Here is a 57,671-nt window from a genome sequence, read left to right as displayed (position 1 = left end):
ATTTTTGAAATTAAAGAAAGTTTAGGTATTCTAAAGAAGCTTATAATAGAGCTTTATGATATAGAATATGGAAAAGTTAAGGTTAAAAGTACACCAAAACTTGCTGACTATATTGCTTATGAAAAACTTTTATTAAGAGATTTTCATATGGGTTCTGCAAGATTTAGATTTGCATTCAGAACAGCTTTCTTAATTTCAATTACTTATTTTATAGTAGAATACTTCCACATAGATATGGGAGACTGGATATTCTTTACTATCGCATCTGTAAACCAACCATATTCAGATACAATAAATGCAAGAGGTATGGACAGAATTAAGGGAACAATAATGGGAGGACTTGTATTCTATGTACTTTCATTTATATTCCCAACATTTAATGGTAGATTATTTATAATATTAGTTGGTATATATTTAATACCATATACAGTAGATGTGTATAAGTATAGAGTAGCTTTAATTACAATGACAATTATATCACTTGTAACAATGTCTAATAATCATGTTGCTTTTATTACAGAAAGGAGAATATTCTTTGTTATAATAGGTGTAATAATAGTATTTATAGCAAATAAGTTAATATTCCCTTATAGCTTAAAGAGAGATACAGAAGCTTTACTTGATATGTATTATGATATTTGTAATTTAGCATTTACTAAAACAGCACAACTTCATGATGAAAAAATAGATCAAGAAATAAAGAATCTTATTTTAAGAGCTAAAGTAATTGAAAATAGAATTCTTTTAAATAATATTTCTATGGAACATACTAATCTTGTTGAATTTATTGATGAAGGAAAAAATCTATTAAGTTCAATTTATAGTATTATAGATAGAGTAGACTATTCAGACATTACTCTTAATGAAAATAAAGATGAAAGAGCTAAAAAAATAGAAGAAATGAAGCAAGAAATATTAGAACAAACTGGATATTCATCAGAAGAAGAAATCTATAATAATATAGTTAAAAAGTACTTCAAGTGTACTCAAAAAAGAAGTGAAAGATTAATATATAGAGATATCTATAAGATAGTTTTAGAACAAAAGAAATTTAAAACTTTAAAAGAAAATTTAGTATATTAAATAAAAATAAGCTAACAAATATGTTAGCTTATTTTTTTATTTAAATTGAGTTTATCTTAATATGAGTTTGGATTAATTTGTAAAAAATATTTTCTGTATAAATAAATTATTAATTAGATTTAAAATTTTATTTAAAAATTTGTTTTGCAGAATTTTTATAAGTGATTTTATAGTATAATGAGAAAACAATAAGTGATATAAATTATAAATTAGTGGATTATTTTATATTATTAATCATTTATTATAAAAAAAGGATTAAAAGAATAAATTTTACTAAATATTTAATAAAAGATATATAAAGAAAAGTTTTTTTGAACAAATAGTAAAAAAATAATAAGAAAAGACTTTTATTCAAGTATCTTGGTTATAATGAAAATATAGATTAAAAAAACATATATTAATAAAAATTTTTAAGTTATACAGTAAGAAAATCTTAAAAAATTAAAAACTATGGATAAAATATTAGGAGGGATGAGTATGTTTCCACAAATAGGGGTGTCAGCTATTTTTATACTTATTATTTTTGCTATGGCTGGAATTGTACTTTTTTATAAAGATGGGAAGCTTGCAGCAGATTATAGGGTATATTCAGTAGTAATTATATTTGCATTATTTTTAGTAGTTATAGCGTTTATGTCAAAAAAACAGCCTGATATAGATAAATATATAGCAATAATAGGAGGAGCTACATTCTTAGGTGCTCTAGTAATAAAAAAGAGAACAGCTTTTTTATCAAATATAATGTTAATAATATCAATGAGTATTAATATAGTAGTAGCTTTATTATAGATATAATAATAAATTGAAATTTTGGTCATGATAATAATTGTAAAATTAGTATCATGACTTTTTATTTTGATGGAAATTTTAACTTATATGCCTATAATCTTTAAGATTATAGGTATATAATATAGTTTGCGCATATTGAAAATTTAATAAAATTAAGGAGGAAGTCATTATGATAGAGGTTAAAGATGTTGTTAGAGAATATAAGATGGGTAAAGAAACAATAACAGCTCTTAATAAAGTTTCTTTAAAGATAGATGATGGCGAATTTGTTGCTATTGTAGGACCTTCAGGTTCAGGAAAATCAACTTTAATGCATATAGTTGGAGGTCTTGATACACCAACAAGTGGTCAGGTTTTATTTGATGGAAAAGATATTTCAGGGTATAAAGATAAAGCTATGTCAAAGTTTAGAAATCAAGAAATAGGATTTGTTTTTCAAGCTTTCAATTTAGAAAATACTCAAACTGCATTAGAAAATGTTATGATGCCATTAATTTTCTCAGGGATGTCAAAGAGTCAAAGAAAAGTTAAGGCTATGAAAGCATTAGAACAAGTAGAGCTTGCACATTTAGCAAAGCATAAACCAAATGAAATGTCAGGTGGACAAAGACAAAGAGTTTCTATAGCTAGAGCCTTAGTTAATGATCCAAAGATAATATTTGCGGATGAGCCAACAGGAAATCTAGATTCAAAAACTGGAGAAAATATAATGAGTCTTTTTCATAATTTAAATAGAAAAGGTTATACATTTATTATGGTTACACATAATCCAGAAGAGGCGGCAAAAGCAAAGAGAGTAGTTCAAATAAAAGATGGTAATATAATCAGTGACTCTAAGAATAGTGAGGATGTGATTTAAAATGAGATTTTCAGATAATATCTCTATGGCTTTTAGTGATTTGGGGAGAAGAAAGAAAAGAACATTTCTTACATCACTAGGAGTTACTATTGGTTCTATTTTAATTCTTTTAATGGTTTCACTTGGATTAATGATAAAAGGATTTTTAGTAGATACAGTAAACAGTGGTTCAAATACTAAAACTGTTTCATTAGAAGCAATAAGAGCTGGAGCAGTTATGCCAGATAATCCACAACAAGCTGTAAAAGAAATGCCAGATTGGTTTAAAAAGAACTTTAAAATTATTAATGATGAAAGTTTAGAGAAGATATCTAAATTAAATGATATTGAAGGAATAGAAGCTTACATAGGTGGGAATCTTGCTAAGATAAAAATTGGAGATAAAGTTTATTATGGTAATTTTCCTATCAAAGGATATGATTTAAAATATGATATATATTTTGAAAGTGATGTTAATAATGCAAAGAGTTCATCTAAAGATTTAAACTTTAAACCTATAATAGCAGGAACAAAATTAAATAGTTCTGATAAAGATGGAATTTTAGTTGGAGAGTCTCTTTTAGAAAAGATAGGAGTTACAGACCCAAGTAGCATTATAGGTAAAAAATTAACATTTGAAATAGATAATATAAATGGAAAGCCAGTAGCTCCTCTTAATAAGACATTTACTGTTGTAGGAGTAGAAAGTAAATATATGCCTGATGGAGATAACTTTGTTATGAGTGCAAAAAATGCAGCAGATATAGTTGGCTTCTTACAATATACTCCTAATTTTATGAAAACTTATGGATATAATGGAGCAAATATAGAAGCTAAGAACTTAGGTGATGTTTCAAAGTTACAAAAATCAATAGAGGATTTAGGGTATATGACAACTTCTAATCAATCAAAAGCAGAAGCTATTAATAAGAATTTTGAAGATATAACTCTTACTTTATCAATTCTTGGAATAATAGTACTTTTAGTTTCAGCAATAGGAATAGTAAATACTATGATTATGGTAGTTTCTGAAAGAACAAAAAGTATTGGTGTTATGAAATCAGTTGGAGCAAGTAATTCTCAAATAAGATTAATGTTTATAGTTCAATCAGGAGTTATAGGATTTGTTGGTGGAGTTATTGGTTCTATAATAAGTATTGGATTATTTAGAATAATAAGTGCAGTAGTTAAAGAATCTATAGAAAAACAAGGGCAATCTGTAAATCTTATAAGTAATATACCTTGGTGGCTTGTTCTTGCAACAATAGTATTCTCTATTATTATTTCTATGATTGCAGGAGTTTATCCAGCTAGCAAGGCTGCAAAGCTTGATCCAATCGAAGCATTAAGACAGTAGGAAGGAGGAATAACTATGAAACTTATAGATGGAATAGCTATTTCTGCAAGAGATATCAGTAGAAGAAAACTTAGAAGTATTTTAACTATTGTTGCTATTGCTGTTGGATGTATGCTTTTAGTTTCTATGCAAGGACTTGGAGATACTATAACTCATACAGCAACAAAATTTGTAGAGAGTTTTGGTAATTTAAATCAGGTTATGGTACTTCCAAGTAAATATGATAAGAATAAGATTACCACTAGTGTAGGAAGTGATCAGCCAAGTATGCTACCTTATACAGCTAATAAGCAGTTAAATCCTAAGGAAGAGGATAATTCAAAACCTATATATAATTCAACACTTGCTGAATTTGCAAAAATTAAGAATGTTGAAAGTTTAAGTGCATATAATGCAGCTAGAGTTTCTGAAATTAAAATACAAGGTGTAGAAAAGACAGGTTCTAATGCAGTTATTTTAGGTTATGTAGAAAATTATAAATATGATGGGCAGGCTGGAACAATAGTTGCAGGTACTGATCTTAAGAATGATAAAGATGGTATGCTTATAGATGAATCATATTTAAATGATTTAGGAATTAAAGAATATAAAGGTATTATAGGCAAAACAATTACTTTAACAGTTGAAATGCCGAGTATGCCAGGAATGCCAGCTAGAAAGCCTTTAGTTATAGAAGGAAAAATAGAAGGGGTTTATAAAAAATTAAATTCATATTATCCAGGAAATATAATAACATTTGATAATGTAACAAGAAAGATACAAGCTTATTATGAAGGTAAAAATCCAGATGATATTAAACTAAGTTATTCTATGGTTACATTAGATACTAATAATCAAAAAGTAATTCCAGGTATCATGACAGAAGTAAATAATAATTTAGGATATTCAACATTTAGTTTAGGTGAAGTTGTTGGAATAGCAAGTATATTTACAGGATTCATAAGAGGAATTTTAGATTTAGCAGCGATAATAGTAATAGCTGTTGCAAGTATAGGTCTTATTAATACAATGACAATGACCGTTCAAGAAAAGAAAAAGTGGATTGGTATTATGAGATCACTTGGTGGAACAAAAGGTAATATAAGAGTAATATTCTTAGTACAATCACTTATATTAGGAGTATTTGGTGGAATACTTGGTGGTATTCTAGCAATTATAAGTATATTTGGAGTAAATCAATATTTAGCTTATATAGGAAAGTCTTTTGTAATACAGCTTACAGCTGGTAATGTTATTTTTGGATTTGTAGTATCAGCATTAGTAGCTTTAATTGCAGGAATAGTTCCTTCAGGCAGAGCTGCAAAACTTGATGTAGTTGAAACTATAAATGAAGAATAATATAAATAAAGAATAAAATGTAAGAAAATTGTTAATAATATGCTAGGGAAAAGAACTATAATTTATTCTAAATAGGTTATAGTTCTTTTTATAAAATATATATAATAAACATTAAAATTATTTATTAATTTTAATACAAAAGCTATCTTAATTTAAAAATACATTAGATAAAAGGAGTTAAAAACTATGGATAATAAGAGAAAAGAAGATGAGAATTTATATGGAGAAAGAGTAGGGGATAATAGTAGAAGACCATTTTATAAAACAATATGGTTTTGGGTATTATTTGTGCTTGCTATAGCTGGTATTGTTGGTGGAAGCATGTATGCAAATAAGATAAATAGTGATATTGTTAACAATAAACCTGCAACTAAACAAGGGCAACAAGTAACAGATCAAGAACAACAACAAACAGCACAGCAATCAGTACAACAAGGAGCTCAGCAAACACCTCAACAAATAGTTAGAAGTTCAACTGTTGTTATAAATGGGAATGAAAGTGATGTGTCAGGAGTAAATAATTCTGATGCAAAGCCTGTAACATTAAATTCAGGAACTTATTATGTTGGAAAACAAATAAATCAAGGAATATATATTACAGAAGCCGATTCATCAGGTAAAGTAGAGCTTTATAATTCAAAGGGAAATAAAGTTTTTGAAGAAACAATAAAAGAAGATGGAAATTCAGTACCTAATAAATCAGTAATAATTTTAAAAGATGGAGATAAGTTAGTTATTTCAGGAATGAATAAGCTTAGCTTTACACCTTATAAAAGACAATATAGAGATGTATTAAATCAAGGAATTTGGCAAGTTGGTGAAAATGTTAAACCAGGTAACTATATGATTGAAATACCAAGTGGAGTTGGAGTTATCTCAGTAAGTGATGCTATGGGAATGCCTATATTCAATGAACTTGTTAATAATTCAGTTAGTCAAAGTGTAAAAATATCACTTGTTAAAGGTGATAATATAAACATTATGGGATTAAGTGGAGTAAAATTAGTTCCTTTAGATAATACTACAGTTCAAAATAATAATTCAAAATAAAAAAGTAGAGTATCCTTAGAGAAAGTTTTTTCTTTGAGGATACTCTTTTTAATTTAAAGTAGTATAGGCTTACTTTGTTTATTTTTTCTTGATAAAAATAAACGAAATTTTAATTATTATAACTTATAGATATAAAATATTTTAATAAATTTAAAAAATAGTAAAATTAGGGATGAGTATTAATGAGTTTGATTTAAAAGCAGAGGATATAGTTAAATAAAACTTAATTTAATAAATAACTAATAGTTAAAAAATAAAAAAAGTTATTCAAAGTTGATTTTCTACAATACAAAATTAAATTTTATTTAGGGGGATTTTATGTTTAAAATGAAATTAAATATTGATGAATTAAAAGAGGATGAAAGGAATTTTAGAAACAATTTATTTAAGGATATAAATCCTAAGATTGCAATAAAGGAATTATTAAAGTTAAGAGTAGAATTAGATTATGAAAAGCTAATAAATGATGAAGAACTTTTTATATTAAAAGATATGATAGATAAATGTAAATTACAAGATAGAGAAAGAGATTATGAAAAACATGAATTAGCACTTTTACTAGAATTACTTTTACAAGTATATAGAATTTATTATAAAGATACAAAGCAAAGTTTAATATATTTAAAAGAAGCTTTAGATGAGGTTAGATATACAGAGAAAGAGAAAGTTAAGTTTAGTAAACCAACTGACGGAGACTTTGAATTAGGAAGAATAGGGACACTTTTACGTCTTAAGTTTTTAATGAAAGATTTAGAAGATGATTATTTTCCAGTAACAAATGATATGACGTTACTTGATAAGAAGCAAGAACCAAAAGTGATTTTAAGAAAGACAAGTATTAAAAAGTTTATTTATACATTTATAACTTCTGTCGAAGCTGATATAAATATGGGACTTAATTATAGAAAAATAGATAGAAATTATATCTACATGTATTATGCATTGTATAGATATATTAATGAAGCTGAAAATAGGGATGAACTAAAAAAACATATATTAAATAATGCTTATGAATTAGTATCTAAATCATATACAAGTTATGGATGGAATATGAACTTTATGGATTTAGCTTATGTTTATCCTGAAGTTTTTGAAGGTTTTATAGAAAATGAGTATAAATTACAAAAAACTACCTTGCCATTAATTAATTTTTCAAGAGTTGAAGCTATAGATGGATTTAATGAGGATGAGGAAAGTATTTTAAAACAGTTCCAGAAAGAAAAGAATACTATTTTAGTTCCTAAACCTAAAAAGCTTAAGATGTTAAATGATTTTAGAGAAGATTTAATGGCTATTTCACATAATTCTAAAGTGTTAATAAAAGGTTTTGAGGAAGAGCTTAAAACTTATCCAGATGATTTAAGTTATAGGGAAGAAGAAAGTAAGTTAAACTTATTAGAAGAATTATGTGATAATTATAATAAGAGTTTTTGGAGCTCTATTAAAATTTATGGAGATGAATGTGGCTTAGAATATTTAGAAAGGTATACTGATCTTATAGAGATATATGAAGAGTTAATTGAAATATTAGAGGACAAGCCGATTATAGGTTTAGGAAAAGCTTGTTATAATCTAGCACTTTGTTATGAATATGCTAAGAATAATAATTTAGCTAAAGAATATTTTAAAAAAGCGGCTTTATATTTACCAGGAGCTTTACCTGAAATGTATGAGGAGCAACCAGTAAATGATATAGATAATAGTTCTATAAATTATATTAGAAATGCTTATGCTAATTTTAAAATAGGAAATTTAGATGGGTTTTATAATGCAGAAATTGATGATACTTTTATAGAAGATAATGAAGAAATCATAGAAGAGTTAGACTTAAATGAGTTTGATTATACAACTGTATATAATGTTACTATAAAGGAGTTTATAAATTTAACTAAATTAATTATAAAAGTTGAAGAAGCTAAAGGATTAGGAGTAAAAGAAAATAAAATACTTCTTAATATAATAAAAGAACTTTGGGAATATAAGCAAATAAAAGATGAACTGAAAAGAGATAAAATAAAGAAAAATATAGACAAACTATATAATTTAATATCAAATCATTTTACTTATATAGAATATTATCCATTATGCTTAAGTTTATATAATTCTATTGAAAGTATATAGGATGTAGAAGAGTATTAAAGATAGTTTAAATAAAAAGAAGTATATCCTAATTAAGATATACTTCTTTTTTCTAATACTATTATATAGAATTACCTGAAGTTGCTGCTGGGGTAGGTACTGCTACATAAGTATTGTTATTTGATGTAGCTTGAGCTGGTGTTGTAGTAGTATTTGTACTTGTATTTGTAGTAGATACTGCATTTTGTGCTGGAGTAGATGTATTTGTATTAGTAGCTTGAACTGGTGTTACAACTGTACCTCCATTTGGCTTAAATAAATTTATATTATTATTCATGTATTTATTTACAGTATGATAAGCTGATTGTAATGTTTTTAATAATTTGCTTAATTTATCACTATTACAATTTGATGATAGAGCTTCTGTGTTATATGTAATTACTGCTTGTACATAGTTATTATTTAAAATTGAAAGATTATTTAAAAAATCTTCTTCTGATGCTTGAGAACTTGCATCTAATTTACTACTGAAACTGTCAAAATTTTGTCTTAAAGCTAATACAGCATTTTGTGAATCAGGATAAATATTAACTACGCTATTATTAGACATTGATAAGTATAAATTTTCATTAAATCTAAATAAGTTGTTTATTAAAGCAAGTTGTTTGTTTTTATAATTATCTATTTCTGCTTGAGGTGTAACAGTAGCTTGTTTTACAGGCTGTGCAGGAGTATTTGCTGGAACTTTTGGTTTAGCTGGGCTAAATATTAAGCTTAAGCAAAAGTATATGAGATATAAGATAATAGATATAATTATTATCGCTCTAATAAATTTAAATAAGTTAAACTTCTTTTTTTTATTAGTAGTCTTTTTGACTGTTTTTTTTCTTTGGTTAGTAGTGTTTCCCATATATAAAGTTTTCTCCTATAAAATTTTATCGTTTAATCAATTATATACTTTTATAATGATTTGTTCTATAAAAACATATATATTTAAAATATAAATCAAGCTTTTAGATTTATATTAATAAATAGATAGGTAAATAGTCTATAAATTACTAAATTTAAAATTCAAGATAAAGTAAATAATTGATTATTTTGTTTAGTATATAAAAAGACTATATCAAGTATATTTGATATAGCCTTTTTTATATTAAGCTTTCTTTTTAGTATCTTTTAAGATAAATATTGCAAGTAATAAAGCGATAACTGTTGCAGCAGTTGACACTACAAATGTAGTATTAACTCCGTGAATTAAAGCAAGTTGAGGTGTTCTAGCTCCAGAATTCTTAGCAGCTTCAGTCATTACTGTAATAAGTATTGATGTTCCAAGTGAACCAGCAATTTGTCTTAATGTACTATTAATAGCAGCACCATGAGAAATTTGTGGTCCTTTAAGTGCATTAAGAGTGATTGTGATTGATGGCATCATAAAGATTGAGATACCAAGTAATCTAAATGCAAATATACCTGATACTAGATATATTGAAGTTGTTGCTGTTAAGAACATAAATGCTCCAGTACCTATAGTTAAAAGTGCAAGTCCTGTTATTGCAAGAACTCTTCCTCCAACTATATCAAATAACTTACCTGTAATTGGGCTCATTATAGCCATTAATAATGCACCTGGCATTAAGATAAGACCTGAATCAAATGCTGAGTAACCTCTAGCTTCTTGGATATACATTGGAACTATAAGTTCTGATGATATAAATCCTGCAAAAGCAATCATTATTATTATTGTTGCAAAAGTATAAGTATTATTTTTGAATACTCTTAAATCAAGTAATGGAGTTTCTAATCTTAATTGTCTTATTGTAAAGAAGATAAGAGCAATAACTCCAACTATAAGTGGAAGTAATACGTCAGTAAAGTTAGTCCAACCATCATTACCACCGTTACTAAATCCAAGTAATAATCCACCAAATGCAAGTGCAGATAAGATTACTGATATTACATCAAGTGAAACTTTCTTATGTTCTTTTACATTTTGTAATGCAAAGAATGCGATTAATAAATCAAGTATTGCTACTGGTAGTACTATATAGAAAATATCTCTCCAAGGATGAGATTGAATTATCCATCCTGAAAGTGTAGGTCCTATAGCAGGGGCAAATGAAATAACAACTCCAAGTATACCCATTACAAAACCTCTTTTTTCTTGAGGGAAGATACTCATAAATACTGTTTGAATTAGTGGAAGTATAATACCTGCTCCGATAGCTTGGATAACTCTAGCTGATAATAATACTCCAAAGTTTGGAGCGATAGCTCCTAAAAATGTTCCCACTGTAAAGAATCCCATTGAAATAAAGAATATTGCTCTAGTTGAAAATCTTTCTATAAGGAAAGCTGTCATTGGGATCATGATTCCTGTTGTTAGCATAAACGCTGTTGTTAACCATTGTGCTGTTGGAGCACTAATATGTAATTCTTTCATAATAGATGGAAGCGCTGTTGTAAGTGATGTTTCATTTAAAAATGAAATAAATGCTCCAAATAAAAGAATTCCAGCAACAAGAGGCGCGTTTAATGGCTTAGCTTGTTTTGAACTAGCTGAATTTGTCATTTGTTAATCATCCTTTCTAAATTTTTTTAATTTAATGTAAAGTGTTTTTAGATAACATAGGTTATCTTTAAGAATTTCTATATCAGATAAGTAAAGTATAAGAGCATCTATTAAGAAATCACGTCTATCTTGTGATTTCATCTCTGAATCAATAATATCTATAGAGCTTAATAAACTTTCTTTATCAGATATTGAGTGATCTTTTTCGATTTTAGTTTTTATTTTTAACATTTCTTGTTCCCATTCAAATTTAAAGAAATCTTCTTTAGATTTAAAGGTTTTATCGAAATTAAAATTAAAGTTCATGTTTTCTATTGTATTTAACGGAATTATTACATCTTCTTTAGAATGAAATTCTATTATTGAAGTTATTGATTTAACAATAAATTTTGAAACTTTTCTTAAATCAGATATTAAGATTTCGTTCTTTAATAAAGTAATTAAAAATGAGGTTATCATTCCTCTAAAGGTTGCTGTAAGATCCCAAATCATTGGTAATACTTTATCACCGTAAGTTTCAAGAATAAGTGATTTGAAACAATTAAGAATAAAAATTCTATTTCGAGCTAATGCAGCTTCAACTTCTTTATCATTTATAATTGGAACGTTTTGAGTAATTACAACCATAAAGTCCTTATTTTTAAAGAAATACTTAAATAATATATAAACTTTTTTTTCAAACTTTTTAAGTGAGTCTAAGTTATCTTCGAACTCAAGTGTATTGATAGTCTTGAAAATCTTATAATTAAAATATTTTACAAGTTCAACTAAAAGATCTTCTTTTGATTTAAAAAATTTATATATAGTTGCTTTAGAAATTCCGCAGTCATTAGCTATATCTTGAACAGAGGTTGAATAAAAGCCTTTTTGTGAAAATTGATGCACAGCAGTTTGTAATATTTCTTCCTTTTTTACAGATATAGTTTCCATAGATAAACTCCTTTTTATGTATTAAAACCATGTGGTTTTTATAAAAACTAATTAGTATGATATAGGGATTATAATATGAATAAAATATTAAGTCAATTAACTAAAAATTAATAAAATGAAGTTTTATTAACAAATGGATTCATAAATTAAAATAAATATATATAAGTAGAGAGTTTATTTTTAGATTTATATTAAAAATAGAAAAAATTATAAAAATAATTAAAAATATAAATATATATTTTTAAATTTAATAAAAATGCTATCTTTTAAAACTTTATGTAAAACAAACTGATTTTATTTAAAAAACTTGAAGCAATTTGGCATAGTTTATTAGTTTAAGTGAATACATTTATATAAAAGGAGGGATTATATATGGATTTTAAGGAATTTATTAAAAATGATAGAGATAGCCGTAACAAGCAAAAATTTGAAGGAACATTTTTAGATTATTTAGAACTTGTTAAAAATAATCCTGATATAACAAAGTTATCACATAAAAGAATTTATGATCTAATAATGGAGCAAGGAGTTAATGTTTTAAAACCAGAAGAAAACACTAAAATAAAGAAAATTTACGGCAATGAGAAAATAAAAAAATACAATTTCTTTAAAGAGGATTTTTATGGAATAGATAAAGTAATAATGAAAATTATGAATTACTTCTATTCAGCATCTATGAAAGGGGAAGAGGCTAGACAAGTTTTATATCTAGTAGGACCAGTAGGTGCAGGTAAATCATCTTTAGTTGAAGCAATTAAAAATTTATTAGAATCAGCACCACCTATTTATTGTATAAAAGGATGCCCTATGCATGAAGAACCTATGCACTTAATTCCTAAGCACTTAAGAAAACAATTTGAAGAAAGTTTAGGAGTTCAAATTGAAGGTGATTTATGCCCAGTATGTAAGCACAGGCTTTTAAATGAATATAATGGGGAATATGAAAATGTACCAGTAGAAACTAAACATTTTTCAATTCGTTCAAGAAAAGGAATAGGAGTAGTTCCACCAGTTGACCCTAATAACCAAGATACTTCTATATTAATTTATTAGGAATAGTACATATAAAAGAAAGGTTGTAAGTTACTTTCTTTAGAATTTATATCTTTATACATATGTGAAGTTAAATAGTTATAATATTAGATTATTTGAAAAATAGAATGCTATTTATGTAGATTTTAGAGTTTTACTTAGTTTGTTGAAATATGAGAATAACATTAAGTTTGGTATAATATAAGAAAATAAAGATATAGAATTTTATTATCTATATTGTATGATGAAACTTTTATATCTTTATTTTTTATAAGGTATAAATAATATTTTGATTTTAATTGAGTGTTAGATAGTATTATTAATTTACAAAATACAGGTGTAATGATAAAAGAGAATAGTATTTTTTATTTAAAATAGAAAATAAAGAATAGAGGTGAAGTGTTGCTAGATAGTTACAAGGAGTTTTTATACCTTATAATATTTTAGTAACTAAGTAATGGTTAAAGAAAAGTTTTGTTGTAAAAAATGTGAAAGTAGGCTTTATGCTAAGGAAGTTCCTATTTTTAAATTATTATCAAATGAACAGTTAGAAGAAGTTATAAAGATTAGAAAGCATATTCATCTAAAAAAATCAGAAAATTTATTTTTAGAAGGGGAAGAGTTATCTAAGCTTTTTATTATAAGTGAAGGGGCAATTAAAATTTTTAAAAATACATCGGATGGTAAAGAGAAAATTATAAATGTATTGTCTGTTGGTGACTTTTTTGGAGAAACTAATATATTAGGAACAAAAAAAGCTAGTAATATTTCTGCTACAGCAATTAAGGATACAGAAATTTGCACTATATCTAAGAGTGACTTAGAGGAATTAATAAAAAGGAATCCATCTATAGCCTTAAGTTTATTAGAAGGCTTAAGTGAAAGACTTGAAAAGTTTCAGAATTTAAGTATAAATTTATCTGATAGTAAGCCAGAAAAAAGGATTGCATGTATGCTTATAGAGTTTATAGATAAATATTCCTTTTATGAAAATCAAGAATTAGTTGTTGAATTGCCATTGAAGAGAGAAGAAATGGCTAATTATTGTGGAATAGCTAGAGAAACATTAAGTAGAAAGTTATCTAGTTTTGAAAAAAGGGGAATATTAAAGTTAGGAACTAAAAAAATTATAATATTAGAAAAGAATTTATTAGAAGATTTGATTTTATAAAGTTGTAGAAATACAACTTTTTTTATTTAGTGAGTTAAATCACATTTTTTTAAATTTATGGGTGATATCATAAAAGTATAAATAAGAAATAAGTTGTGCTTATAATTATTTAAAAATAAAAAGTGTATGTTAGGAGCGAGGATTATGAAAATAAATTTAAATCAAATAGAAGAAAAAAAGATAGCGTTAACTAAGAATGATAGTTTTAGAGTTATGTATTTTGAATTTGAAGCAGGAAAGGGACTTCCAAATCATAGTCATAATGGAAATGCAATGATACAAGTACTTGAAGGAATAATTGACTTCAATTTTGTAGGAGATGAACAAGTTGTGTTAGAACAAGGTGAAATATTACCTTTTGATGCTAGAAGAGTGCATAATATAATAGCTAGAGAAAAGAGTAGAGTAATGGTTACTATAGGAGCACTATAATATAAGTAATATCTTTTTAAGAAATAAGTAGTTCAAGCAAATATTAAATCTTATAAATATAAAAAGTAATTTTTTATATTAAGATAACATAGTTATATATAGATAGAAATATCAAGGAGAAATTTCATTGATATCGTTGATGGACAAACAGGTATTAGAATATATAACTGAAGACGAATATATAAATGAACGAAAGCTTTTAAAAGATGGAGAAAATAAAGTATTATATTGTGATGATAAAGTAAGAATTAGAATAATTAATTTTAAAGAAAATATATATACCGTAATTACTGAATATGGAGATAAACCTATAGATGAAGTAGTTAAGAATATGATAACAGTACAAGCATAAAATTTTATTATGCTTGTATTTTTTATATCTAAATATTGAATAATATCTATCGAGGTGAAAAGGAATATGAAGAGGGTAGCAACTTTTAGTAGGGTTAGTACTTTTGATCAACATACTAGCATAGAAAATCAGGAAAAAGTATTTGAGCAATGGTTTAAAAATAATAAAGACTGCATTCATTATAAAGCCTATGTTGATGAGGGCATTAGTGGGGCTAAAGCTTATAAGAGAATAGAGTGGAATAGAATGATAAAAGATGGTTTACAAAATAAATTTGATATATTAGTATGTAAGTCATTTAGTAGATTTGGGAGAAATCAAAGAGAAACTTTAGATGCTATAAATAAGCTTAGAATAAAGCATATTAGAATAATATTTTTAGAGGATGGACTGGATTCGGAGAAGGATTTTGCAAATTTTGGTTTAATGGCATGGCTTGCAGAAAAAGAGGCAAATGCAACTTCTGAAAGAATAAAAATGATTTGGGATAGTTTTAATGTTCAAGGTAAAATCCATACACCAAAACCTCCTTATGGATATTATTACGATAAGAAGGCAAAAAATTATTTTGTAGATAAAGAGGAAGCAAATATAGTTAAAGATATATTTAATTTATATTTAGAAGGATATGGTTATAACAGTATTTGTAATATTCTTATTGATAGAGGAGTTAAAACAAAAAGAGGGGGAAGATGGCAAGGAAACACAATTGCTAAGATACTTATAAATGAATTTTACTTAGGCACATTGGTACAAGGTAAAACTAGAACGATTGATGCAACAGTAAAAGAAAATAGAAAGATTGATCCTAGTGAGTGGTACAGACATGAAAATAATCATGAAGCAATAATAGATAGAGAAATTTTTGAAAAAGTAAGTAAATTGATAAAAGAGAGAAGTAAAAGAGCTAAAAATAGTTATATGAAAGTAGGAAGTAGAAATTCAAATAAAGCATTATTTAGTAACTTATTAATATGCGGTGAATGTGGGGCTAAAATGTATAGAAAAAGGAGAAAAAAAGAGAAATATATAAGTAGTTATAATTGTTTACTTTATGAAAGACAGGGAACTAAATCAGGACATAGTAGTAATAGATATATTGAAGATAATATTAAAGCTTTATTGAAGATAGAATTAGATGATTTAAGCCAAGAAAATTTTAAAAAATTACAAGGTATTAAATATAAAAGGAAAAGTGATGTAGAGCAATTAAAGTTAGAACTAAATAGCATAGAACGAAGTATAGAGAAGCAAGTACATTTAGCTAATAGCTTATTAATAAATTACTCTAGTGGGCTTATAGAGCAAGAACTATATAGTTTGCAAAATGAAAATATAAATAAGTCTCTTAAAAATCTTCTAGATAAAAAAGAAAAAATAAAAAATAAAATAGCTCTTGAAGATAATAAAGTTGAAGAAAAAACTATTTTTAGTGGTATAGAAGCTATATTAAATACTTCTATAGAAGAGTGGACAAATGCTATGTTAAAAGAAGTAATAGAAGATATAATATTAAAAATTGATGGAACAATTAGAATAAAGCTTAAGTATTCTAATTAGAACCTTTTAAGTAAGTTAAGCAACTTCTATACTTAATGGTTCTATTGATATTTCTAAAATGGATATTTACTCAGAAGATGACCCAAGAATTTTCTCTTTAAATGGTGCTTTTAATGTTGGTAATAGAGGACTTGTTGAGTTTATAGAAGTATTTAAGAATGATGTTGAATATCTTCACACTGTAATTACAGCTACACAAGAAAAATCTATACCATCTCCAGGTAAAGGTTCAATGATATATTTTGATGGACTTATTATTGCTCACTCAAATGAAGCAGAATGGAATAAGTTTAAGTCAGATCACACTAATGAAGCCATTTTAGATAGAATAGTTAAGGTCGAAGTACCATATTGTTTAGAATTATCAGAAGAAAAGAAAATCTATGAAAAGATAATTAATAAATCTAATTTTAATGCACATATTGCACCTCATTCTATAGAGATAGCAGCTATGTTTGCAGTATTATCTAGATTAATGCCATCAATGAAAGTTGACCCTATGACAAAATTAAAACTATATAATGGTGAAGATATTGTAGAAAAGGGCTCAACTAAGAAAATTGATGTTATGGAGCTTAAAGAAGAAGCAGGGCCTGTTGAGGGAATGAAAGGTATATCAACAAGATTTATTATAAAAGCAATAGATAATGCTCTTTCAAATTCAGATTATAATTGTATAAATCCTTTAAGCATAATGGAAAGTATAATTAAATCAATTAAGGATTGTGATATTTCTCAAGATGATAAGAAGAAATATTTGGGTTTTGTTCAAGATACTATTAGAAAAGAATATAATAAAATTTTAGAAAAAGAAATTACTAAGGCATTTATACACTCATTTAAGGAACAAGCAGAAAGCTTATTTAACAATTATTTAGATAATGCAGAAGCTTATACTAATAGAAATAAAATAAAAGATTTTTCAACTGGTGAAGAATTAAATCCAGATGAAGAATTTATGAGAAGTATAGAAGAACAAATAGGAATTTCAGAAGTTTCAGCAAAAGGATTTAGAGCAGATGTAACATCATATATGTTCTATGTTGTTAGAAGTGGTGGAAAAATTGATTATAAATCTTATGAACCATTAAAGGAAGCTATAGAAAAGAAATTAACAGCTTCTGTTAAAGACCTTTCAAGAATTATTACTAAATCTAGAGTTAGAGATAAAGAACAGGATGCAAAATACAATGCTATGGTAGCTGAGATGGAGAAGAATGGATACTGTCCTCATTGCTGTGATGTTATATTAAAATATGCTGCTAATAATCTATGGAAGGATTAAATAAATGGCTATTTTTAGAGATCAATTAGATAATCAAGTTGAACATGATAGAGCTATTGAGGATAGAAGAAGGCATAGACAATTAGTAGATAAATCAATAAAAGAAAATTTAGGAGATATTCTTTCAGAAGAAAGTATTATAGGAGAAACTAAGAATAAAAAATTTAAAATACCTATAAGGGGAATAAAAGAATATCAATTTGTATTTGGAAATAATAATGGCGGCGTTGCAACTGGAACTGGTAATGAAAAGAAAGGTGATAAGATTGGTTCAACTGGAAAACAAAAAGGAAAAGGTTCAGGTGGAGCTGGAAATGAAGAAGGAAAAGATATTTATGAAACAGAGATAACTCTTGAAGAACTTATGGATTATATAGTTGAAGATCTTGATTTACCTAATTTGGATAGAAAAAAATATTCAGAGATTATAGTACAAAGTACAGGCAGAAGAAGAGGTTATCAAAGGCATGGAATAAGACCAAGACTTGCTAAAAAGAAAACTGTTATGTCAAAGCTTTCAAGAAAGCAAGGTAAAAAAAGAGCTTTAAAAGAGGCTGGAATCGATGAAGAAATTGAGAGATTTCCATTTAGAGAAGATGATTTAAGATATTATAGGGTTACACAAAAACCTAAAAAAGAAAGTAATGCTGTTATGATTTTTATAATGGATGTTTCTGGATCAATGGATAGTAGTAAAAAATATCTTGCTAGATCATTTTTCTTTGTTTTATCTAGATTCTTAAGAAGAAAATATAATAATCTAGCTTTTGAATTTATTTCTCATACTACAACAGCTAAGATTGTTAATGAATATGAATTTTTCCATAAAGGAGAATCTGGTGGAACTTATATTTCTTCTGGATTAAATACTGCTTTAAAATTAATACAAGAAAAATATAATCCGAATATGTGGAATATATATCCTTTTTATGCGTCAGATGGTGATAATTGGAGTGAAGATAATGAAAAAGCTTTAAAAGCTATAAATGATCTTTGTGATGTTTCAAATTTATGTGGATATGCAGAACTTTTACCATCAACATATTCAACAACAATGTATTATCGATTTAATAAAGAAATAGATAAAAAAAATTTTGTATCTGTTATAGTTAAAGATAAAAAAGACTTATGGACAGCTTTAAAAGAGATGTTATCCAAAGAATTGAATGAGGATGACTAGAGGAGGTGTAAAAACCTATGGATTATTTATTAAGTGATTTAGAAGATTGGAATAAAAAAATTGAAAAAATAGTTGAAGAAGTAGGGCTTGATTGTTATCCTCAAGAATTTGAAGTTATTGGATATAATGATATGTTAGCTTATGAAGCTTATGTAGGAATGCCATCAAAATATCCTCACTGGAGTTATGGTAAAGCTTATGAAAAAAATAAAACATTATATTCTTTTAACATGACAGGACTGCCTTATGAAATGGTTATAAATTCTGATCCGAGTCTTGCTTATCTTATGAGAGAAAATACTTTATTACTTCAAATATTAACTATGGCCCATGTTTATGGTCATAATGATTTTTTCAAAAATAATAGATTATTTAGAGATGGGACAAGAGCAGATAAAACTATAGAAATGTTTAAATTAGATGCAGATATAATAAGAGGATATATAAATGATCCTAGTATTGGATATAGTGAAGTAGAAAGAGTTATTGATGCAGCACATTCTATAAGATATCAGGTTCCAAGAGTAATTGGAGTAAAGAAAGTTTCAGAAGAAAAGATTAAGCAAGGGATGCTTGATGATTATGCAAAAAAAAGAGAACAAAGAAGTATTTTAGATCAATATGAGGAAATAGAAATGCCTGATATTAATAAAATACCTCTTGAGCCAGATGATGATTTAATACAATTTATCATAAAGTATGGTGATTTAGAAGATTGGGAAAGAAATATTCTTAGTATAGTTAGAAGAGAAAGTATGTATTTTATACCTCAGATAGAAACAAAGATTATGAATGAAGGTTGGGCAAGTTTTTGGCATTACAATATTCTTAAGAAATTGAATTTAGATGATGGCTTATATCTTGAATTTATAAAAAGACACAATGATGTTATAGCTCCAAATCCATATAGTCTTAATCCATATTATATAGGCTTTAAAGTTCTTCAAGATATAGATAAGAGATATGGAAGAGAAAAGCTATTTGAGGTCAGAGAGCTTGAAAGAGATAATTCATTTCTCAGAAAATATTTAACTCAAGAATTATGTGAAGAGTTAGGTTTATTTAAATATGGTAAAAAAGGCTTAGATATAGTTGTTGATGAAGTATCTGATGAGAATGGCTGGAGAAAAATACGAGATACTATTGCTACAGAATGTGGAGTTGGTTCTATTCCATATATAAGAGTTAAGGAAATGGATAGAAAAGATTTTTCATTGAATTTAGAGCATGTATTTGATGGAAGAGAATTAGAAGCTTCTTATACAAAAAGGACATTAAAGCATATATATGAACTTTGGAAGAGAAAAGTGACTTTAACTACTAAAAATAAGGATGGTTCTGAAGTTGTTTATATATGTGAGGAAAAGTAGAAGAATAAGATTGAGTATATTTAAATATAAATAATTAATGCAGGGAGTTTAAGTTTATAAATTTAAACTCCTTTAAATTAGAGAAAAGAAGGTGAGTGCTTAATGGGGATAGATAAAAGAGATGTTCTTAATTCAAAGATTCTATTTGAAGAATATTTTAGAGAGGTAAATAACCTTGTAGAAGTTCTCTCAAAATACATAAATTCATATAGGCTTCTAATTGGTGGTGCTGGTGAATTAAATAGCATTGCATTAGCTAGAAAAGGTGATGTTAAGGATGCACTTAAAAGAGTTAATGAATTGGGAAAACTTATAGATTGTTTAATAAAAACTCTAGATGGAGTTCAATGTTGCTATATAGAATATCTAAAACTTAAGAGTACTCTTATAGAAATTCAAACTACTAAGGATATAATATTAACTGAAATAGATCAAGACCTTTTATTTAATAATAATAAAAGATTTGATTGTGATGATGGGCATGGTAGAGGAAAAGGTTTTGATGGGAAAGATTTTAAAGATAAAGGTGGAGAAAAGAAAAAATAAGACCTCTAAATTAAAATTAGCGGTCTTATTTTTATTATAATTTTTTCAATTTTATATTGCTAACCATTAAATAAGATAAAATTACCATAAATATTAGTGGTAGGTAGATATTTGTAAATCTTTCACCTGCTAGTAAAGCATATATAGCAAGTATACAACCAGCAATAGTTATAGGAACTCCTCTAAAATTACCATCAAATTCTGCAGTGTTATATCTAGCTAGTCTGAAAGCACCACAAATCGGATAAAGTAAAAGTAGGGCATAGCCTAGTATTCCTAAAGGACCTAAAGTATCAAATTTATATAGTATGAATATTAATAGTGCTGGTGCAACTCCAAATGATACAAGATCTGCAAGTGAATCAAGTTCTTTTCCAAGGTCACTAGTAACTTGTAGGTATCTAGCTATTCTACCATCATATCGATCAACTAATGCTGCTATTATTATTAACAACGCTGATATAAAAAATTTTCCCTTAAAAGTTGCAAGTAAGGATAGTACTCCACATCCTAGGTTTATAAAAGTAAATATATTAGGTATACAACTTTTTTTCATAAAAATTATCACTCCTAGTTTTAAAAACATAGTCTAATTTAAGGCCTATATAAATAATTATTTAATAGAAGCATTAAACATACGTTTATTTTTTACATCTTATATTAAAAAATAGTTAAACTATGTAATTTAATAACTTAAATTATATCAGTAAGAATATGATGTGTAAAGTCGACAAGGCCTAAAATAAGTGATATAATCTAGTTTATTAAGAAAATGTAAAAGATTTTAAATTAAAGAAGTAATACGAAGTAGTGATATCAAAAGTGGAGGGAAAGAGTTGAAAAAGGTAAAGTTTATTTATAACCCTTATTCAGGAGAAAATGCTATATTAGCTCATTTGGATATAGTTATAAAAATGCATCAACAAAAGAATTTAAATGTTGAACCATTTAGAATAGAAAAAGGTGAGGGTGTAGAAAAGGCTCTAGAAGATATTGACGAAACATATGAATATATACTCATAGCTGGTGGTGATGGAACAGTTGATTCTGTTGTTAACGCTATGAAAAAGAGGAATATTGATCTCCCAATAGGAATCTTACCAGTAGGAACAGCTAATGATTTTGCTAAATTCCTTAATTTATCACCTGATATTAAACAAAATCTAAAGAAGATATTAAATTCAAAACCAAAGGATATTGACCTTGGAAAAGTTAATGACAAATATTTTGTTAATGTATTATCAACAGGTTTATTTACCGATGTATCACAAAAAACAGATGTAAACTTAAAAAATACAATAGGAAAGCTTGCATATTATTTAAAAGGTATAGAGCAACTTCCAAGTTTTAGAAAATTATCAGTTAGTATAACAGCTAAAGAGAAAAAAGAAGAAGATTTAAAGATGTATCTTATGCTTGTTTTCAATGGACAAACAGCAGGTAATTTTAAATTGGCTACAGAAGCAGTTGCTAATGATGGTTTATTAGATGTAATAGTTTTTAAGGCTGTAAGTATTCATGAATTAATACATATTTTCTTTAAGGTATTAAGAGGTGAAATATTAAATGATCCTAGAGTTGAATATTTCCAAACAGATAGAATACTAATAGAATCTAATGAGGATATAGTTACAGATATTGATGGTGAAAAAGGACCGGATTTTCCTTTAGATGTTAGATGTATTAAAGGTGGTCTTAAGGTTTTAGGAATAAAATAAGATTTTACTTAATAATTATAAGTAACAACAGTTTAGGAGTGATGGATATGTTAAGTACATTTTCCTACTATATATTATTGTTACTTATAATTATTTTTTATTTATTATTGTTTTTTATTAATTTAAAAAAAACACCAAAGAAGATAAAACCAGCTATGGGGATATTTATTTTTCTTGCTGCTTTAAAAAATATATTTTTATTATTTATGGTATTTACAAGTTTAAAAATAAGTATAGAAGTTGCTAAGATAATTGGATTTTTAGATTTACTTTATATACCGGCTATAATAATTATTTTATTTTATATTTTTTGGAGAACAGATAAGGTGAAATTTAATAAAATAAATATAATTCTTGGAGTAATGACATCAACTTACTTTGGTATAATGCTTATTTTAAAAGCTAAGTTTAATATAAGATGGGAATTTGGTTATGTAATCGAAATGGGAAATAATTATATCTTTAAAGCGATTTACTTAATAATATTTTTAGCTTTATTAATATCAGTAGTCTTATTTAAATTTAATGAAACTACAAATATTTTAGGTATGAATATTTTATTAGGCCTTATTTCAGTTTTAATATTAGAAAATTTAGCTTATATTTTAGGTTTAAGATATTTTCCATATTGTTTATTTAGTGAATTATTTTTAATTGGAATTACTTTCTATGGTTTTAGGACTTTTAAGTCTTAAAACTTTTTTTATATTTAATTGAAAATCTTTATTTATTGCAATTTAATTGCGATTAATATATTATAATTAATGTAATGTACAGATTTATGTACAATTACATATAATATGATTAATAAGTGAAGAACTAAAGGTGGTGAGTCTAAATGGAGGGTGTCCCTCAGAGTTATCGAAGAAAATTAAATAATAAACAAATAAGATGTATGAGGGAGCTTGAAGTTTAGCTTATAAATTCCTCATGCGTCTTAAGCGTGAGGAGGACTTTTATTATGAATAGATTAAGTTTTTTTCTTTATAGTTCAATTTTAAATAAAAAAATTTATGACGAGTTTAATGAAGTTATGGGGGTTCTTAAAGATGTTTATGTAACAACTGAAAATGGATTTCCAAAAGTAATTGGTTATAAAGTTAAAGTTGATGAAGGGATTTTAAGCTGTGAGTTTAAAAGAATAGATTTCTATCAAAATGAGTCTGGAAAAGTGAGAATACAAGTTAGTGGAAGTAGAGAAATACTTCCTAGAAACTATAGTCATTTATTAACTAAAGATATTTTAGATAAAAAGATAGTAGACGTTAATGGTAGAAAAGTTGTTAGAGTAGAAGATTTAAGACTTGCAGAATTTGCTGGTGGATATAGAGTAATAGCTATTGAGACTGGTAAATATGTTAGATATAGAAGAAAAGGTCTTGAAGGTTTAGGCAGATTTTTAGGTGGTATATTTAAAAAGGACTTTGAAGAAAGAGCAGTTATGTGGGAAGATGTTGAATCTTTAGAAGTTGAAAAAAATAATCTTCAAGTTGCAGCGCCATATAAAAGAATACATCAGCTTCATCCAGCAGATATAGCTGATATCTTAGAAGAAGTTGATGAGCAGCAAAGAAAAAGTATTTTTGAAAGTTTAAGTGAAGATTTAGCAGCCGATACTTTAGAAGAAGTAGAGCCAGAAGTTCAAGTTAGTATTATTAAAGAACTTTCAGATCTAGAAACAGCTGAACTTTTTGAAAATATCCCTAATGATGAAATTGCAGATATCTTAGATGAGTTAGATCAAGAGCAAAGAGAAAAGGTATTAGCTAACTTAGAAAGTGAAGATGCTAAAGAAGTTGAAGAATTACTTTCTTATAGTGATGAAAGTATAGGAAGTATAATGAATAAGGACTTTATATCTTTAAATATTACAGATATTACAGTTGGTGAAACTTTAGATCTACTAAGAGAGTCTAAGCCAGAAGAAGAAGTAATGTATTATATTTATATTACTGATGAAGAAAATAGACTAGAAGGAGTAGTAAGTTTTGCTGATTTAATTTTAAATAAGAATGAATGTAAGCTTAAGGATATAATGAAAGAAAATCCTATATCTATAAATTATACAGATGATATTTCAATTGCAGCGGAGATTTTATCTAAATATAATCTTGTTTCAGTACCAGTAATTGATGAAGAAGAAAAAATCAAAGGAATAGTGCTTATGTCAGATATAGTTGATGAATTCTTTGAGCCTTTACTTAAGAAAAATAGGTAGAAAATTGTTATAAAAAAACAGTTGCAAAACTGAGTTGTTAGAATATAATTATAATATAAGAAATTACAGAGAATAGAATAAATGCTATGATAAAGTAGAGTACCATAAATGATAGGATACAGAGATAAAGGGATGCTGAGAGCCTTTAACCTTAGTTTTTGAGAAGTGCACTTTGGAGCATATATCTGAAATAGAAGTAGGATTTTACGGAATTCAACCGTTATAATGATAGAGTATAAATATGTACTTGAAAAGATGAAGCACAGTTATTATGTGTTTAATTAGAGTGGGACCGCGGTGAAAAATCGTCTCTAAATGAAAATTTAGAGGCGATTTTTTTATACACTTTTTTAGGAAATATTTATTTAATTTTATATATGTAATTTCTAAAATGTAGTTTAGTTAAAAGATAGGAGGAGAAGTAATGAAATATAATAATGCATTAGAATTAATAGGGGGGACACCTATTGTAAAAATTAACTCGATAAATGATAAAAATGGGGCAAATGTTTATGTAAAATTAGAAAGGTTTAATGCTACAGGTAGTATTAAAGATAGAGCAGCTCTTGGAATGATAGAAAAAGCGGAAAGGGAGGGTACTTTAAAAAAAGGTGATGTTATTGTTGAACCAACAAGTGGAAATACAGGAATATCTGTTGCTATGATTGGTAAGTTAAAAGGTTATAAAGTAGTTATAGTCATGCCAGAGAGTATGAGTAAAGAAAGAAGAGAAATTATAAAAGCTTATGGGGCTGAGCTTATATTAACTGATGCTTCTAAAGGAATGAAGGGCGCAATTGAAAAAGCTACAGAGCTTGTAAATAAAAAAGGATATTTTATGCCACAACAATTTAATAATGTAGGAAATAGAGATAAGCACTATGAAACTACAGCAGAAGAAATAATTAAAGATATACCAGATGTTGCAGCAGTTGTAGTTGGTGTTGGAACAGGTGGAACAATTAGTGGCATAGGAAGAAAATTAAAAGAATTTAATAAAGATATAAAAATAATTGCAGTAGAACCAGAAGCATCAGCAGTTCTTTCTGGAGAAAATCCTGGTCCTCATAAAATACAAGGAATTGGAGCAGGATTTGTACCACAAATATACGATTCTAAAGTTGTAGATAAAATTGTTAAGGTTAGTAATGAAGATGCTTTCACTATAGCAAAATCATATGCACAGGAAGAAGGAGTTCTTGTAGGAATCTCATCAGGAGCTGTAATTTTAGCTGCATTAGATTTAGCTAAAGAATTACCAAAAGATAAAAATATAGTTGCTATATCAGCTGATGGTGGAGAAAAATATTTCTCTACAGGATTATATGAATAAAAATGGGGGATAAAGTTGTTTAGAAATATAAAAAGTGATATAAATAGTGTATTAAAAAATGATCCTGCTGCTAGATCCAAATTAGAAGTTTTTCTTTTATATCCTAGTATTCATGTATTAATTTTTTATAGAGTTGCTAATAAATTTTATAAGAGAAAGTTATTTTTTATGGCAAGACTTATATCACAGCTAGCAAGGTTTTTAACAGGAATAGAAATTCATCCAGGAGCAACTATAGGTAAGGGATTGTTTATAGATCATGGTATGGGAGTAGTTATTGGGGAAACAGCTGAAGTTGGTGATAATGTAGTTATTTATCATGGAGTAACTTTAGGTGGAACAGGTAAAGATAAAGGAAAAAGACATCCAACTATAGAGGATAATGTTATAATTGGTTGTGGAGCTAAAGTTTTAGGTCCAATTAGAATAGGGGCTAATTCAAAAATTGGAGCTAATGCTGTAGTCTTAAGGGATATGGAAGAAAATGCTACAATTGTAGGAATACCAGCAGTGAATAAGAATAAAAAAAATAAATGTGATATTATAGAAATAGAAGATTACAAGGGGCAAAAAATTTATAATAACATGATTATTTAAAATGACAGAAAGAGAATTAGTATGGATTTAAGACAAGAAATTATAGATTATTGTAAAGAAATAGGGCTAGATACTATAGGCTTTATTAAATGTCGAAAATTTACTGAACTTTATGATTTTTTTAAAGAAAGAAAAGAAAAAGGTTTAGAAAATGAATTTGAAGAACAAGACATTGATATTAGAATAACCCCAAATCATTATATGGAAGAAGGAAAGACTATAATTTCTATAGCCTTTCCTTATCTTCATGATACTGAGTATGAAGATAATGGATTTTCACTTTATACAAGAGGGGAAGATTATCATAATGTAGTACATAAATACTTAAAACAAGTTTGTGAATTTATAGAAAGTAAAGGTGGAAAAGCTTTAGCATTTACAGATAGTAATACATTGCCTGAAAGATATATAGCTTATATAAGTGGTGTTGGATTTATAGGTAAAAATAATATGTTAATAACCAAAAAATATGGATCATATGTATTTTTAGGTGAAATAATAACTGATTTAGATATTGCAGGTGAAGATGTTAGAACTGCAGATGAAATTCAACAGTTTAAAGAATGTGGAGAATGTGAAATTTGTTATAATGAATGTCCAACTAAATCTATAAATAGAGTGAGAAAAAATTGTAATATATGTATGTCATATATTACTCAGAAAAAAGAAATTAATAAAGTATTTATTAAGAAGATGGATGGAAGAATTTTTGGCTGTGATAGTTGTCAATTAGAATGTCCTTATAATAGAGATAAAGAATATTCAAAAATTGAAGAATTTAAGCCAAAGGATTTTATGAGAAATGTTACTACAGAAGATATGATAAGTATAGATAATGCAAATTTTAAGAAAACTTTTAAGCAAACATCTTGTGGATGGAGAGGTAAAAATATTATTATTAGAAATGCAATGATAAAAAGACATTTAGTAGAAAAAGAAAATATAAAAGATGTAAAATCAAATTCAGAGTATATTAATGACTACAAAAATAGACTTTTAGACATTGATAAATTATAATATTTTATAAGTTATGTCATAATAGAAAGGGAGATTAAAAATATGCAACCGTGGTTAGCAAAATTTATAGTTGGATTACCAGATTTTATTTTTCAACCTATAGGAAGAAGTTTAGTAAATGGTGTTTTAAATAGATATGCTGATTTAGAAGTTAATGGTTTTGAGAATGTAGCAAAAGTTAAAGGACCAATAATATTTATAGGAAATCATCTTAGTAATTCAGATGCATTAATTTTAAATAGAATTTTAAAAGAAAAATATGATCCTTATTTTATAGCAGGAGTAAAATTAAGTGGAGATCCTCTTACTAATATAGGGATGAGACTTGTGAAAACTATAAATATAAAACCAAATTCAGCAGATAAAGATGCTCTTAAAAATATAATAACAGCTTCTAAAGAAGGAAATAATATTGTTATCTTCCCAGAAGGAACAAGAAGTAGAACTGGAGCAATGATAGAAGCTAAAAAGGGAATTAATCTTATTGCAAGACTTACAAAAGCAACGGTTATTCCAATTGGTATGACTGGAACAGAAAAGCTTATGCCTATAAATAAGGAAGGTAACATGGGACAAGAAACTTTCCATCATTCAAAAGTTACTGTAATATTTGGTGATCCTGTTGAAGTTCCTGCAAAAGAGAAAGATGAAGATAGACATGAATATGATGACAGAGTGTTAGAAGTTTATATGAAGAGTATAGCAAAACTTCTTCCAGATAGTTATAGGGGAGTTTATAAATAATTTAGCTAATGAAAAAGTAATTTATTATTAAAGATAAGGAGAAAATTATGAGAGCAAGAACAAAAAGAGTTTTGGAAGCTCTTAAAAAAGAATATCCAGATGCAAAGTGTGAATTAAATTATGAAACACCTTTTCAACTTTTAGTAGCAACAGCACTTTCAGCTCAAACTACAGATGTTAAGGTTAATGAGATAACAAAAACATTTTTTAAAGATTATCCGGATGTTTATTCCATGTCAAAGATTTCTCAGGAAGAGCTAGAAGAAAGACTTAAAACTATAGGATTATATAGAAATAAGGCAAAGAATTTACTTATGATGTGTAAACAAATAATAGAAAATTTTGATGGAGAAGTTCCACCAACTATGGAAGGTATAACTTCACTTGCAGGTGCTGGAAGAAAAACTGCAAATGTAGTTTTATCAAATGCTTTTGGTGTTCCAGCTATAGCAGTAGATACTCATGTTTTTAGAGTTTCAAACAGAATTGGACTTGCAAAAGCTGATAATGTACTTGATACAGAAAAGCAGCTTCAGGAAGAGTTACCTAAAAAAGAGTGGACTCTTGCTCATCATTTAATTATTTTCCATGGTAGAAGAAGATGTTATGCAAGAAAACCAGACTGCCCCAATTGTCCTATAAATAAAGATTGTGATTATAATAAAGAAACTTTAAAACTTATAAAGAAAAAGTAGGGTATAAGCTATCTTAGAATTTAATAATATATTGAATTATAAATATAAAAAGGAACTATTTTATTTTAAATAGTTCCTTTTTATATTAAGCTTGTCTTTTGTTATATAAGAAAATATTAAGAGAAGCAATAATGATAACTATATATCCTATGAATGATAAGGTATCAGGTACTTCCTTCCAAATTATAATTCCTATTATAGCTGTAAATATAACTTGAGTATAAGTATATATAGATATTTCCTTTGCAGGAGCATATCTATATGAAAGAGTTAGAGCAAATTGAGCTATTGATGCAAATACTCCAGCTAAAAGTAGCAGTATAACTTGAGTAATACTTGGTATCTTAAAATCAAATAGTAAAAATGGAATTGTAGTTACTATTGAGAAAAGCGAGAAGAAAAATACTATAGTATATGATTTTTCTCTACTACCAAGTGCTCTAACACAAGCATAAGCCCCTCCAGCAAATACTGCTGAAGATAATCCTATAAGTGATGCAAATAAAGTTTCTGTCATAGTAAAGCTTGGCTTAATTATAAATAGCATTCCTAAAAAAGCAATACATAAAGAAATGATATGAACCGGCTTTATTTTTTCTTTTAAAAATATATAAGAGAAAATAATAACAAAGAATGGACTTAGCTGATTTAATATATTTGCATTAGATAATATAAGATTATCAATAGCATAAAAACTAGCCCATATTCCTACAGTTCCAAGAGCCGATCTTAAAATTAATAATTTTAAATTTTCTTTCTTTCCAAAGAATGGTGAAGAATTTTTCTTTATTAAATAAAAAGCTACAATACAGCTAACTAAATTTCTGAAAAAGCTCTTTTCAAATGATGGTAAATTACCAGAAAGTTTGACAAAAGTTGACATTAATGCAAATGAAAATGCAGATAATATTATTAAAATAATAGCTTTAGTTTTATTATTCATAAAAAAACCTCCTTAAAAATTATTTATACATATAGATATTTGTATTTATCTAGACAAATTTTAGTACTATTTAAGTGAAATTTGTAGTATTTTGTCAATGGAAATGTATAGATAAAAATAGAAAAATATAGAAAAATATGATAAAACTAGTTATAATATAACTAAAAATAAAAGATGGGAGGTAAAGTTGTGATTAATAATATTTATATCAAAAAATTAAGTTCGCTACATAATATTATAATTATTTTAAATCTATTACTTTTAGTCATATTAACTTATAAATTTTCAACAAATCCTATTTTGACACAATATTTTGATAAAAATAGTTTATTTATTATTATTTCATTTAATGCTATCTTAGCTATTATAGCAGTTTTTGCAACTATATTTTATAATTATCTATCAAAAATTAGAAATTTACAAATGGTTATATTATATTATTTTAGTTTAGCCGTAGAGTTAACTTTAAAAATATTAATATATAATATGAAAAGTGATATTAGAATTTTTAATGAAACATTTTTTTGGACAAATTGTTTGAAAATTATTTTAATAGTTATTGTAGTTATGCAAGACAATGAAAAAATCATGCAGTTTATTAAGTTTGGTTTTAATAAAAATACAATTATTAAATTGGGTATATTTTCTTTAATAACTTTAACATTTTTATATTTTGATATGAACAATTTTTACTATAGTAAAATTGGAATTAATATAATCAAACAGGTATTTATTTTAGAAATTATTATTACTATTATAGCAATTATTTTTACTGCAGCAAGGTCGTTAAAAGAAAATGAACCAATTTGGATGATTATTTCAGTAAGCTTAGTATTTATTTGTATAATGTGTATGTACAAAACCTCTGCCTTATTTATGGGGATAGATACTTATTATAATGAGTTAGGTATTGAAATATTTACATTTTTAGCTTTATTGTCAATATTTATGGGGATGTTTGTTCAAAGTATAAGAATTATATTAAGATTAAAAGATATGCAAGAAGAACTAAATATATTTTTTAAAATGGTTGATGAAAATACTCATGATGATATTTTTATTACTAGTGGTTCTAAAGTTATTTATATGAATAAAAAGGCCAAAAAAGATATTCAGATAAATAAAAATACCAAAGAATTATTTAAAAAAATTAAAAATCAGATAAGTAATGAGTATACAAATGAAGGAATATTTAATTTTTTACATTTTAATAAACAGGATATGGCTTTAATTGTTAAAAGTAGTGATGGAAGAAAATATGAAGTAACGTATCAAAGTATAAAAAAGCTTAGAACCCATAAAGGAGAAGATTGTGATATAAATATTTATACTTGTAAAGATGTTACTGAGAATATAAAGAAGGAAAATCTTATAGAAATAAGTAAAAATAAATTAAGTGCTCTTGGTGATAACATAGAAGAAGGTGTAATAGTTACTGATGAATCATATAAGATAAGTTATATTAATAAGTATTTTGAAAGTTTTTTAGGATATAGAGATAAAAAAACAATTGGATCTGATATAACAGATTTTATAGATAAGCAATATTTTGAACAGAGAAAAGAGAAAGTAATTAAGTTTAAAGATGCAAATGGAAAAAATAGAATGTTAAGTATTAAAATTGAGGATATAAAAAATAAAAATGACAAAATTATGGGTTATTTAATAATATTTATAGATTATGAACAAAAAGATAAAATCAAAAAATTAAATAGTAAAATGAAAAAAATACAAGAGTCAGATGTTATGAGAAAAGAATACTTTACTAATTTATCTCATGAATTAAGAACTCCTATACATATAATGTATTCTACTCTTCAATTACTTGATAAACAAAAAAGAAATTTATCATCTTCTGATTTTACACGTGCATATAGTAGATATAGTGAAACAATGAGAAAAAATACTCTTGTAATGCTCAAATTAGTAAATAATTTAATAGATATAAGTAAGATAGATTCAGGTTTTATAAGTATAGAAAAAGATATGTATGATATAGTTTCTTTAGTTGAAGATATAACTGGGTTTATTTTACCTTATGTTAATACTAAAGATATAAATTTAGTATTTGATACACAGTTAGAAGAAAGGTTTATAAGTTGTGATCCTGAAAAGATAGAAAGAATAATGCTTAATTTACTTTCTAATGCAATTAAGTTTACACCGGAAAAAGGTGATATATTTGTTAATTTAGATTTTAATGATGAGTGGGTAGAAATTAGAGTTAGAGATACAGGTTGTGGTATACCTGCAGATTTACATGAAAAAATATTTGAGAGATTTGTTCAAAATGATAGAAATATTGATTCTAAAAAGAATGGAAGTGGAATAGGTCTATCTCTTGTAAAAGCTTTAGTTGATATGCATGATGGGATGATATCTATAAATAAAGAATTAACTAAGGGAACTGAGTTTATTGTGAAACTTCCAAACAGCAATAATAAAGAAAATATATTATCACATTTAAATAGAAAAGAAGTAAATTCAGATACTCTTAAAAATATATCAGTTGAATTTTCGGATATTATTTAACATATAGGGGGAACTAGTTGTTTATATTAAAAGTTTATAGTGATATAATAATAAGGACTTAAAATTTAAGTCCTTTATTTTTTTTATATGGAGGAAAGTTATGAAAGTTGGAGTTATTATGGGTGGTATCTCAACAGAAAGAGAAATATCACTGAATAGTGGAAAGTCAATTCTTGAAAATATAAATAGAAGTAAATATGAAGTAGTAGAAATTGTTTTAAATGAAAAAGAAGATGTAATAAATAAAGTTAAAGAAGCAAATATAGATTTTGCATTACTTGCATTACATGGACAATTTGGAGAAGATGGAACAGTTCAATCAGTTCTTCAAACATTAGGAATACCTTATTCAGGATGTAATCCTCTAAGTAGTGGATTATGTATGGATAAAGATATGACTAAGAGAATTTTAAAATGGGCAAATATTAGAACAGCTAATTGGATTATGACTTCATCAGTTGAAGGAATAGATTATGATGCTATAAGAGAAATGGGATATCCTGTTTTCGTAAAGCCTAATAGTGGTGGATCATCTGTTGCTACAAACTTAATAAAAGAAGAAGCTGGAATCGAAGAAGCTGTAAGAGAAGCTTTAAAATATGATAAAGAAGTTATGATAGAACAATATATTAAAGGTGATGAAATAACATGTCCTGTTATGGAAAATAAATTATTCCCTGTTGTTGCTATTAAGCCAAAAGGTGAATTCTTTGATATAGAATCAAAATATTCAAGTGGTGAATCAGCTGCTGATGAATTTGTTATAAAATTAGAAGAAGGTCTAGATAAAGAAGTAGAACAAATGGCTCTTGATACTTATAGAGTATTAAAATGTGATGTATATGCAAGAATAGATATGATTATAAGTAATAAGGTCCCTTATATATTAGAAGTTAATACTCTTCCAGGAATGACAAAGACAAGTTTATTCCCAAGAAGTGCAGATAGTCTTGGAATATCATATAGTGAACTTTTAGATTTAATAATAGAAAATTCATTAAAAGTAAATAGATAATATTTATAAGTTCCTTTAAAGATTTATATCTTTAAAGGAACTTTTTCATTTTATTATTATAAATTATTAATAGGATAATAATTTTTAAGGTGAGATTAAATGCAAGGAAATAATCCTAGAAGTACGATTGGACCTGATTTAAATGAGTTCAGTCAAAATGTTAATTTTACATTATTAGATAAAAGTGTCGATTTTATATACTTAAGAGCATCTGGATCAGCATCAGGAAGTTTTAGGGTTGATAAAAAATTTATGGAGTTTGCAAGACAATGTAGAGGAATAGGGAAACCTTGTGGTGCATACCATTTTGCGATGCCTTACTCTAATTTAGAAACAGCAGATGAACAATGTGATAAATTTATAGAAACATTGTATCAGGCTTTTGGTGAGGGAGATTGTGGAGATTTATTCCCAGTCTTAGATATTGAAAGACCAGCTGAAGGGACTATGAGTAATGAAACTTTAGTTGCTTGGATACAAAGATTTGTAGATAGATTCCATCAAAAGACTAGAAGAAGAATGATGCTTTATTTTGGTTATTTTTACTTAAGAGGGTTTAATGGACTTTTTGTACAAGGAAAAGGATATCCTTTAAGTAAAATACCTCTTTGGATAGCTCTGTATCATATGCAAGGTAATCCAGTAACACCTCCAGATATAGGTGGATGGGATAGATGGATGTTATGGCAATTTACATCAAGAGGACAAATATCAGGAGTTGATAACCCAGTTGATTTAAATTGGGGACCAGATAGTTTAGATGAACTAATGCCACCTCCAAATGTTCAAGGCCTTAGAGTTAGTATGAGCCAAGATAAAATTTATGCAAATTGGGCTCCTGTAAATGCGACTGATTTATGGGGATATAATTTATTTGTAAATTCTTATTATGCAGGAACTACAACTGAAAAACAAACAAGTTTTGTTATAGATAAGAGTAAATTCTACTTACCAAAAGGTAGAGATATTATTGTTGGAATAGAAGCATTTGATAAGTATGGAGATGTTTCAAGACAAAGATCAACAAGGATAATAGAAAATTAATATATAAATAGCATATTAAATTTATAATTGAATAAATTTAAGTGTAGTTATTTATATATATTTATAGCAAAATTTTGGGGGAGGAGAAAATGGTTAATAATAAGACTAGTGAAAAGAGAGCTATTTATATAATTTTAGGAATTATTCTAATTATAGTAGCATCATTTGGAATATATTTTTACTCTGTAAATAAGGCTATAGACTCTTGGAAAGACAGGATATATCCTAAAATAAGTATAAACGGTGTTGAAGTAGGTGGTAAAACTAAGGAAGAGGCTAGAAAATTAATAAATATTAATGTGGTTGATAAGGTTAAGGATAAAAAACTAACTTTAGAATCAGAAGGTGAAGAAGTAGTTATTGAATATAGTAAGATAAAACCTGAATATAAGGTAGAAGAAGCTTTGGATAAAGCATTAGCTTACGGAAAAGATGAAGGTGTTTTTACCCAAAGTGGTTATATAAAAAAAGGTTTAGATAGTGATATAGAAGTTTTATTTGGCTATGATGAAAAAGTAGTTGAAAATTCTAAAAAGGAATTAGAAAGAAGAGTTAATAAACCTGCTAAAGATGCAACTCTCGATTTAAGTGGAAATGATATAAAAGTTGTAGAAGGTACAGATGGTGAAAAGATAAATAAAAAGAAAATGGATGAAATAGTTGCTAAGAGTATAAGTGGGGATATTGACAAGATGGAAATGAAAGTTAATATTCCAATAGAAAAAGCAACTCCAGCTATAACTGGAAAAATGCTTTCAAAGATTGATTATAAAATAGGTAGCTCAACAACAAATTTTAATGCAGGTGATACTCAAAGAGTTACGAATTTAAGACTTGCAACTGATTTTATCAACGGAACTATAGTTATGCCAGGTGAAACTTTTAGTTATAATGAGGTTGTTGGAGAAAGAACAACAGAAAGAGGCTTTAGAGAAGGAGCAGCTTTTGTAGGAAATCAAGTTGTTCCAAGTATTGGTGGAGGAGTTTGTCAAATATCGACAACTCTTTATCAAGCTGTGACAAGATCAGGAATACCTCCAACAGAAAGACATAATCATAGTATGCCTGTTAGCTATGCATCTCCAGGACAAGATGCTACAGTTGCTTGGGATTATCTTGATTATAAATTTAAAAATATATATAATGTTCCAGTTTATATTCAAGGATATTTAAATGGTGGAAGTGTAACATTTAATGTTTATGGTAATAAAGAACAACTTAAGGGAAATAAATATTCTCTAGTTAGTGTACAAACAGAATCTATAAATCCGGGAATAAGAAGAATAGAAGATCCAAGTATGCCTAAAGGAACTCAGAAAATAGAAAAAAGAGCTTGTGCTGGCTCAAGAGTTAATGGGTATCTAGTAGCTTATAAAGATGGTAAAGAAGTAGATAGAGCTTTATTATCAAAAGATGTTTATGGAAGTGCACAAGGTATAGTTAGATATGGGATAGGATAAAATTTTAAAACAGTGGTAATTTAAGGGGATTTACCACTGTTTTTATTATATTTATATATAAATAATTTATTTAGTAAAGTCTACTACTTTATAGTCTTTTATATATTCAGCAATTATATCTTTAACGACATTAACATGGCTTATACATTTGTCTAAAATAGCTGCATCTCCACTAACTACATAGTCTAATTTTTCTAAACAAACATCTGCATTATCTACTAGATTAACTTCAGTAGGTATAGAATATTTTTCAGCATACTCAAGTATTTTCATTTTAAGTCTTCCAGAGTTTGATACTGGTGAATCTATGTAGAAATTAACTTGTTTAAGATTTCTTTCTTTGAAGAATTTATATATATAATCAATAGCTAACTCAGTTTTATCTATTAATCTATAAGTTCCTCGAAGTCCTGCTAAATCTCTTATATAGTTATCATTACCTAAGATTAAAGTTCCTCCTGATAGGGCAACTTCTAAGCCTATAATTAAATTGAAGCCATCTATATTCAAGGTGCAGTTATTTAATTCATTAGTACTAATTTCTTTAAATTTTCTTGTTTTTTCATTTTTGCTACTAGAAGTAGAACGTTTTAATGCATCTCTTTGTCTTAATGAAAATTGATATTTATTACAAACAAAAGTTATTACAGAGTCTATTCTATAGTCTCTATCTAAAAGCCATTTAATTTCTTCATGAGCTTTATGTAATCTTAAAAGTTCATTTGGAGAAAAATATATTTTATCTTTTTCATCATAACCCCTTTTTGAAATTTTGGTCATTATAGAATCACTTCCTTAAGTATTATGTCTATTAGGGTATTAAAAATATATATAAATTATTTTTAAATTATATATATTTTTAATATGAGTTTTCGTATACTTTTCAAAAATTTTCTTATTCTTAATCAATATTAAAATAATAACATAAGTAATTTTAAAATTCACGGTAAATAGAAAATAAATTATGGTATAATAATTTCTTAGTAAGTTAGATTTAATAATATTTATTTAATCTTTAATATTGATTAGTAAGTAAATTAGAGACTTTAATAAAGGGCTAGATATAAGGCTCTTTTTTTCATGAGATTATTTTAATATCTTTGATATTATAGATAATTAGAAAGTAGTATGTATATATAGAAAAAATAAATCTATTATAATATATAATCTTAAGTATAAAAAAGATATACTATAAAAAAGAAAGAGTTAAGTATAAACTTAATATAGATATTTATTTACTAGCAATTAATACTTTTATTATATGGTATTTGATATAATAGAATAAATAGTTAAATCATGGTTTATATTATATATAAACATAATTTTAGAAATGGGTGAGAAGATTTATGGACTATAAGATGATATGTATAGATATGGATGGAACCTTGTTAAATTCAAAGAAGAAGCTTTCACAAGGTAATAAAGTTGCATTAAAGAAAGCTTATGAATCAGGAGTTCATATCATCATATGTACAGGAAGAAATTCAAGGAGTGCTCTACATTTCTCAAATGAAATAGGTGTAAAATCAGCAGTTATTGCTAATAATGGAGCTTTGGTTCTTGATGAGGATGAAGAGGTTCTTATCTTTAAAGAAGCCTTAGAAAAAGAACAATGTAAAAAATTAATAGAAGTTGCAAAAAAATTTAAAGCAGTTCCTAATTTTCATTCATTAGGGAAGATATATTTAAATTCTAAATTTAGAAAATTATTAAATGATTTATTCTTTAATAGAAATGTACAAGAGAAATATAAGATAAAAAGTGTTTACTTAAAAGAAGATGTAGAATGGAGTTCTTTATTTAAAAGTGGTAAAGAAGTTTTTGGAAAGTGCATCTTTGTTGAAAAGAATAGTAAATTAAAACGAATAGAAAATGAACTTAAAAAAGATGAAAGTTTTGAAATTACATATTCAGGGAAGAATTGTTTAGAGATAAATAGTAAAGGAGTTTCTAAGGGAAGAGCTGTAAAAATATTAGCTGAGCATCATGGAATTAAACAAGAAGAGATAATATGTATAGGAGATAATGGAAATGATATTTCTATGATTAAATATGCAGGCCTTGGAGTAGCTATGAAGAATGGTACAGAGGAAGTTAAAGCAGTTGCAGATTATATAACTGACACTAATGATAATGATGGAGTAGCTAAAGTTGTAGAAAAGTTTATTTTTAACAAATAATGTAAAAAACCTTGATTTTTTTTAGTTTAAATAATATTATAAAATATGGACATTTTTACTCAGGAGGTAATGGGTGTGAATCTTAATATAGTTTTATATCAACCAGAAATACCACAGAATACAGGAAATATAGGTAGAACTTGTGTTTTAACAAATTCAAAATTACATTTAATAAAGCCTCTTGGCTTTAGTCTAGATGAAAAGCAAGTAAAGAGATCAGGACTTGATTATTGGAATAAATTAGATTTAGAAGTACACGAAAGTTTTGAAGATTTTATGGAAAAATATGGTGATCAAAGAATATTCTTATCATCAACTCATGCTCAAGATACTCATAGTGAAGCGAAATTTGAAAAAGGCGATTTTATCATGTTTGGAAAAGAATCAGCAGGAGTACCAGAATATATACATAATCAATTAATGGGTATAAGAATTCCTATGATAGAGACAACAGACAGAAGTCTTAACTTATCAAATACAGTTGCAATAGTTGCTTATGAAGCTTTAAGACAAATAGGTTTTCCAAATATGAAGTAGTGGGGGAAATGGTTAATGGATAAAATAAAAATAATCACAGACAGTACTTGTGATTTACCAAAGGAATATATAGAAAAGTATGATATAGAAGTTATGCCAGTTTTAATTAACTTTGGAGAAGAAAGTTACTTAGAAGGAGTAGAAATAACAAGAGATGAGATGATAGAAAGAATTGAAAGAGAAAATACTCTTCCAACTACAGCTCAAATAACTCCTATAAGATTTGAAGAGTGCTATAGAAAATATATAGATGAAGGGTATAAAGTTCTTGCTATACATATGTCATCTAAGATGAGTGGAACATATCAATCAGCATTAATTGCTAAAAATGAATTTAATGATGAAGATTTAGTTGTTATAGATGGATATACAATAACATCAGCACTTGGAATGGTAGTTTTAAAAGCAGCTAGAATGGTTGAGGCTGGTAATTCACTTCAAGAAATAGAAAAAGAATTATTAGTTTATACTCACAAAATAAAGAGTGGTTTAATGTTTGTAAGTCTTGACAATCTTGTAAGAGGTGGAAGACTTTCAAAAGGTAAAGCTATTATAGTTAGTGCTCTTGGAATTAAACTTATATTAAATATGGATGATGGAGAAATGAATGTTGCTACTAAGGTTAGAGGTAGCAAAAAGGCTGTTAAAGAAATCATAAAAGATTTTGAAGCTGTAAAGCGTAAAGAAGGCGAACCAGTAATTCTTATTAATTATGAGTTAGAAGTTGCTGATGCTTTAAGAGAATACTTAGAAGAAAATAATATAGATTATATAGAAACAACAACAGGTTGCGCTGTTGCAATACATTCAGGTAAAAATGCTGGTGGATTATTCTATGTAGAAGATTATTCAATATAATATTTATTAGACTGTTTCAGAGATGAGACAGTCTTTTTTGTGTGTATAAAAATAAATATTAGGAAATAATAACTTTAAATGAATAGAGTTATAGGGGTGATTTTATGAAATATTTTAAGGCTGTAAAAAATTATATTTTAATTTTTTTTGTTGTAATTTCTTGCATTAGTTTTTGTGCTTGTAAGTTAATTGAAAAAAAAGAAAATGAATATAACCTTAGTGTAGGATTAGTTTTAGATGATAACAAATTGGAAAATAATTATTTTAATAAGTTAGCTATAGAAGGATTAAATAGGGTAAATGAAGAACTTGGGATAAAAACTTCTCTTATTAAATCTCAAACTAAAGATGATTTTAGAAAAAATATTGAAGAGACACAAAGAAAAAATACTTTAACAATAGTTGCTGGGCATGGGCTTTTACAAAGTTTAGATTATGTTGCTAAAACTAAGCAAGATAAAGATTTTTGTATAATTGATGGAATTTCACAGCTTCCTAATGTTAGATCGGTTACATTCAGGGATGAAGAGGGGGCTTTTCTTATGGGGGTTATTGCTGCAAGTGTTACTAAAACAGGAAAGGTTGGATATATAGGAGGAATAGAAAAAAATTCAGAAGAATTTGTAGCAGGTTATATAGCTGGTATTAAACAAATAAATAAGGAACTTGCAACAGAACTTATTGATGGAAAATATATAGATTTTACTAATAATTATAGCAATGATGATATTGGGTATGAAACTGCAAATAAAATTTATAAGCAAGGGGTAGATGTAATCTTTCATTCTACAGGTGGTGCAGGAGATGGTATCTTTAGAGCTGCTAAGGAAAATGGTAAATATGCAATAGGCGTAGATATTGATCAAGCAGAAAGTGAAAAGCAATATGAGGGTACAATAATATCATCTATGCTTAAAAAAGTTGATGTTGCAGTATTTGAAGCTGGAAAGCAAATTAAAGATAGTGATTTTGTACCAGGGCCTAAAAATCTCTCTTCTCTTGGTTTAAAAGAAAAAGGGATAGAAGTAGCTCCTTCAACTAAAAAATATGTTTCAAAGGAAGTTATGGATAAGGTAGATTATTATAAATCATTGATAGAATCAAAGAAAATATATGTTCCTACTAATATGGATGAGCTAAGAGGGAGCAAAATATAGGGTTTATAGTATTTGATTAAAATAAGAGATTCTAGAAACTTTAGAATAAGATATATTTAATAAGTATCAGGAAAAGATAAACATTTAATATTAATATAGGAAATATTTTAGCTTATGATATTTATTTGAAAGTAATTATTAATATTTTAATAATAACTATTATGTTACAAAATGTTAATATTTTATTATAATTTTAATGTTAGTAATAAAATTAAAGGAGATAACAAAAGATGAGTTCAAAGAAGATATTATCCATTATAGCTGCAGCTGGTTTAGCTAGTACTAGTATTCGACCAATACCAGTTTTATTTGATAGAAATAATAAATCTGATAGTAATAGATTAATAGATAGTCATTTAGAAGAAATGGATAATAGTCTAAGCAAAAGTAATAAATTAGAGTTTGAACAGATTGATTTATTCGGGAATTCTAATGGATATCTTTTTAGAGCGGCAAATATTAGATTTAATAAATTTACTAAGAAATTAGAAGTTATATCAGAATCTGATAAAAATATTTCTTCAGATAAAGCTGATAATTCTTATGTTATTAGTTTATATAATAGAAGTGGTAATATCATAAAGACTGAGACTTATAAAAATATTGATAGTGCCTATGAGATAGTTAAGGATTTTAATGGATTGAGCTTTAATTATGGTGATTTAATTAATATAAAATCTAATAACTTAAATGTATGGACGCAAGGCATAGATTTAAAAAAGAACTATCCTAGATATGGGAAGGGACCAAGTGTAAATATTAGTTATGAGATAACTGAAAATGGATTAATTAAGCAAGATAATAAATTAAATGTAAATCCTATTGAAATTAGTGATAATAAAATATATATATCAGGAAAAGCAGAACCTAATTCTTTAGTGAATATATGGGTAAATGATAAAAACTATATAATGATGTCTGATTCTAAAGGTTTATATAGTTTAGAGTTATCAAAAACTGATAAGCTAAATGAAAATGCTAATATTATTGTCTTTAATAAAGGAAATGCAGTAGTAAATAATAAGGTAAAAACAAGTCTCTCTGATAATTCTAATAGTACATATTTAAACAAGGCTAATACTATTTCAATACTTGGTAGTTGGGGAATTACTTATTTAGTATCAGAAATTATTTTTAATTATTCTAATAATAAAATAGAAATAAGTAATCCTGGTTTTAGAGAATTTAGTAAAAAAGCTGATGCTTTAGCGTATATTATAACTTTATATAATAAAAATGGAGATATGATTAAGAGTTTTAAATATAACGGAAAAGATACAAATATAGAAGTACATAAAAATTTAAATGGTCTTAGTTTTAATTATGGAGATTACATAAGAATTCAATCTTATGGACTTAATATGGAAATGGGGAATGCACAAAGTAAAGTTAAATTTAATGGCTTAGATAATCCAGATTTACTTTGTGAAATAACTAAAGATGGATTGAAAGAAGTTGTATTATCTAAGGTTGAAGGAGCTGCTAATAATAAAATTAGTTTAGATAATAGTAAATTAAAAGTAGGTAAAGTTTATTCTTATAGAAGTAGTATTAAAAATAATTCAAATAAAAATTTGCCAGTTACTATAGATAATAATTTACCAGCCATTTTAGATAATAATAAGACTAATACACTATCAGCTGAGTACTATTTAGATAAGACAGGTAAAGATAGTGAAATTATATTTAATATACAAAAGAAAGCTAGTGTATCTAAAGAAGTAACTACTAAGATAGAAGAAAGTGATTATATTTTAAAGCAATATGAACCATTAGGCTTACAAGTACTTTCAAAAGGAAAGATATCAATATATATAAGTGGAGATATAAAAGGCAGTGTAAGACTTTATATAAATAATGGTTCATTAGTAGACATTGATGAAATAATACCAGTAAATAAACAAACAGTTATAGATTTATCAGAGAGTGGAATATTGATATTAGATACTGAAAATATATTTTTAGAAGATGAAGAAGATGATATTTCATTTAATTTTACTGTTAAAATAGATATGATGAATACTGGGTATAAAAAAATACCTGTATTTGATAATAGAAAAAATATAAAGCTATGCGACTATGCAACTGATAATAAAAATATTTTTTATAATGATGTAAATAACTTTGAAAATTATGGTACAGTTATAATTAGTGATAATATCAGAATATGTATTCCCTGTATTAAGGAGATAAAAAAATCATTAAATATAGATAAAATTATTAGAAATTATAATAAGATATTTTTAGAAATGTATAAAGAGGAGTACTTTGGAGATTTTCTTTATATAACTTATAACCCTTCTTTAGTAGAAAAAAAATCTAAAGCTGTTAACTTAAATAAAGATATTGAATGTGATGAAAATAAGGTTAGTGTTTATACAACTAAGGTAGTGATTGTAGACAAGCAAACTAATACTGTTCTTCATATAATTAGTTCATCTGGAGAAAAAGGTGAACTTACAGGGCTAAAACCTCCTAAGATTCCAGACGGGTATCATGTAGTAAATATAACAAATAGAAATGGACAGGTTCTAACAGGGGTTCCATATAAGTTTGCTAATAGTGATGAAATAATAATATATAATATTAAAAAAAATCTTTCTAAAATTATAATGAAAATTATAAATGGTAAAAATATAAGTAGGAAGACATACTTCGGAAATTCAGGAGATGAATTTATACCTGATAATATAAAAATTCCAATAGGACATTATTTAGTAGGACCTGATAAAATACCTGATACATTTAAAGAAGAGAATCAAACAATAATATATAATATAATTCCAAATGCAATTAATAGAATTATAGCAAGTATTTATGTTGTAAGTGGAGAAATATTAGTAGAAAGTGAAATTATAGCAGAAGGTATTAGTGGTACAAGAATTAATATAGAAGAACCTAAAATACCTGAAGGCTATTATTTAGTTAAAGTATTGTTTAATGATGATGAAGTTTCAAAAGCTTATAAAGATCAAGTAGTTTATAAGGTACCTACAAAAATTTTATCAACTGATGTACATATAAGTTATATTGTAGCTAAAAATAATGAATTTACTGATATTTATAGAAATATGCTACCAGTATATCAAGAAGATGAAAATATGCAAGATCAGGTAATTAATTTTGAAGATGATAAAGATATAGAAGATAAGGTAGTTAAAGAGGATAATAACTTATCTAGTGAAATAGATGGTGAAGTAATAATTAGAATAGTAGATTTAAATGGAAATATTTTAGAAGAAGCTATTTATAATGGAGAAGTAGGATTAAGAGTTAAGCCTATAGCTATTCCAGATGAATATAAGCTGATTAATATAAGTTTAAATGGAAATATTACTCCACAAGAAGAGATTAAATATGAAATACAAGAGAATTTAGAAACAAAAAATAAAACTATTATTATTTATAATGTAGATTCTATTAAATAGATAAATCTTATATAAAAGTGCTTTAATAAGGATATAAAATAAATTTTATTTTATATCCTTATTTTTTTATATAAATCTTTATAAAGCTAGATTATATGCTTGTTTATAAATGATTAGTTGAATATAATTTTTAAAATACTTTACTTTTTGTAAGTTAATAAATAAAAAGTGCGTAATTGTTATCTATTTTATATGGATTTATAATAATTCTTGTGAGCAGGAAAAGTGCTTATAACTAAGAATAAAAATATGAAATTTTAAAAAGATATAGATTGAATAATATTAATTTAAACAAAGGAGAAAATGAAATGAAAAAGATTTTAGTAGTAGTAACAAATGTATCTAAATATGATAATTATGCAAGACCAACAGGCTTATGGTTAGGAGAAGCTGTTCATTTTGTAAATGAAATAGAAAAAGAAGGATATGAAATAGATTATGTAAGTCCTAAAGGAGGATATACTCCAATTGATCCACATAGTTTAGAAAATGACTTTATGACAGAAGTTGACTGGAAGTTCTATACTGATAAGAACTTTATGAATAAGTTAGGAAATACATTATCAGTTGATGAAGTGAAGGCTGAAGATTATGCTGCAATATACTATACAGGTGGTCATGGTGTTGTTTGGGACTTCCCAAATGATGAAAAGTTAGCTAAATTAGCTATAGATATCTACAATAATAATGGGGTAGTAGCATCTGTTTGTCATGGAGCTGCGGGATTATTAAATATAAAGACTGAAGATGGAAGTTATCTAATAGATGGTAAGAAGGTAACAGGATTCTCAAATAGTGAGGAAAGAGCTGTGCAATTAGATAAATTAGTTCCTTATCTAACAGAAGATGAACTTGTTAAGAGGGGAGCAAAATATGAAAAGGCTGAAGATTGGGCTCCATTTGCTATAACAGATCAACGTGTAGTTACAGGACAAAACCCAGCTTCAGGAGCTGCTGTAGCAAAACAAGTATTAGAATTAATAAAATAATTTTAATAAATAAACTAAAGGTACTAGTAAACTAGTACCTTTTTTATATAGCAAAATTTTAACAGGTTAAATATATAATAATTCCTAAGAAATAAGTAGTAAGTGTCATAAGTTTTAAATACAAATTATAAGATTAATTAAGGGTAAAATTTTATATATAAATTATTTATAAAATCCTATTATGGGGGAATAGGATTTTATTCTAAAACTATTATGGCTGGGACTAAAGAGAGGGGAATTAACTATGTTGATATCTAAATTTAGAGATTTAATTTTAATGGAGATTTCAGAAGAAAAATTATTAAGTATAGCATGCGACAGCTTTACAAATGAGGTTAATAAAAATAATGATATTTCAGAAGTAGATTCTCATATCATAGGCTATCTTACAACTAGGGTTTGTTTATTTAAAACTCTATGCTTTAGAGCTATTCCTAATATTATTATTAATAATCTTTATACAAAAAAAGATGGGAGAGGTAAAAAAATAAAAGGTGGGATACAAAAAGCTATAGAAGAGTTTAATAACACTTATATTAATGAAAGATTAGATGATGATAATTTAACTGGAACTATGAATGAGAGCATTAAAGACGGTGTAGATACAGCTTGTGCAATTACCATAATTGGTGAAGAAGGAGAGCATGAAAGACTTTGGGATATATTAGATAAAGATATCGTTGTAGTTATTGGAAAACCATTAGAAAATAAAGAAGACATAAATATTATAAGTAATGACTCTAATAATCTACTTTCAATGGAATCATTAAAAGTAATTTTAGATTATTCTAAAGATGTAATTACCATAGGTTCAAAAGGTATAGATAATGAAATTAAATCTTTAGAAGAGATAAATGGAATAAAGATTTTAAAGAAAGATAACTTAAGCATGAATTTATATGATTATGTAATTCCAAGTAGTAGTGTAATAGCGATTATGGAAGAAGAAATGTTTTCTACTATCAGAAGAAAGATAAAAGAAGACATGAAGATAATTGGAGAGGTTAAAATTAATAATTAATATTTATAAATATAAGGTTGTTTACAAGAAATTTTTCTAATAGACAACCTTTTTACTATAAAAAATAAATTTATAAAATAGTCAATATCATAGAGTAATAAATACTGGATGTATTTTTTTCAAGTCTTGTAAAAAAAATATTTTTGTTAGATAATTTAAATATGTATTTTATTTATATAAAATGCATGTAGGGAAAATAAATTATAAATGGGTGTATAAATATGGAAATGAATTTTAGCTTAAATATGTCACAAGAGCAAAAGCTTGTAATGACACAACAAATGCAGCAATCAATAAAACTTTTGCAAATGTCTACTTGTGACTTGAGGGAATATATAGAAAAAGAATATGCTGAAAATCCAGTACTTGAAGCAAGTTTTAATGATATGGATCCTGGTGAAAGTAGGCAACAAGATAGAATAGATTATAAAGAGCTTATAAAATATTTAGAATTTGATAATTATGGTTCTCAAAGTTATGGAGAATATAATAATGAGGAGAAAGTTTCTCCGTTTAATTTTATAAGTAATCAAAAGTCCTTAACAGAATATTTGAAAGATCAACTTATAGAATTAAATCTTACAGATAAAGAAAGAGCTATAACTGAATATGTAATAGAAAGCCTCAATGAAAAGGGTTATTTAGATATAACAATAGAAGAAATAGCAGATGAATTATTTGAAGATATCGATGAGGTTGATATAGCTTTAAAAATAGTACAAGGATTAGAACCTCTAGGAATAGGGGCAAGAAGTTTAACAGAATGTCTTCTTATACAACTTAGAAAGAAAAGAGAATTAAATGAAGTTACAGAAGCTTTAGTAACTAATCATTTAGAGGATATAGGAAATAATAAGTATCAAGAAATTGCTAAGAAATTAAAGATAACAATAAAAGAAGCTCAGGCTTATGGTGATATGATAAAAAAATTAGAACCTAAACCTTCAAGAGGTTTTTATACAGGAGAAGAAGTTAAGTTTGTTATACCAGATGCTGAAATAAGAAGAATTGATGGTGAATATTTTATTATTATGGAAGATAAAGTTATTCCTAGATTATCAATAAATCCTATGTATAAAGAAATTCTTACTGAAAATGATAATGATGCAAAAGATTATATAAAAGATAAAATGGGAAAAGCAATGTTCCTTATAAAAAGTATAGAGCAAAGAAAATCAACTTTATACAAGGTACTTGAAAAAGTTCTTGAATTCCAAAAAGGATTTTTTGAAAAAGGAACTAAGGCTTTAAAACCAATGACATTAAAGCAAGTAGCAGAAGCAATAGAAATGCATGAATCAACAGTATCAAGAGCAATAAGGGATAAATATATCTTAACTGATTTTGGAACAGTTAAGATAAAGGATCTTTTTGCTAGTGGAGTTTCACAGGGGGCGAGCTATAGTTCTTCTGATGAAGAAGATTTAACAGTAAGCAACATTAAAAAAATGATTGAGGAAATAATAGTTGCTGAGAATAAGGAAAAACCTTTATCAGATCAGAATATATCAGATATCTTAAAGGATAAAGATATTAAAATATCTAGAAGAACTGTAGCTAAGTATAGAGAAGAGATGGGTATTAAATCATCAAGTAAAAGAAAAAGATTTTAATAATTTATCAATAAAAAACACAAAATATGATTATAATAAAAGCATACTGAAAAGTATGCTTTTTGTTTATATATGGTTCATAAATTTTTAACAAAAAAAGTGAAAAAAAGTTAGTAAAATACTTTAAAAAAATAAATTAATGAGTTATAATAAATTTGTGGGACAGAAAAGTTGCAAGTGGGACTTTAAATGACCAAAGGAGTGTTAATCTTGCAAAAAATTTTAAAATTGCAAAAACAAATAGTTCCAGAACTTGTTGATACTCTTGAAAAGAGATATACAATACTTCGTACTATACATTATAATGCGCCTATCGGAAGAAGGATGCTAGCAACTAAGTTAAATCTTGGTGAAAGAATAGTAAGAACAGAAGTTAATTTCTTAAAGGAGCAAAATCTTATAGAGATTAGTACTCCTGGGATGACAGTAACAAGTGAAGGAATTACAGTTTTAGAAGGGTTGAAAGGCTTTATTCATGAACTTAAAGGACTTTCAAAGTTAGAACAAAAAGTCAAGGAATTACTTAATATTAAAAAGGTTATAGTTATTCCAGGCAGTGTAAGACAAGATAAAAATATATTACAAGATCTAGGTAAAGCAGCAGCAACTTATGTGAGTAAAACTATAAAAGATAAGGATATTATAGCTATTACTGGAGGAAGTACTATAAAAGAATTTGTAGATAGCTTTCCAAAGACACATAATGTGCAAGAGGTACTAGTTGTTCCAGCAAGAGGTGGAATGGGAAGAAAAGTTGAAACTCAGGCCAATACTTTAGCTGCAACATTAGCTCAAAAGCTAAAAGGTAATTATAAAATGTTACACATACCAGAAAATCTAAGCGAAGAAATTATTCAAAGTCTTTGCAAGCAAAATGACATAAAAGAGGTTATTGATTGTGTAAAAAAAGCTAACATACTTATTTATGGAATTGGTAGAGCAGATAAAATGGTATTGAAACGTGGAATAAGTGAAGAAAAGCAAAAAGAGCTTATAGATCAAGGAGCTGTTGGTGAAGCTTTTGGATGTTACTTTGATAAATATTCAAATGTATTATCTACTAGTTCAGCACCAGGTATAAATATAAAAAATCTTGAAAATGTTCGCGAGCAGATTGCTGTAGCTGGTGGAGATGATAAGGTGGATGCAATAATATCAGCCTTATATAACAATGAAAAAGCTGTATTAGTAACAGATGAATGTGCCGCACAAAAATTAATAGATAGTGTTAACAAATTAAATTAAAATAAATTAGTTAAATTTGTTTTGAGGAAATATTATATAATCCTCAGAACTTTAAAAATATATATTTAGTATATATTGAATATTAGGAGGTAATTAATATGACAAAAGTAGCTATAAATGGATTTGGAAGAATAGGAAGATTAGCATTAAGATTAATGATTGACAACCCAGAATTTGAAGTTGTTGCAATAAACGATTTAACAGATGCTAAAACATTAGCACACTTATTCAAATATGATTCAGCTCAAGGAAGATTCAATGGAGAAATCGAAGTTAAAGAAGGAGCTTTCGTAGTTAACGGAAAAGAAATCAAAGTAACAGCAGATAGAGATCCTAAGAACTTACCATGGGGAGAATTAAATGTTGATGTAGTTCTTGAATGTACAGGATTCTTCGCTTCAAAAGAAAAGGCTTCAGCTCACTTAGAAGCAGGTGCTAAGAGAGTTGTTATATCAGCTCCAGCTGGAAACGATGTTCCAACAGTTGTTTACAACGTTAACCAAGATATCGTAAAAGCTGAAGATAAGATTATCTCAGGTGCTTCATGTACAACAAACTGTTTAGCTCCAATGGCTAAAGTATTAAACGATAGCTTTGGATTAAACAAAGGATTTATGACAACAATCCACGCTTACACAAATGACCAAAATACATTAGATGCTCCACACGGAAAAGGTGATTTAAGAAGAGCTAGAGCAGCTGCTGCTAGTATCGTTCCTAACTCAACAGGAGCAGCTAAGGCTATAGGTTTAGTTATACCTGAATTAGCTGGTAAATTAGATGGTAACGCACAAAGAGTTCCAGTTATAACAGGATCATTAACAGAATTAGTATGTACATTAGACAAGAAAGTAACAGTTGATGAAATCAATGCTGCTATGAAGGCTGCTGCAAATGAATCATTCGGATACACAGAAGATCCAATAGTATCATCAGATATCATCGGAATTTCATTCGGATCATTATTCGATGCAACACAAACAAAGATCATGGAAGTTGATGGACAACAATTAGTTAAAGTTGCTGCTTGGTACGATAACGAAATGTCATACACAAATCAATTAGTAAGAACATTAAAGTTTGTAGTTTCAAAGTAATCTAAAATTTAATATATTAACTAATTATTAAAAGGGAGGAGGCCTGGTTTTGTAGTTAAGACTATAAGCCAGGTCTACTTTTAACATAAAGAGTTTTAGTATGTAGTGATTTAAAAAAATTATTTAAGAGGTGGATTCAATGAACTTCAATAAGAAGACAATAGAAGATGTAGTTGTAAAAGGGAAAAAAGTTTTAGTAAGATGTGATTTTAACGTTCCACTTAAAGATGGAGTTATTACAGATGAAAATAGATTAAATGGTGCTATGCCAACAATAAAGTATCTAGTTGATAATGGAGCTAAAGTAATTCTTTGTTCACATATGGGTAAACCAAAAGGTGAAGCTAAACCAGAATTTTCATTAGCACCAGTTGCTAAGAGATTAAGCGAAATGCTTGGTAAGGAAGTAGTATTCGCTGCTGATGCAACAGTTGTAGGGGAAAATGCTAAGAAGGCTGTAGCAGAAATGAAAGATGGAGATGTTGTTTTATTAGAAAACACAAGATATAGAAAAGAAGAAACTAAGAATGGTGAAGAATTCTCAAAAGAACTTGCAAGTCTTGCAGATATGTTTGTTAATGATGCTTTTGGAACAGCTCATAGAGCTCACTGTTCAACAGTAGGTGTTACTGAATATTTAAGCCCAGCAGTATGTGGATACTTAATTCAAAAAGAGCTTAAGTTCTTAGGAGATTCAGTTGAATCACCAGTTAGACCTTTTGTAGCTATATTAGGTGGAGCAAAGGTTTCAGATAAGATTAATGTTATAAACAACTTATTAGAAAAAGTTGATACATTAATAATTGGTGGAGGAATGGCTTACACATTCTTAAAGGCTCAAGGATTTACAGTAGGAAGCTCACTTGTTGAAGAAGACAAGGTTGATTATGCTAAAGAAATGCTTGCAAAAGCAGAAGCAAAGGGAGTTAAGTTCTTATTACCAGTAGATCATAGAGTTGCTGCAGAGTTCAAAGATGTTGAAGCTGTTATAACAGAAGATCAAAATATTCAAGATGGATTCATGGGACTTGATATCGGACCTAAGACAGAAGAAATTTATGCAAATGCAGTTAAAGATGCTAAAACAGTTATTTGGAACGGACCAATGGGAGTATTCGAATTTGATAACTTCAATAAGGGAACAATAGCTGTTGCTAAAGCTATGGCAGATTCAGAAGCTACAACAATAATTGGTGGTGGAGATTCAGCAGCTGCTGTTAATATATTAGGATTCGGAGATAAGATGACACATATCTCAACAGGTGGTGGAGCATCACTTGAATTCTTAGAAGGTAAAGTATTACCAGGAATAGATGCATTAAACGACTAATTTTAGTTTAAATATTAAGGGAATTAAATAAAATAGATTGAAGTATAAAGAAATATAATATATTTTAAAATAATAAGCCCTTTATAAGGGCTTATTCTATAAAAGAAAAATTTTACGAGGTGATTATAGATGAGAACTCCAATTATAGCAGGAAACTGGAAGATGCATTACACAGTTGATGAAGCTGTTAAAGTTGTAGAAGAATTAAAAGGATTAGTAAAGGATGCAAAGGCAGAAGTAGTAGTATGCCCAACATTCGTATGTTTAGATGCTGTTAAAAAAGCAGTAGCAGGAACAAATATAAAAGTAGGTGCTCAAAACATGCACTTTGAAGAAAAAGGTGCTTTCACAGGAGAAATTGCTCCAGGAATGTTAGAAGCTATGGGAATAGATTATGTAGTTTTAGGACACAGTGAAAGAAGAGCTTACTTCAATGAAACAGATGAAGATATAAAGAAAAAGATAGCGGCAGCATTTGCTCATAATATAACACCAATTGTTTGTTATGGAGAAAGTTTAGAAGAAAGAGAAGCTGGAACAACTAATTCAGTTATCGAAGCTCAAATCAAAGTAAGTTTAGCTGGTCTTTCAAATGAAGAAGCTTCAAAAGTTGTTATAGCTTATGAACCAATATGGGCTATAGGAACAGGTAAGACAGCTACATCAGAACAAGCTAATGAAACAATAGCTGCAATTAGAGGAATGGTAGCAGAAATGTATGGACAAGAAGTTGCTGATAAAGTAAGAATCCAATATGGCGGATCAGTTAAACCAGGAACAATTAAAGAACAAATGAGTATGTCAGATATCGATGGTGCTTTAGTTGGTGGAGCTAGCCTTATTGCTTCAGATTTTTCACAAATAGTTAACTTCTAATTTATAATAAAGATATAGAAATTAACAAATAACAATAGCAACAAATAAATGAAAATAATTATTTATTAATAATACTTTTCAGTTGCTATTGTTTTTCATTTGTCGAAGTATTATAATTAAAGTATAAACAGTTTGGAGGGGTATTATAATGACAAAAAAACCAGTAATGTTAATGATATTAGATGGAATGGGTATAACAGAAGCAGGAGATGGAAATGCTGTTGCAGCTGCAAATAAGCCAAATTTAGATAGATTAATGAATAAATACCCACATTCAACACTTGAAGCATCAGGAATGAAAGTGGGGCTTCCAGATGGACAAATGGGTAACTCAGAAGTTGGCCATTTAAATATAGGAACTGGAAGAATAATATATCAAGAATTAACAAGAATAACTAAGGCTATAGCTGATAAAGATTTCTTTGAAAATGAAGCTTTATTAAAAGCTGTAAATAATGCAAAAGATAATAATAAGGCTTTACACCTATTAGGATTATTATCAAATGGTGGGGTTCACTCACATATTGATCATTTAAAAGGATTATTAAAATTAGCCAAGTTAAATAATATAGAAAAAGTATATGTTCATGCTTTTATGGATGGTAGAGACGTTGCTCCATCATCAGGAAAAGAATTCATAATAGAATTAGAAGAAGCAATGAAAGAAATTGGAGTAGGTAAGATTGCTACAGTAAGTGGTAGATACTACGCAATGGATAGAGATAATAGATGGGAAAGAGTTGAACTTGTTTATAATGCTATGCTTTCAGGAAAAGGTCAAACTGCAACATCAGCAGTAGAAGCAATGGAAAATTCATACCATGATAATAAAACAGATGAATTCGTATTACCAACAGTAATTATGGATGGAGATTCTCCAGTAGCTAAAGTTGAAGAAGGGGATTCATTAATATTCTTTAACTTCAGACCAGATAGAGCAAGGGAATTAACAAGAGCAATTGTTGATATAGACTTTAATGGATTTGAAAGAAATAGAATTGAAACAGTATTTGTAACTATGACACAATACGATAAAACAATCGAAAATGTAGATGTAGCTTACAGACCAGAATCACATTCAAACACATTAGGAGAATATGTTGCAAGTAAAGGACTTAAGCAACTTAGAGCAGCAGAAACTGAAAAATATGCTCACGTAACATTCTTCTTTAATGGTGGAGTAGAAGTTCCAAATGAAGGTGAAGATAGAGCATTAATTCCATCACCTAAAGTTGCAACTTATGATTTACAACCAGAAATGAATGCTTTCAAGTTAACAGATGAATTAATTAGCAGAATTGATTCAGATCAATATGATATGATTATTGTAAACTATGCTAACCCAGATATGGTTGGACATACAGGAGTTTTCGAAGCAGCTAAAAAAGCTGTAGAAGCTGTTGACGAATGTATAGGAAGAATTTCAGAAAAAATTCTTGAAAAGAACGGTACATTATTCATAACAGCTGACCATGGAAATGCTGAAACAATGATAGATTACTCAACAGGTAATCCAATGACTTCTCATACAACAAACTTAGTTCCATTTGTATGGGTATCTGAAGATGCTGAAGGTAAGAGTCTTGCAAATGGTAAACTTGCTGATATAGCACCAACAATGTTAGAAGTTATGAATCTTGAAAAACCATCAGAAATGACAGGTAAGTCATTACTAAGAAAGTAATAAGATTTAAGAAAGAGACTATCTAAAAAGATAGTCTCTTTTTAAATAAAAAATAAGTTTTGATAAGTAATCTTATATTTTAGATATTAATTATAAAGTTATATAACATATATAGAAATATATTTATTTTGGTTAGTATAAATAATTTAGAATAAAATATATGTGGAGGAGTTTAATAAAAGATATTATAATATAACTTAAATAAAAGACAGGAAGGAAAGTTTTGTGATGAAGTTAGAAGTGAGATACATAGATGATAAGTTAACTAAAATGGAAAAAATAGATAAGGGTGACTTAATTGATTTAAGAGTTAGTAGAATACAAGTAAATGGAGAGGAAAAAAGCTTTCCATGTGAGTATAAAGCAGGAGATGTTGTTTTTGTTAAATTAGGATTTGCAATGAAAATGCCAGAAGGATATAAAGCTAATGTTTATCCAAGAAGTAGTACATTTAAAAATTATGGTTTAATATTAACTAATAGTGTTGGGCAAATAGATAATGCATACAAAGGAAATGATGATGAATGGTGTGCTATGTTTGCATGTTTAAAAGATGGGTCAATGAATTATGATGATAGAGTTCTTCAATTTGAAGTAGTAAAAGCAACTATGACTGATGTTGAGATAGAATTTGTTGAAGATTTAGGAAGCCATGAAAGTAGGGGAGGATATGGAACTACTGGTGTAAAATAAAGAAAAGCAAGGTTTAGTTACCTTGCTTTTTTTTACTTTGTTTAATTTTAGCAACTGTTATTATTGATGTTGTAAATGTTAAGATTACCACTATGAGTAGTGGGAAAGCTATTACATCAAATAAAATAGTTGAGAACTTATTTTTTAGTAGCCCAAGTCCAAGTATTCCTAAGAAATTTATCATAAAAGCTATTATGTGTAGACTCATAGCAGAAAAGTTTTTTAGTGTTTTGTATAAGTAGTTAAGTAATTTTACCCTTATTTGTGTTTTGTTTATAACATAGAAAGCTCCGATAACTACTAATAACCCAATTATTATTTGTAGAAAGATATTCATATTAGGTCCCCCTTATTAGTTTCTCTTTATATAGTATATAATACTATATAAAGAAATTATAATAAAGGTTTTAAAAGTAAGTAATTTGTAAATTTTAATTTATATTAAGTAAAATATTGAAAAGAGGGATATTTATATTTCAATAGAATATTATTTTAAATAGAAATTTTTAATGGGAGAGATTATATGTTTAAAGGAAAGTTAGTTAGACTAAGAGCTTTTGCAGAAAGAGATGTTTTAAAAGCATATTCTTTTATGAATGATTATGAAGTTGTTAGAAATGTTAATGCTGATGCAGTTTTTCCTACTTCACTTGATGAAGAAGAAAAATTTATATTTTCAGAACGAGAAAAGTATAGCTTGTGTTATGATTTTGCTATTGAAACTCTTGAAAATATGGAGTTCATAGGCTGTTGTAGTGTGAAAGATACAAATTTTAAGGATAGAACTTGTAGTATTGGAATTATAATTGGGAATAAAGATTATTGGGGAAAATCATATGGTGCCGATGCTATAAGAGTACTTTTGGGATTTATTTTTAAAGAGTTAAATTTTAGAAAGGTTAAATTATCTGTTTTTGGCTTTAATAAGAGAGCAATAAATTGCTATAAAAAAGTTGGATTTATAACAGAAGGAGTTTTAAAACAAGAAATTTATAGGGATGGAGAGTATCATGATGTTATAAATATGGCGATATTTAAAAATGATTATATATAAATATAAAAATAAAGAAATTTTTATTAGGGTACTGCATATATTTTAGTATAAGCAATTATTAAAGGGGATTGATTTATTTATGGAGAGAAAATTGAAATCCTTAAGCTTAGTTACTGTTATATCTAGTGTAATTGCGGCAGTATTGATTGTTGCACACTTTTTAGGTGGAGCTTTAAGCCTAGATATTGCTATTTTATTTGTTGCAATAACTGAAATGCTTATTGGAATCAATCAATATGAAATTGGGAAGACTTCTGATAAAAGAAGTTATAAAATAATGGGTGATCTTTGTATAATAATAGGAATAATAATTTTTGTTATTACGATAGGTGTTAAGCTGATATAAAAATATTTTTTTATAAAAACTTAGTGACAAATATAATTAATAATAGTATAATACATTAAATGGAAAATAACCTGTGATAAAGAGGAGTAATTATATCTAGCTTCAATAAAGAGAGCAGAGGATGGTGGAATCTTTGCAAGAAGGGATTTAATGAATGGACTTTTGAGGTATGAGAGGAAATGCTCATGGTGGACTGCACCTTATAGCAGTTAGGATATGTTAGTATCTGAAAAAAGAGGTATTTATATAATCTAAAATTATTTACTTAATAGAAATTTTTTAGATATTAAATGCAATTTAGGTGGCAACACGGTTATTCCGTCCTATATAGAAATATATAGGGCGTTTTTTATTTTATAAAAATAAATTTAAGGAGGTGACCCAAGTGAAATGAAGTTTAGATGGAAATAATAATTGCTTAAAATTTGAAAAATATTTAGGAGGAAGATATATGAGAAATCAAAATACAAAAAAATTAGTTATAAGTGCTTTATTATTGGGGATTGGAGCCATTTTACATCAAGTAACTCCAACACTTGGTTTACCTATGCAAGCTGACTTTGCATTAATTATGTTATTTATGGTTATAATTTTAAATGGAGGGGAATATAAAACTTGTTTAATTGCAGGTGTGGTAACTGCTATTTTTACTGCACTTACTACAAAGTTCCCAGCTGGTCAATTATCTAACTGTATAGATAAAATAATTACAGTTAATGTTGTGTATTTAATAATATTATTAATTAATAAATTTAAATTTATTTTAAAGCTTTCAGAGTACAAAAGAAGATTTATTCAAGCAATAATTATATTGCCTATTGGAACTTTTATAAGTGGAACTATTTTTCTTGGATCAGCAAGTATTATAGTTGGACTTCCAGCACCATTTTTAATTTTATTTACAACAGTAGTTTTACCAGCAGTTATTATAAATTTAATAGTGGGAATTATGTTATTTAAAATTATTGAAAGTGCTCTTAAGAAAATTTAAATTAAATGAAATTGGCCTTTATTTGTATAGAATTTGATTATTTTTTTAAAGAGTTTATCTTTTATAAATATGTGTTTTAAAAAAGTTTAAAATTATAAAAAAAATGATAAATTTAAGGCATATATATTTAGTAGGAAAAGTTTGAATGTAAACATTATTTATGGTATAATTAAGACAAGTTAGAAATAAATTTTCTAGATATTTTTAGTCGATTTTTTAGAAAAATTGATGGAAAAGAAACTAGAGATTATTTATATAAATCTTTGACAAAAGAGGGGAGGTACTTATATCAAAT

The 57,671-nt window shown here is 27.0% G+C and carries 50 protein-coding genes, 2 pseudogenes and 1 other annotated feature (1 of these 53 running past the window's edge); of the genes and pseudogenes, 45 read left to right on the top strand and 7 right to left on the bottom strand.

The features are described from left to right. The 7 genes from BN8917_RS11775 to BN8917_RS11745 all read left to right on the top strand — a co-directional run. On the top strand, window positions 1-1,083 hold the 3' portion of the coding sequence (locus BN8917_RS11775) for an FUSC family protein (protein WP_066874646.1). 849 nt of this gene lie to the left of the window's left edge; 1,083 of the gene's 1,932 nt are visible here — the last part of the coding sequence; the start codon falls outside the window, past its left edge; its stop codon occupies window positions 1,081-1,083. Window positions 1,084-1,560: 477 nt separating this feature from the next. Beyond that, entirely contained in the window at window positions 1,561-1,872 is a 312-nt protein-coding gene (locus tag BN8917_RS11770) for a hypothetical protein (protein WP_066874644.1), read from the top strand. A 169-nt stretch (window positions 1,873-2,041) separates the two neighbouring features. Beyond that, window positions 2,042-2,731, top strand: coding sequence for an ABC transporter ATP-binding protein (locus BN8917_RS11765; protein WP_066874642.1), 690 nt, complete (start codon window positions 2,042-2,044; stop codon window positions 2,729-2,731). A 1-nt stretch (window position 2,732) separates the two neighbouring features. After that, complete coding sequence (locus BN8917_RS11760; RefSeq protein ID WP_066874641.1) at window positions 2,733-4,067, top strand: ABC transporter permease; 1,335 nt, start codon at window positions 2,733-2,735, stop codon at window positions 4,065-4,067. A gap of 15 nt (window positions 4,068-4,082) precedes the next feature. After that, the gene (locus tag BN8917_RS11755) at window positions 4,083-5,405 is read left to right on the top strand and encodes an ABC transporter permease (protein WP_066874639.1); all 1,323 of its coding nucleotides are present in this window, start codon (window positions 4,083-4,085) and stop codon (window positions 5,403-5,405) included. Between the two features lie 186 nt (window positions 5,406-5,591). After that, window positions 5,592-6,455, top strand: coding sequence for a hypothetical protein (locus BN8917_RS11750; protein WP_066874637.1), 864 nt, complete (start codon window positions 5,592-5,594; stop codon window positions 6,453-6,455). A 318-nt stretch (window positions 6,456-6,773) separates the two neighbouring features. Beyond that, window positions 6,774-8,576 carry an SEL1-like repeat protein gene (locus tag BN8917_RS11745; RefSeq protein ID WP_066874635.1) on the top strand — a complete coding sequence of 601 codons (1,803 nt, stop codon included), beginning with the start codon at window positions 6,774-6,776 and terminating at the stop codon, window positions 8,574-8,576. Between the two features lie 79 nt (window positions 8,577-8,655). Here the strand turns inward: BN8917_RS11745 and BN8917_RS11740 are convergent, their stop codons facing one another. The 3 genes from BN8917_RS11740 to BN8917_RS11730 form a co-directional block, all read right to left on the bottom strand. After that, window positions 8,656-9,444: a hypothetical protein gene (locus BN8917_RS11740; protein ID WP_066874632.1), complete on the bottom strand. Its 789-nt coding sequence runs from the start codon at window positions 9,442-9,444 to the stop codon at window positions 8,656-8,658. 243 nt (window positions 9,445-9,687) lie between these two features. After that, complete coding sequence (locus BN8917_RS11735) at window positions 9,688-11,103, bottom strand: DHA2 family efflux MFS transporter permease subunit (RefSeq protein ID WP_066874629.1); 1,416 nt, start codon at window positions 11,101-11,103, stop codon at window positions 9,688-9,690. A gap of 3 nt (window positions 11,104-11,106) precedes the next feature. Next, window positions 11,107-12,033 (bottom strand): TetR/AcrR family transcriptional regulator, encoded by a 927-nt coding sequence (locus BN8917_RS11730; protein ID WP_066874627.1) that lies wholly within the window; start codon window positions 12,031-12,033, stop codon window positions 11,107-11,109. A gap of 372 nt (window positions 12,034-12,405) precedes the next feature. On the opposite strand from BN8917_RS11730, the pseudogene BN8917_RS11725 reads away from it, so the two are divergent. The 9 genes and pseudogenes from BN8917_RS11725 to BN8917_RS11685 all read left to right on the top strand — a co-directional run. Further along, a pseudogene (locus BN8917_RS11725) lies at window positions 12,406-13,077 on the top strand (serine protein kinase); the annotation flags it as partial. A 445-nt stretch (window positions 13,078-13,522) separates the two neighbouring features. Further along, window positions 13,523-14,236, top strand: coding sequence for a Crp/Fnr family transcriptional regulator (locus BN8917_RS11720; RefSeq protein ID WP_066874625.1), 714 nt, complete (start codon window positions 13,523-13,525; stop codon window positions 14,234-14,236). Window positions 14,237-14,380: 144 nt separating this feature from the next. Then, window positions 14,381-14,668: a cupin domain-containing protein gene (locus BN8917_RS11715; RefSeq protein ID WP_066874623.1), complete on the top strand. Its 288-nt coding sequence runs from the start codon at window positions 14,381-14,383 to the stop codon at window positions 14,666-14,668. A 139-nt stretch (window positions 14,669-14,807) separates the two neighbouring features. Further along, entirely contained in the window at window positions 14,808-15,020 is a 213-nt protein-coding gene (locus BN8917_RS11710; protein ID WP_066874622.1) for a hypothetical protein, read from the top strand. Between the two features lie 66 nt (window positions 15,021-15,086). After that, window positions 15,087-16,580 (top strand): recombinase family protein, encoded by a 1,494-nt coding sequence (locus BN8917_RS11705; RefSeq protein ID WP_066874620.1) that lies wholly within the window; start codon window positions 15,087-15,089, stop codon window positions 16,578-16,580. Between the two features lie 22 nt (window positions 16,581-16,602). Continuing rightward, a pseudogene (locus BN8917_RS11700) lies at window positions 16,603-17,865 on the top strand (serine protein kinase); the annotation flags it as partial. Between the two features lie 4 nt (window positions 17,866-17,869). After that, window positions 17,870-19,045, top strand: coding sequence for a sporulation protein YhbH (yhbH, locus tag BN8917_RS11695; RefSeq protein ID WP_066874618.1), 1,176 nt, complete (start codon window positions 17,870-17,872; stop codon window positions 19,043-19,045). 17 nt (window positions 19,046-19,062) lie between these two features. Beyond that, window positions 19,063-20,415: a SpoVR family protein gene (locus BN8917_RS11690; RefSeq protein WP_066874616.1), complete on the top strand. Its 1,353-nt coding sequence runs from the start codon at window positions 19,063-19,065 to the stop codon at window positions 20,413-20,415. A 102-nt stretch (window positions 20,416-20,517) separates the two neighbouring features. Further along, window positions 20,518-20,961 (top strand): hypothetical protein, encoded by a 444-nt coding sequence (locus tag BN8917_RS11685; RefSeq protein ID WP_066874614.1) that lies wholly within the window; start codon window positions 20,518-20,520, stop codon window positions 20,959-20,961. A 34-nt stretch (window positions 20,962-20,995) separates the two neighbouring features. Here the strand turns inward: BN8917_RS11685 and pssA are convergent, their stop codons facing one another. Further along, window positions 20,996-21,517: a CDP-diacylglycerol--serine O-phosphatidyltransferase gene (gene pssA, locus BN8917_RS11680; RefSeq protein WP_066874612.1), complete on the bottom strand. Its 522-nt coding sequence runs from the start codon at window positions 21,515-21,517 to the stop codon at window positions 20,996-20,998. Between the two features lie 280 nt (window positions 21,518-21,797). Between pssA and BN8917_RS11675 the strand changes: the two genes are divergently transcribed. The 8 genes from BN8917_RS11675 to nth all read left to right on the top strand — a co-directional run bounded on the left by BN8917_RS11675 (window position 21,798) and on the right by nth (window position 29,283). Continuing rightward, on the top strand, window positions 21,798-22,679 hold the full coding sequence (locus tag BN8917_RS11675) for a YegS/Rv2252/BmrU family lipid kinase (RefSeq protein WP_066874610.1): 882 nt from the start codon (window positions 21,798-21,800) through the stop codon (window positions 22,677-22,679). A gap of 47 nt (window positions 22,680-22,726) precedes the next feature. Beyond that, the gene (locus BN8917_RS11670; protein WP_066874608.1) at window positions 22,727-23,374 is read left to right on the top strand and encodes a hypothetical protein; all 648 of its coding nucleotides are present in this window, start codon (window positions 22,727-22,729) and stop codon (window positions 23,372-23,374) included. 266 nt (window positions 23,375-23,640) lie between these two features. Continuing rightward, window positions 23,641-24,897: a magnesium transporter gene (locus BN8917_RS11665; RefSeq protein WP_066874606.1), complete on the top strand. Its 1,257-nt coding sequence runs from the start codon at window positions 23,641-23,643 to the stop codon at window positions 24,895-24,897. A gap of 77 nt (window positions 24,898-24,974) precedes the next feature. Continuing rightward, window positions 24,975-25,213 (top strand) — a binding site (T-box leader). Window positions 25,214-25,321: 108 nt separating this feature from the next. Next, window positions 25,322-26,230 (top strand): cysteine synthase A, encoded by a 909-nt coding sequence (cysK, locus tag BN8917_RS11660; protein ID WP_066874604.1) that lies wholly within the window; start codon window positions 25,322-25,324, stop codon window positions 26,228-26,230. Window positions 26,231-26,245: 15 nt separating this feature from the next. Beyond that, window positions 26,246-26,827, top strand: coding sequence for a serine O-acetyltransferase EpsC (epsC, locus tag BN8917_RS11655; RefSeq protein ID WP_066874602.1), 582 nt, complete (start codon window positions 26,246-26,248; stop codon window positions 26,825-26,827). Window positions 26,828-26,848: 21 nt separating this feature from the next. After that, complete coding sequence (gene queG / locus BN8917_RS11650; RefSeq protein WP_066874600.1) at window positions 26,849-27,844, top strand: tRNA epoxyqueuosine(34) reductase QueG; 996 nt, start codon at window positions 26,849-26,851, stop codon at window positions 27,842-27,844. A 42-nt stretch (window positions 27,845-27,886) separates the two neighbouring features. Next, entirely contained in the window at window positions 27,887-28,588 is a 702-nt protein-coding gene (locus BN8917_RS11645; protein WP_066874598.1) for a lysophospholipid acyltransferase family protein, read from the top strand. Window positions 28,589-28,635: 47 nt separating this feature from the next. Continuing rightward, window positions 28,636-29,283: an endonuclease III gene (gene nth / locus BN8917_RS11640; protein WP_066874596.1), complete on the top strand. Its 648-nt coding sequence runs from the start codon at window positions 28,636-28,638 to the stop codon at window positions 29,281-29,283. Between the two features lie 85 nt (window positions 29,284-29,368). Here the strand turns inward: nth and BN8917_RS11635 are convergent, their stop codons facing one another. Beyond that, complete coding sequence (locus tag BN8917_RS11635; protein WP_066874593.1) at window positions 29,369-30,226, bottom strand: DMT family transporter; 858 nt, start codon at window positions 30,224-30,226, stop codon at window positions 29,369-29,371. Between the two features lie 189 nt (window positions 30,227-30,415). On the opposite strand from BN8917_RS11635, the gene BN8917_RS11630 reads away from it, so the two are divergent. The 4 genes from BN8917_RS11630 to BN8917_RS11615 all read left to right on the top strand — a co-directional run bounded on the left by BN8917_RS11630 (window position 30,416) and on the right by BN8917_RS11615 (window position 36,277). Further along, on the top strand, window positions 30,416-32,758 hold the full coding sequence (locus BN8917_RS11630) for a sensor histidine kinase (RefSeq protein ID WP_066874592.1): 2,343 nt from the start codon (window positions 30,416-30,418) through the stop codon (window positions 32,756-32,758). Between the two features lie 100 nt (window positions 32,759-32,858). Further along, window positions 32,859-33,773 carry a D-alanine--D-alanine ligase gene (locus tag BN8917_RS11625; RefSeq protein WP_066874590.1) on the top strand — a complete coding sequence of 305 codons (915 nt, stop codon included), beginning with the start codon at window positions 32,859-32,861 and terminating at the stop codon, window positions 33,771-33,773. A gap of 99 nt (window positions 33,774-33,872) precedes the next feature. After that, window positions 33,873-34,817 carry a glycoside hydrolase family 25 protein gene (locus BN8917_RS11620; protein WP_066874588.1) on the top strand — a complete coding sequence of 315 codons (945 nt, stop codon included), beginning with the start codon at window positions 33,873-33,875 and terminating at the stop codon, window positions 34,815-34,817. An 89-nt stretch (window positions 34,818-34,906) separates the two neighbouring features. Then, on the top strand, window positions 34,907-36,277 hold the full coding sequence (locus BN8917_RS11615; RefSeq protein WP_066874586.1) for a VanW family protein: 1,371 nt from the start codon (window positions 34,907-34,909) through the stop codon (window positions 36,275-36,277). A 66-nt stretch (window positions 36,278-36,343) separates the two neighbouring features. On the opposite strand, the gene BN8917_RS11610 is transcribed toward BN8917_RS11615, so the two are convergent. Next, complete coding sequence (locus tag BN8917_RS11610) at window positions 36,344-37,057, bottom strand: DUF434 domain-containing protein (RefSeq protein WP_066874584.1); 714 nt, start codon at window positions 37,055-37,057, stop codon at window positions 36,344-36,346. Window positions 37,058-37,623: 566 nt separating this feature from the next. Between BN8917_RS11610 and BN8917_RS11605 the strand changes: the two genes are divergently transcribed. The 14 genes from BN8917_RS11605 (at window position 37,624) to BN8917_RS11540 (ending at window position 54,985) form a co-directional block, all read left to right on the top strand. Next, window positions 37,624-38,457 (top strand): Cof-type HAD-IIB family hydrolase, encoded by an 834-nt coding sequence (locus tag BN8917_RS11605; RefSeq protein ID WP_066874582.1) that lies wholly within the window; start codon window positions 37,624-37,626, stop codon window positions 38,455-38,457. Window positions 38,458-38,532: 75 nt separating this feature from the next. Then, window positions 38,533-38,994: a tRNA (cytidine(34)-2'-O)-methyltransferase gene (locus tag BN8917_RS11600; RefSeq protein ID WP_066874580.1), complete on the top strand. Its 462-nt coding sequence runs from the start codon at window positions 38,533-38,535 to the stop codon at window positions 38,992-38,994. A gap of 15 nt (window positions 38,995-39,009) precedes the next feature. After that, a complete protein-coding gene (locus BN8917_RS11595) occupies window positions 39,010-39,852 on the top strand; it encodes a DegV family protein (RefSeq protein WP_066874578.1) in 843 nt (280 codons plus the stop codon). A gap of 104 nt (window positions 39,853-39,956) precedes the next feature. Continuing rightward, window positions 39,957-41,009, top strand: coding sequence for a BMP family lipoprotein (locus BN8917_RS11590; protein WP_066874576.1), 1,053 nt, complete (start codon window positions 39,957-39,959; stop codon window positions 41,007-41,009). A 230-nt stretch (window positions 41,010-41,239) separates the two neighbouring features. Then, complete coding sequence (locus BN8917_RS11585; RefSeq protein WP_066874574.1) at window positions 41,240-44,437, top strand: hypothetical protein; 3,198 nt, start codon at window positions 41,240-41,242, stop codon at window positions 44,435-44,437. Window positions 44,438-44,745: 308 nt separating this feature from the next. Further along, a complete protein-coding gene (locus BN8917_RS11580; RefSeq protein ID WP_066874573.1) occupies window positions 44,746-45,426 on the top strand; it encodes a type 1 glutamine amidotransferase domain-containing protein in 681 nt (226 codons plus the stop codon). Between the two features lie 244 nt (window positions 45,427-45,670). Then, window positions 45,671-46,447, top strand: a complete 777-nt coding sequence (locus tag BN8917_RS11575) for a hypothetical protein (protein ID WP_066874571.1) — start codon at window positions 45,671-45,673, stop codon at window positions 46,445-46,447. Window positions 46,448-46,668: 221 nt separating this feature from the next. Beyond that, window positions 46,669-48,060, top strand: coding sequence for an RNA polymerase factor sigma-54 (gene rpoN / locus BN8917_RS11570; RefSeq protein WP_066874569.1), 1,392 nt, complete (start codon window positions 46,669-46,671; stop codon window positions 48,058-48,060). A 189-nt stretch (window positions 48,061-48,249) separates the two neighbouring features. Beyond that, window positions 48,250-49,305 (top strand): sugar-binding transcriptional regulator, encoded by a 1,056-nt coding sequence (locus tag BN8917_RS11565; protein ID WP_187117196.1) that lies wholly within the window; start codon window positions 48,250-48,252, stop codon window positions 49,303-49,305. Between the two features lie 98 nt (window positions 49,306-49,403). Further along, the gene (gene gap, locus BN8917_RS11560; protein WP_066874565.1) at window positions 49,404-50,402 is read left to right on the top strand and encodes a type I glyceraldehyde-3-phosphate dehydrogenase; all 999 of its coding nucleotides are present in this window, start codon (window positions 49,404-49,406) and stop codon (window positions 50,400-50,402) included. A gap of 139 nt (window positions 50,403-50,541) precedes the next feature. Then, entirely contained in the window at window positions 50,542-51,732 is a 1,191-nt protein-coding gene (locus BN8917_RS11555; protein ID WP_066874564.1) for a phosphoglycerate kinase, read from the top strand. 129 nt (window positions 51,733-51,861) lie between these two features. Further along, complete coding sequence (tpiA, locus tag BN8917_RS11550) at window positions 51,862-52,608, top strand: triose-phosphate isomerase (RefSeq protein ID WP_066874563.1); 747 nt, start codon at window positions 51,862-51,864, stop codon at window positions 52,606-52,608. Window positions 52,609-52,756: 148 nt separating this feature from the next. Further along, a complete protein-coding gene (gene gpmI, locus BN8917_RS11545) occupies window positions 52,757-54,292 on the top strand; it encodes a 2,3-bisphosphoglycerate-independent phosphoglycerate mutase (RefSeq protein WP_066874562.1) in 1,536 nt (511 codons plus the stop codon). Window positions 54,293-54,520: 228 nt separating this feature from the next. Then, on the top strand, window positions 54,521-54,985 hold the full coding sequence (locus tag BN8917_RS11540) for a hypothetical protein (RefSeq protein ID WP_066874561.1): 465 nt from the start codon (window positions 54,521-54,523) through the stop codon (window positions 54,983-54,985). Between the two features lie 13 nt (window positions 54,986-54,998). On the opposite strand, the gene BN8917_RS11535 is transcribed toward BN8917_RS11540, so the two are convergent. Beyond that, on the bottom strand, window positions 54,999-55,322 hold the full coding sequence (locus tag BN8917_RS11535; RefSeq protein WP_066874560.1) for a hypothetical protein: 324 nt from the start codon (window positions 55,320-55,322) through the stop codon (window positions 54,999-55,001). 186 nt (window positions 55,323-55,508) lie between these two features. Between BN8917_RS11535 and BN8917_RS11530 the strand changes: the two genes are divergently transcribed. From BN8917_RS11530 to BN8917_RS11520, 3 genes are all read left to right on the top strand, one after another. After that, window positions 55,509-56,039 (top strand): GNAT family N-acetyltransferase, encoded by a 531-nt coding sequence (locus BN8917_RS11530; RefSeq protein WP_066874558.1) that lies wholly within the window; start codon window positions 55,509-55,511, stop codon window positions 56,037-56,039. A gap of 79 nt (window positions 56,040-56,118) precedes the next feature. Further along, a complete protein-coding gene (locus tag BN8917_RS11525; RefSeq protein WP_066874556.1) occupies window positions 56,119-56,385 on the top strand; it encodes a hypothetical protein in 267 nt (88 codons plus the stop codon). Between the two features lie 451 nt (window positions 56,386-56,836). After that, window positions 56,837-57,376, top strand: a complete 540-nt coding sequence (locus BN8917_RS11520) for a tryptophan transporter (RefSeq protein WP_066874554.1) — start codon at window positions 56,837-56,839, stop codon at window positions 57,374-57,376. Window positions 57,377-57,671: the final 295 nt, after the last annotated feature.

Origin of the sequence: Clostridium mediterraneense, assembly GCF_900091705.1 — a bacterium.
In the GTDB taxonomy this organism is placed as follows: Bacteria; Bacillota; Clostridia; order Clostridiales; family Clostridiaceae; genus Sarcina; species Sarcina mediterraneense.
The sequence above is the reverse complement of the archived record's forward strand: the minus strand, read 5'-3'. Positions and strand labels throughout refer to the sequence as shown.

Coding starts and splice junctions, on each gene's coding strand:
- BN8917_RS11765 (WP_066874642.1), top strand. CDS start 2,042: ATGATAGAGGTTAAAGATGTTGTTAGAGAATATAAGATGGGTAAAGAA.
- BN8917_RS11530 (WP_066874558.1), top strand. CDS start 55,509: ATGTTTAAAGGAAAGTTAGTTAGACTAAGAGCTTTTGCAGAAAGAGAT.
- BN8917_RS11715 (WP_066874623.1), top strand. CDS start 14,381: ATGAAAATAAATTTAAATCAAATAGAAGAAAAAAAGATAGCGTTAACT.
- BN8917_RS11720 (WP_066874625.1), top strand. CDS start 13,523: ATGGTTAAAGAAAAGTTTTGTTGTAAAAAATGTGAAAGTAGGCTTTAT.
- BN8917_RS11735 (WP_066874629.1), bottom strand. CDS start 11,103: ATGACAAATTCAGCTAGTTCAAAACAAGCTAAGCCATTAAACGCGCCT.
- BN8917_RS11540 (WP_066874561.1), top strand. CDS start 54,521: ATGAAGTTAGAAGTGAGATACATAGATGATAAGTTAACTAAAATGGAA.
- BN8917_RS11595 (WP_066874578.1), top strand. CDS start 39,010: ATGGATAAAATAAAAATAATCACAGACAGTACTTGTGATTTACCAAAG.
- BN8917_RS11525 (WP_066874556.1), top strand. CDS start 56,119: ATGGAGAGAAAATTGAAATCCTTAAGCTTAGTTACTGTTATATCTAGT.
- BN8917_RS11670 (WP_066874608.1), top strand. CDS start 22,727: ATGTTAAGTACATTTTCCTACTATATATTATTGTTACTTATAATTATT.
- BN8917_RS11555 (WP_066874564.1), top strand. CDS start 50,542: ATGAACTTCAATAAGAAGACAATAGAAGATGTAGTTGTAAAAGGGAAA.
- gpmI (WP_066874562.1), top strand. CDS start 52,757: ATGACAAAAAAACCAGTAATGTTAATGATATTAGATGGAATGGGTATA.
- BN8917_RS11770 (WP_066874644.1), top strand. CDS start 1,561: ATGTTTCCACAAATAGGGGTGTCAGCTATTTTTATACTTATTATTTTT.
- BN8917_RS11565 (WP_187117196.1), top strand. CDS start 48,250: ATGACCAAAGGAGTGTTAATCTTGCAAAAAATTTTAAAATTGCAAAAA.
- BN8917_RS11685 (WP_066874614.1), top strand. CDS start 20,518: ATGGGGATAGATAAAAGAGATGTTCTTAATTCAAAGATTCTATTTGAA.
- BN8917_RS11635 (WP_066874593.1), bottom strand. CDS start 30,226: ATGAATAATAAAACTAAAGCTATTATTTTAATAATATTATCTGCATTT.
- BN8917_RS11740 (WP_066874632.1), bottom strand. CDS start 9,444: ATGGGAAACACTACTAACCAAAGAAAAAAAACAGTCAAAAAGACTACT.
- BN8917_RS11520 (WP_066874554.1), top strand. CDS start 56,837: ATGAGAAATCAAAATACAAAAAAATTAGTTATAAGTGCTTTATTATTG.
- BN8917_RS11615 (WP_066874586.1), top strand. CDS start 34,907: ATGGTTAATAATAAGACTAGTGAAAAGAGAGCTATTTATATAATTTTA.
- BN8917_RS11690 (WP_066874616.1), top strand. CDS start 19,063: ATGGATTATTTATTAAGTGATTTAGAAGATTGGAATAAAAAAATTGAA.
- BN8917_RS11755 (WP_066874639.1), top strand. CDS start 4,083: ATGAAACTTATAGATGGAATAGCTATTTCTGCAAGAGATATCAGTAGA.
- BN8917_RS11665 (WP_066874606.1), top strand. CDS start 23,641: ATGAATAGATTAAGTTTTTTTCTTTATAGTTCAATTTTAAATAAAAAA.
- BN8917_RS11760 (WP_066874641.1), top strand. CDS start 2,733: ATGAGATTTTCAGATAATATCTCTATGGCTTTTAGTGATTTGGGGAGA.
- BN8917_RS11610 (WP_066874584.1), bottom strand. CDS start 37,057: ATGACCAAAATTTCAAAAAGGGGTTATGATGAAAAAGATAAAATATAT.
- nth (WP_066874596.1), top strand. CDS start 28,636: ATGAGAGCAAGAACAAAAAGAGTTTTGGAAGCTCTTAAAAAAGAATAT.
- BN8917_RS11750 (WP_066874637.1), top strand. CDS start 5,592: ATGGATAATAAGAGAAAAGAAGATGAGAATTTATATGGAGAAAGAGTA.
- yhbH (WP_066874618.1), top strand. CDS start 17,870: ATGGCTATTTTTAGAGATCAATTAGATAATCAAGTTGAACATGATAGA.
- BN8917_RS11710 (WP_066874622.1), top strand. CDS start 14,808: ATGGACAAACAGGTATTAGAATATATAACTGAAGACGAATATATAAAT.
- tpiA (WP_066874563.1), top strand. CDS start 51,862: ATGAGAACTCCAATTATAGCAGGAAACTGGAAGATGCATTACACAGTT.
- BN8917_RS11605 (WP_066874582.1), top strand. CDS start 37,624: ATGGACTATAAGATGATATGTATAGATATGGATGGAACCTTGTTAAAT.
- BN8917_RS11575 (WP_066874571.1), top strand. CDS start 45,671: ATGTTGATATCTAAATTTAGAGATTTAATTTTAATGGAGATTTCAGAA.
- BN8917_RS11730 (WP_066874627.1), bottom strand. CDS start 12,033: ATGGAAACTATATCTGTAAAAAAGGAAGAAATATTACAAACTGCTGTG.
- gap (WP_066874565.1), top strand. CDS start 49,404: ATGACAAAAGTAGCTATAAATGGATTTGGAAGAATAGGAAGATTAGCA.
- rpoN (WP_066874569.1), top strand. CDS start 46,669: ATGGAAATGAATTTTAGCTTAAATATGTCACAAGAGCAAAAGCTTGTA.
- pssA (WP_066874612.1), bottom strand. CDS start 21,517: ATGAAAAAAAGTTGTATACCTAATATATTTACTTTTATAAACCTAGGA.
- queG (WP_066874600.1), top strand. CDS start 26,849: ATGGATTTAAGACAAGAAATTATAGATTATTGTAAAGAAATAGGGCTA.
- BN8917_RS11585 (WP_066874574.1), top strand. CDS start 41,240: ATGAGTTCAAAGAAGATATTATCCATTATAGCTGCAGCTGGTTTAGCT.
- BN8917_RS11535 (WP_066874560.1), bottom strand. CDS start 55,322: ATGAATATCTTTCTACAAATAATAATTGGGTTATTAGTAGTTATCGGA.
- BN8917_RS11625 (WP_066874590.1), top strand. CDS start 32,859: ATGAAAGTTGGAGTTATTATGGGTGGTATCTCAACAGAAAGAGAAATA.
- BN8917_RS11590 (WP_066874576.1), top strand. CDS start 39,957: ATGAAATATTTTAAGGCTGTAAAAAATTATATTTTAATTTTTTTTGTT.
- BN8917_RS11620 (WP_066874588.1), top strand. CDS start 33,873: ATGCAAGGAAATAATCCTAGAAGTACGATTGGACCTGATTTAAATGAG.
- cysK (WP_066874604.1), top strand. CDS start 25,322: ATGAAATATAATAATGCATTAGAATTAATAGGGGGGACACCTATTGTA.
- BN8917_RS11580 (WP_066874573.1), top strand. CDS start 44,746: ATGAAAAAGATTTTAGTAGTAGTAACAAATGTATCTAAATATGATAAT.
- BN8917_RS11645 (WP_066874598.1), top strand. CDS start 27,887: ATGCAACCGTGGTTAGCAAAATTTATAGTTGGATTACCAGATTTTATT.
- BN8917_RS11705 (WP_066874620.1), top strand. CDS start 15,087: ATGAAGAGGGTAGCAACTTTTAGTAGGGTTAGTACTTTTGATCAACAT.
- BN8917_RS11745 (WP_066874635.1), top strand. CDS start 6,774: ATGTTTAAAATGAAATTAAATATTGATGAATTAAAAGAGGATGAAAGG.